The sequence below is a fragment of the Secundilactobacillus muriivasis genome (genome assembly GCF_054785195.1).
Genome location: NZ_BAABMI010000008.1, coordinates 1 through 57,671, shown reverse-complemented (window position 1 = coordinate 57,671; position 57,671 = coordinate 1). Strand labels below are relative to the sequence as shown.

Here is a 57,671-nt window from a genome sequence, read left to right as displayed (position 1 = left end):
TTAAGATGGGTTGATCATCGGTGGCGAAGTTGTATTTTTTTGAAATCGACAACCCGTTCGTTGGCGTATCGAAATCGTAGATCAGCTGTGTGCCGGTCTCGCTGAGGGTGGGTGTGACGCCATCGATGGTGAGGTCGGTGTCTGCTGGTAGGGTGAAGTTAGTGGGGAGGTCGATGATGATGTGTTGCTGAGTTGTCGTTTTATCGATTCCCGAAATAGCCAGGTTTAAATCAAACGTTGCGGTTTCACCAGACTGAATCGTGTCGGCGGCTGGCGTGAGCTGAAGGTCGGCTTGAACGACGGATGCGTTGACGGCAGCGCGGGCCGTTTTGTAGCTGACGGTTGGTGTCGTCGCTGATTTAACGGCAGACGAAGATGCCTCAGTCGTGGTACTCGACTGGGGTTGATTGGTGTCAGGCGTAGTTGTTGGTTCAGTTGAAGGCGCAGTGGTATCGGCTGCCGATATCTCATTAGTCGGTGTTGTTACGGCGTCAGTTGAGGTCGCTGTTTCACTGCTTGAAGCGGTCGCGGAACGATCGCTAGTCGTAGTTGCGCTTGGTATCGAATCAGTACTTGAATCGGTCGTAGTTCGCAAAGTTGTTGACTTGGTTGACGGGTTACTAGTTGTAGTCGTTGCGCTGGTGGTTGCAGTGGTGTCATCGGTTACCGTATCGGCACTGGCCTGCTTAGCCCCCACTAAGAACAGACCGCTCAAAACAGCACTCGAAATGAGCAACCGTTTAACAAATCCGGTTGATGTCATATTAAATTCCCCCGTGTAAAAATGCCGCTCCTGAAATTAGATTCCCCAAAGTAATTTCACGTCATGTATCCGATTACAGGATAGCATATTTCCGGTAAAAACGGGAATCATTTATACAAATTTTTCGTGCATAATTGTTGTTTGGTAGGGATGTTTGATGAGACCAAAAAACAACGCCGCTGATTTGATCAACGGCGTTGTATTTGAACATTTAATTAACTTAATCGTTGCGACGTTTGCGACTTAAGCCCAGACCACCAAGAATGGTAGCGAGTAGTAAGCCGATGAGACTGGTTGTTGCGGGTGCTTGCTCGTCAGTTTGTGGTAACGTTGCGCTGGCGTTGTTTGTGGCCTTAGCAGTGGTGGTGTCAGTAGCATTGATAGTAGTGGTAGCTTGTGAGGCATCGTTTGCCGCCATCGTTGCTGTGGCGTTGCTAGTTTGGCTCATCGTGGTTGCCGATGGGGTTTCATTATCGACTGCCTGAGCTGAGTTACTGTCGTTGTCGGTAGTATCGTTAGTGGTTGCGTCATTATCAGTTGGTGTCGTTGGCGTCCCAACAGTATTAGCCGGGGTGCTTGGCGTCGTTGAATCGTCGTCGGGTACTGGCGTTGATGGTGTTGTTACCGGCGTCGTTGGCCCTGTTGGATCCGTTGTTGGGCCAGTTGGGTTATCAGGCGTTTTAGTGTTGTCATAGTAATCGTCAGGAGTAACGAAGACGCCTTCTGGCACTTGCGTTTTAACCCAGATGCCATCGCCTGGAATGCCAGGTTTGGTGTAGTCGTAGTAGTCATCTGGTGTGACGAAGACTGGCTCTGGTGTTTTGGTAATGGTTTTAACTTGAATGCCGGGGCCTAGTTCACCACTTGGCTGAAGCGCTAAGCCGGCCTTTAAGCCTTCGGTCGTTGCTAACCCGTTGGCGGTTACGGCGTAGCTAATGTAAGCAACTTGGCCGGCTTGGACGTCTTTGGCGACAGTCACTGGGATCCGTAACTGTTGCGCAGCATCGCTATTGAGGAAGTTATCACCAGCGTAAGTGATTTGGAAGCCGACCACTTGACTAAAGTCGGTGTCTGCATCAGCAGCAACGTAGGTCGTTGGGTCGTCAGCCAAAGCGTAGGTGACAGTTGCTAAATGCTCCCAGGTCGCTGGCAATTCAATTGGTCCATTTAAGGTCACTTGGCCAGTGGTCCCACGCGGCGTGGTAGTATCCAAAACCGCTGTATCACCAGTTTGTGGCATAGTTCCCGTAATAGTGACGTTTTGTAGGGCGCCATCACTGGCTGGTGTCAGGCTGATTCCGAAGCTAGCGTTATTGCCAGCTTGGGCGTTGACTAAATTACCGGTGTCGCCAGCCACGTTGGTAGCGGTGGCGGTGACGTGAATTTGGTGGGAGTTGGCGGCCATGGCAATTGGTTGCTGTAACACGAAGACCGTGGTGGTATCAGGATTGCCATCGATGTCGTTTGAATCCGCAAGTGCCTGAACGTTAGAATCCAAAGTGGCATCAACGTTATTTGGCGCAACGGTATCCGTTTCGTTAACCGTGGAAGACAGAGTTGGTGTCACGCTATCAAGCCGAAGGGCGGCATCAATATTGACCTTTAAGTTGAGTTTATTTTGGTTGTTTGGTGCCAAAGCGGTGCGATCCCAATTGATCGTGAGTAAGGTACTACCATCGGTCTGAGCCGTTGCGGTGACTTGGCTGTTATCATCGGTATAGGTAATCCCTTTTGGCAAGACCAGGTAACTCTTTAAGCCGGTGTAAGATTGCAGTGAGGCTTGATTGTTTTCGACCATGACTTGCAACACGTTGTCGCCATCATCCGTCAGGCCATCAGTTTGGTTAGCAAAGGTTAGCGCTTCGTTCAGTACCCGTGGTGTATCCTCACCGGGTTTAACGATTTCGGCGGTTTGAGGTGTCATGAACTGGTTGTACATGTTTCGTTTATCCTCAGGAGAACCCTCAGGAGCAACGTTGCCAGATTCATCTAATTGATGCAGATCTTGGCCATCATGATAACTTGGTTGGCCATCATAACTGCTCTGAACAATGGCGCCATCCTTACTGAAGAGGACGTCTAACCAGCCATCTGGAACGAATCCCGCAACTTCGACCGTAAAGTCGTTGGAGACGGTGCCGTAGTAACCGGCTTTGGGTGACATGTAGAATTTGACGTTATCGAGTAAACCAGCTGGAATTTGGGTATAAACGAATTGAATCTGCGCAACACCACGATTGTTATCAACGTATTGGGACATGTCGGTGATATTGAAGGTCGTGACGTCACTTAAAATGGGCGTTTCCTCAAAAGCGGTTTCGTCTTGATAGCGAACATAAACGTCAGCGATCGGGTCTTCTAAAAGTGGCACGTCGTTCCCGCGAATTGAGGAAGCCGCACCGTACATTTGCATCTGGTTCACGTTGAGGTGTGGATCCACGTTGTAGGTGGCAATGTATTTGGTAATCGCCTTGTTACCGTGAGAGCCAAAATCCATGTCCCAGTCCCAGCCAAAATCAGCGGCACTCGTTTGCATTAAGAAGACTAGGTTGGCGCCCGGCGTAACCTGCGGATCGGCCCGGTTAGCACCGGGTTCTAGGTTACCTTCACCATCGGCTGGTCCCCAGTTATATTCATAATAGATTTCGCCATCAGGTGGAATGTTATCGGATGAATAGTTGGCAGCGGTTGTAAGGGTACTATCCGCAATATCGGACATCACCTGCTCGTTATTAATAGAGGTGCCAATAACTTGAGCTTGCGTTGTGAGCTTGGTTAAGTCAGGCAAATCATCGTTAATCTGAGCAACAAGGTGGAAATAGCCGGTAAAGAGGTTGTTCGTTGCGGCCATTTGGTCTTCTAGGCTAGGTGCGGTCACGTAAAATCTAACGACAGTCCGCCCATCCGCAGTTGTTCCTGATTCATATTCCGCTTGCGCCTTGGTGGCATTATCAACGTTCCAAAGCGAAGTACCAACGGGAAGGACGTAGGTCAATTCAATCGTTGATCCGGGTTCGAAATAGGCCTGACCGAGAATCTTCTTTGGTGCAGAAATGCCGGTTTGGTAAACGAGATAGTCGCCAGCGACCCCGGTTAATTTACTGCTATCAATATCAGCGTTGCCAGCATCGTCAAGAATTACGTTGCCATCAGCATCGGTCTTTAAGATCCCAATCATTTCGTTGGTGACCCCGTAAACTGCTTGCGAAGTAATCGTAACAGTTTGCTTACCAGAGGTTGCAAGTTGTTGCTGACCATCGAAATAGCTGGCAGCCATTGAAAGGGTGGTTCCGTTCTTGATTGGCTGGTCGCCGGTATCGAAGACGTATTTTTTCGAGATCGAGAGGCCGTCAGTTGGGGTGTCGAAGTCATACATCAGTTGGGTGCCGGTTTCATTAAGCGTTGGTGTCACGCCATCGATAGTGAGGTCGGCATCGGCGGGTAACTTGAAGTTGTCCGGTAAATCGATGACCACGTGTTGCTGATTCATCGTTTTATCGATTCCTGAAATTGCCAGTTTTAAATCAAATGTAGCGGCTTCGCCTGATTTAATCGTATCGGCTTCAGGTGCTAACTGTAGGTCGGCTTTAACAACGGATGCGCTGACCACCGCGTCCCGAGCAGTTTTATAATTAACGGTTGGCGTGGTGGTTGCTGGCGTTTGTTTCGTTGAAAGGGCAGACGAAGATGCCTCAGTCTTGGTGCTCGACTGGGGTTCAGTAGTGGTGTCAGTGGTTGTCGTAGTTGGTGCTGATGCTGCAGTTGCGTCAATGCTTGAGGGTGAGGCTGCTGTAACAGCAGGATCCGGCGTAGCATCGGTAACTGGAACCGTTGTGTCATCAGTTGACGTGGTGTTATCCGTATCAGTAGTCGGCGTAGTGGTGCTCTCGCTACTAGTGGCCTCGTCTGCAACTGCGTCAGTCGAAGAAGCCGGGGTTGCTGTTTTTAAAGTAGTTGACCCCGTTAACTGATTGCTAGCTGTAGTGGTTGCGGTACTAGTGGCCGTAGTTGCACCTTCGTTAGTGGTATCAGCGCTAGCCTGACTGGTCCCCACCAGAAACAGGCCGCTTAAAACGGCACTCGAGATGAGTAACCGTTTAACAAGTCCGGTTGTTTTCATATTAAATTCCCCCAAAGTAAAATGCCTACCGTGAAATTAAATTCCCCAAAATAATTTCGTGAGTTGTTGCTATTATTATCCGACTGTAGAATAACATATTTCTGGGAATAGTGGGAGAACTTTTTGTAAATTTTGTGATAAAACGAACGTTATTTTTTTGATGGGAACGGGTTTCGGTGGTTAGGGGAGGAAAAAAGGATCGAACGTTGGTTGGACGTTCGATCCTTTGTGGTTTTTAGATTGTGGTTTTTGGTTGATGTTTGGTTGGTGCGCTCATGTTATCTAGCCGAAACGTGTTCCACAAAGCAGAGAGTTGCCTTACGCTCCGCTCTCTAAACGCTTTGTTCCACACTCTGTATTGCTGTCCTCAAGCCGAAACGTGTTCCAAGAGGCAGAGAGCTGCACCTAAGGCACTTCCACCACAATTCCCAAAACCCGGGAATTCTGGTGAAAGTACCTTAGGCTCCGCTCTCTAAGCGCCTCTTTCCACACTCTGTATTGCTGTCCTCAAGCCGAAACGTGTTCCAAGAGGCAGAGAGCTGCACCTAAGGCACTTCCACCGCAATTCCCAAAACCCGGGAATTCTGGTGAAAGTACCTTAGGCTCCGCTCTCTAACCGCCTCTTTCCACACTCTAAGCGCCCTGTTCCACACTCTCCAATACTTCAAACGAAGCATCCACCTTCTCCGCACAACTCCGGCCCTCAAACACGCCCCAGATGACTAAGCTTGGTCCGCGGCGGCAGTCGCCTGCTACGAAGACTTGGCTATCGTTGGTGGTGTAGTTTTTGTTGACCTTGGTGATGCCGAAGTTGTCGAACAGCCACTGTTCGGCGCCGGTGAAGCCCATTGCTAGGAGCACTAGGTCGGCCTTGACGCGGCGTTGGCTGCCGTTAACTGGTTTGAAGTGGTCCGTCGTACTGATTTCGACTTCGTTGACCTGACCGTGATCACCGAAGAAGCCAGTTGCCGTTGCGGTGTATTCGGTGATATCACCGAACAATGCGCGAGCTTCTTGTTGGCCGTAGCCGTTTTTTTGAACCATCGGCCACTCTGGCCACTGGTTGGTTGCGGTACGTTCGTGAGGGAGTTCAGGGGCGATTTCTAACTGTGTCACCCCGGCGGCGCCTTGACGAATGACCGTTCCGATACAATCGTTCCCAGTATCGCCACCGCCCAGAACCAGCACGTGTTTGCCTTTCAAGGCATCGGTGGCACTCGTTCCGTTTTCTAGAACGGACTTGGTGGCCAACGTCAGGTAATCAACGGCTTGATAGATTCCACCAAACTCGCGACCTGGCACGTCCAAATCACGCGCCTGCCGAGAGCCGGTACAGAGCACGATGCGGTCAAATGCTTCGCGAAGTTCAGCGACACTAATATCTTTGCCGACCTCGGTATTATTGACTAACTTGATCCCAACTTCACGGAGGGCTTGGAATCGCCGTTCGACGATCTTTTTGTCCAACTTCATGTTCGGAATACCGTACATGAGTAAGCCGCCGAACCGGTCGTCCCGTTCGAAAATGGTAACGGAATGCCCCAGTTGGTTTAACCGCCAAGCTGCGGCGATTCCGGCAGGGCCGCTACCGACTACGGCAATTTTTTTGCCAGTTCGGTGTTGGGGTTTACCAGAGTCAACGACCCAGCCGTTTTTGAAGGCTTGTTCGATGATGAATTTTTCGTTGTTGCGAATCGTGATGCCGGGGCCGTTAAGTGCTTGCACACAGGCGGCTTCACAAGGTGCGGGGCAGACCCGGCCAGTCATATCTGGTAGGTAGTTCGTTCGGGTCAATCGCTCGAATGCTTGGCGATCCCGGTTACGATAAACTAAGTCGTTCCATTCAGGAATCAGGTTGTCATTTGGGCAACCACTGACCGCCCGACCACCACCGTAGAAAATACCGTGGTGGCAAAACGGAATCCCACAGTTCATACAGCGGGCGGCCTGTTCTCGCCGGTCAGCGTCATCAAGATCGAGTTCCATCACGTCAAAATCCTTGATCCGTTGCATGACGGGGCGAACGGGGTTGTTCTTGCGTGAATATTTAATAAAGCCTCTTGGATCTCCCATTACGCGTTCCTCCTAATCTTGATTGGTTGCGGCGGAGAACGCCTTTTCAATGACTTGTTCTTCGGTGCCGCCATCGGTTGCGAACTTGGCAATCAAGTCGCGCATCCGGTGGAAGTCTCGTGGATAAACCTTAATAAACTTCTGTTGTTCAGTTTCCCAGTTATCTAGGATTTCTTTTGCGAGTGAGGAACTGGTGAAGTAGTAGTGCTTTTCAATCAGTTGTTTCAGTTGGCTATCGTCGCCAGCTTCGTTGAGATGGTATAAATCAACCAGTTCAGGGTTACAGTGCTGTTTGAAGTCGTTCGCCCAGTCGTAAACGTAGGCGACCCCACCGGACATTCCGGCAGCGAAGTTTCGGCCAGTTTGACCGAGGATAACGGCGGTCCCACCAGTCATGTATTCACAACCGTTGTTGCCGATCCCTTCAACCACGACGTTTGCCCCGGAGTTCCGAACGGCAAACCGTTCGCCGGCGCGGCCGTTGAAGTAGGCTTCACCACTAGTGGCACCGAAGCAGGCCACGTTACCGATAATTGGTGCATGGGCGTACAAATCTTCCGCACCTTCAGGGGAGGCGACGATCAACCGACCACCGGATAAGCCCTTCCCAACGTAATCGTTGGCTTCACCGTTGAGTTTGATTTCTAGTCCTTGGGTGATAAAGGCGCCGAAACTTTGACCCGCGGTCCCGGTGTAGTTGAACTTCAACGCACCAGGTTCGAGACCGTCATTACCGAAGCGTTTGGCGATCCAACCTGCTAAGCGGGTACCGGCTGACCGGTTCGTGTTGTTGATCGGTAAGTCAACGGTCGTTGTACTGCCGTTACGAAGACTGGTTTCGCTAACGAGGTTGAGGTCTGGCCAGTTGGATTTGGCCTTAAATGGATCTTTGACCTTGCGATCGATGGTGATGGTTTTGTTGATGATCCGATCGTAGTTGAGTGATTTGGCTTTACCAGATGGCACGTAACGTGGGTGCAAATGCCCACCGTGGCCGACCATTTCGTCAACGGTTCGGTACCCCAGTGCGGCCATCTGTTCACGCAGATCCTGTGCCAGGAAGGTCATCATGTTGATGACGTGTTCGGGGCGCCCAGCGTAAAGTTTCCGCAGGTCAGGGTTTTGGGTGGTGATGCCGATTGGGCAGGTGTTCAGGTTACATTTGCGCATCATGACACAGCCAATCGCAACCATGGTGAGGGTGGCGAAGCTAAATTCTTCGGCGCCCAGCATGATGGCAACGGCAATATCGCGGCCCGTTAACAACTTCCCATCGACTTCTAGGGTGGTCCGTTGCCGAAGGTGGTTCAAGGCCAACGTTTGGTGCGCGTCAGCTAAGCCCATTTCCCAAGGCAAGCCACAGTCACGAGTTGAGTTTCGTGGTGCGGCACCGGTCCCGCCATCGTAGCCTGCGATGACCACGGTGTTGGCGCCAGCTTTGACCACCCCAGCGGCAATTGTCCCAACACCGGTTGAAGAAACCAACTTGACGTTGATGGTGGCATCGGGGTTGACTTGTTTGAGGTCGTAGATCAGTTGTGCCAGGTCTTCGATGGAGTAGATATCATGGTGAGGTGGCGGTGAAATCAATTGCACGCCGGCGATGGAGCCCCGGATACTAGCGACCCATGGGTAGGCCTTTCCGGCAGGTAGTTGACCACCTTCACCGGGTTTAGCCCCTTGCGCCATCTTGATTTGCAGTTCGTCAGCACTCATTAAATACTCGGTGTTGACCCCGAAACGAGCGGTAGAAACCTGCTTGATCCGGCTGTTACGGTTGAGGCCATCAGCGCCAACCTTGAACCGGCGGCGGTCTTCGCCACCTTCACCGGAGTTGCTGCGGGCACCAAGCTTGTTCATGGCGATCGCAATCGTTTCGTGGGCTTCTTGTGAGAGGGCCCCGAAACTCATGGCGCCAGACTTGAAGCGTTTGACGATCGAACTAACGGGTTCAACCTCACTGATTGGCACGGGTTGGTTCCCGTTGCGGTCAATGTCCCACATCGACCGCAACGTAACGGGTTCGCTCAAGGCTTCCTCGTTCATTTGCGCCGCGTACTTTTGGTACTCTTGATAATCGCCCGAACGAACGGCCTTTTGGAACTGGTAGATCGATAGCGGGTTGTACAAGTGGTGTTCGCCGTCTTCCTTAAACTGGAAGCTCCCACCTGATGGGAGGTCGTCGATGGTGTGTGGATCGTAGGCGGCACGGTATTTAAGTTCATATTCATCTTCAATTTGGTTCAGCGTTAAGCCGCCGATCCGGGTTGGGGTGCCGGTAAAGTACTGATCGACTACGGCGTCCGAGAGGCCAATGGCTTCGAACAGCTGAGCGCCTTGGTAACCAGCGATGGTGGAGATTCCCATCCGGCTCATGATCTTAATGATCCCCTTGGTGGCGGCGTGACAGTAATCGTCCAAGTGGTCGGCGTAACCGCGTTGTGTCAAAGTTGCGAAGGCGCCGTATGGGTGAATGGCAGTAGCGCCATAACCAACTAGGCAGGCAAAGTGGTGCAGTTCACAGGCTTCGGCAGTATCGACCACGAGGGAAGCTGCGGTGCCCTTACCTTGGCGAACCAGGTAGTTGTGTAAACCGGAAACCGCGAGTAACACGGGAATCGTCATTTGATGCGTGGCAACAGGGCGGTCGGATAAGACGATGATCGTGGCGCCGTTGTCGATGGCATTTTCAGCCTGTTTGAACAGACTTTCTAAGGCGTGCGCCAACCGGTTAGGGGTTGCCGTCATGTCGTAGGCTAACGATAACTTAGCGACTTTCAGCGCTGGTAGATCCAGACTGAGAATCTTAGCGTAGGCTTGGTCGTTTAAAATCGGCGCGTCGATCTTGAGCTTTTGGCAGTTGGCCGCCGTATCTTCGGTGACGTCGTTGTCACGACCCAAGAAGAGGGTGGTGCTGATGACGATCTTTTCACGCAGTGGGTCGATCGGTGGATTGGTCACTTGCGCGAAGGCCTGTTTAAAGTAGGTAAATAGTGATTCAGACTTTTTGCTGAGTACGGCTAATGGTGAGTCAAACCCCATGGCAACGGTAGGTTCACCACCATTTTGGGCCATCGGAATCAATGCGGTTTCGATGACTTCGTGGGTGTAGCCGTTGCGACGCCAGAGGCGCTTAAGGTCAGTATCGCTGATTTCAGGTTCTGGCTTAACGTCGGGTAAATCGTTAAGTGACAACCGGTTGGCCGTTAACCATTGCTGGTAAGGGTGTTCGGCTGCGAACTGTTGCTTCAATTCACTTGAGTTGTAGATGCGGCCAACACTGGTGTCAACGAGGAGCATTTCAGCAGGCGCCAAGATACCCTTCTTTTGAATCTCAGTTGGCGCCACGTCAACGACGCCGGATTCGGAAGCCACGATCAGCTCGTTATCTTTGGTTAAGGTGTAGTGCGATGGCCGTAAGCCGTTTCGGTCAAGGAACGCGCCAACTTGAATGCCATCCGTGAAACAGAGCGCTGCTGGGCCATCCCAAGGGGCCATGAAGGTCGCGTTATATTCGTCAAATGCCCGTTCATCTTCCGGCATTTCAACGCCTTCGCCCCAGGCTTCTGGGACCATCATCATGAGTGCTTTAGGAATCGAACGACCGTGGCGGTAGAGGTACTCCATACAGTTTTCCAACTTAGCAGAGTCGGAATCGTCTTCATCGTAAATGTCGATGCCATGGCTGGTCATCCAGTTTTCAGCACCCTTCAAGGTGTTGATTTCACCGTTGTGGGCGAGGAACCGGAATGGTTGCGCGCGATCCCAGCTTGGGAAGGTGTTCGTGGAGAATCGGGAGTGGATCAGACAGATGGCACTCTTCATCTCAGGATCGTGAAGGTCGGGGAAGAACAGGCCAACTTGGTAGGCGTGCAGCATCCCCTTATAAACGATCGTTTGACTAGAAAGGGAGCAGACAGCCAGTGATGGGCGGTCAAAGACCTTTTCTAATTTACGACGAAGCGCGTAGAGCCGGTCTTCAAAGTCGCGGCCTGCGGTAACGTCAGCGGGGCGTTGAATAATTACTTGCGCAAAGCCGGGCATCGCTTTTTGCGCGGCCGGCCCACAGTTTTCGTAAACGAACGGTACGAACCGGGTCCAGAGTACTGGAAAACCAGCGGCATCGATTTGGTCGGTTACGGCACGTAACATGGCGTCACGCTTGTCTTCATCGTGAGGCAAGAAGAGTTGTGCCACGGCATAGTCGCCAGCAGCAGGCAACGTTAATAAAACGTTGGCCATTTGTTGCCGGAAAAAAGCATCTGGCATTGCCATGAGAATACCAGCACCGTCACCAGTATCGGGTTCCGCACCGGTACCGCCACGGTGATTCATGCGCTGTAACATCGTGAGCGCTTTTTCAACGAGTTGGTGGCTTGGTCGACCATCAACTTGGGTGATGAATCCCATCCCACAAGCGGCGTGTTCAAACTTGGGGGAGTACATTAAGTTTTGATCCTGTGTAAGGTTACGCATCAATTCACCTGCTTTATGTGCTTAACGAGTTGAGAAAAATTAACTTTATTTGAGTACCTCTAATAGTATTCTAATCTCGAACTGAAAACAATGAATTTTTAAATAAATATGTATTTTATGCAAATACAAGCATTTTGAAACCGTCTTTATCGGTTACTAAGCAACGTTTACTAGTCATCGTATAAGCCGGTATAAAGGCGTTTGTAGCACGTGTAATCGAAAAATACATCTTAAAATATGAAAAAATCACCAATTTAAATTTATGCAAAAAGAATATAATCAGCGGTTATTAGTTACTTTACGGGGGATGGCTTTTGAGTAAATAACCACTTACTTTTTGTTAAGATTATGGCCAAATTCGGGATTAACCATTGCCAAAATGGGGTTATCACCGTTATAATTTAACTTAATTTTAATTTAGCAAATTGACCAAGGCCTGACTCGTGGCAGTCACGTCTTTTGTGACGATGAGGCAGTACATATTACTGGGGATAATTGCACCAACTACATAGTGTCTTGGTCACCACACTTGAAAGGAGTGGCGATCGCTTATGGCAACGTTACAAGTTACTGATCTGCACGTTAGCGTGACGGATGATGAAACACAGGAAGCCCGCGAAATTTTAAAGGGCGTTAATTTAACAATGAATACTGGTGAAACGCATGCCATCATGGGACCGAATGGTACGGGAAAGTCGACGCTATCGGAAACGATTATGGGCAATCCGGCCTACCAAGTGACCCAGGGGGACGTTACCTTAGATGGGGAGAGTTTATTGACCAAACCGGTGGATGAACGGGCACGCGCGGGTGTTTTTTTAGCGATGCAGTATCCGGCTGAGATTAAGGGCGTTACCAACGTGGAATTTATGCGCGCCGCCGTTAATGCTGGGCGGCCAGCCGATGATCCGATTTCGATTCGAACCTTTTTAAAGGAACTGGATCACAACCTTGATATCTTGAACATGTCGGATGATATGACCGAACGTTATCTCAATGAGGGTTTTTCCGGCGGTGAGAAGAAGCGAAATGAAATTCTGCAACTCATGATGATCAAACCGAAATTTGCGATTTTGGATGAAATCGACTCCGGCTTGGATATCGATGCGCTACAAGTGGTCGCTAAGGGCGTTAATGCCATGGCTGGTCCAGACTTTGGCACGCTGATGATCACTCACTACCAACGGTTGCTGAACTACATTCATCCGGATCAGGTTCACGTGATGATGGATGGCCGAATTGTGAAAACCGGTGATTTCACACTCGCAGAAAAACTAGAAGCCGAGGGTTACGCAGGGTTGCGTGATGAACTTGGCCTCAACGTAAAATTAGTCGATGACGAGAACCCAGCTGAGAATGGGGGTAACTAAAATGGCAGTAACGACTATCCCAACGCTTGACCCGCAGTGGTTAACGGCCGCTCGATTTGCGGACGAACCACAGTGGTTAACCGAACAACGGCAAGCGGCCTGGACGCAGTTAGCTGATTTACCGTTACCGCGATTTACCAAAGTCGCTTACGGTGACTGGCCGTTAACGGCGTTTACCAGCAAACTGGCAAAACCGGCCGCGCCAATTGATGCCGCAATGGCCGACTATCAACTTGTCAGTGTTGGCCAAACTACGCAGACCCTGACGTTACCCGATGCGCTCCAACAACAGGGCGTAATTCTGTGCGACTGGCCAACGGCACTGCGCGAACACGAAGCGCTTGTTCGGCGGTATTTGTTTCAAAAGGCCGTTCGACCGAATGAAGATCGGTTGACGGCATTGAACGCGGCGTTAATGAATGCCGGTGCGTTTTTATACATTCCTGAAAATGCCGTCCTACAGACGCCAATCAACCTTTGGCAACTCCAAGATAGTCGCCAGACCACCAACTTTGTCAGTCACACGGTGATCGTTGCTGCGCCACACAGTGACTTTCAGGTGTTGCAACATCTCTCCACGGTTGGAGAAATTGCTAATCCCGCTCACGTCACGGTGGAAGTGATTGCTGAAGCTGGTAGTCACGTTCGCTTCTCATCACTGGATGCATTTGGCAAAACAACCCACGCTTACGTCAACCGCCGCGGACACCTTGAACGCGATGCCGAAATCGATTGGACGATGGGCGTCTTCAATGAAGGCAACGTAATTGCGGACTTTAACTCTAACTTACGCGAACCCGGGTCCCACACCGAAGTTCAAACGGTGGCGGTTTCGACTCATGATCAGCAACAGGGCATCAACACGAAAGTCACCAACTATGGCCGCCATTCCGAAGGGAACATTCTTCAACGGGGGGTTGTCCTTCAGGATTCAACGTTAGTCTTTAACGGCATCGGTAAAATCATCCATGGTGCACACGGTGCGAAGGCCCAACAGGAAAATCGGCTGTTGATGCTTTCGCCAACCGCCAGTGGTGATGCGAACCCAATCCTATTGATCAATGAAAACGACGTGATTGCCGGCCACGCTGCCAGTGTTGGCCGGATCAATGAAAAGCAACTGTACTACTTGATGAGCCGGGGACTTCCTGAAGCAGTCGCGAAACGTTTAGTGATTCGCGGGTTCTTGGGCGTGATCCTCTCAGCAATTCCAGTAGTCAGCGTTCGGCAACGGATGATCGACTTGATCGATCAGAAACTTAATCTAGCAGAGGCGGGTGATCAGCGTGACTGATGTCAAAGAGGTGTTAAGTGAACACGATTACGAATTTGGATTTCATGATGATCACAAACCAGTCTTTTCCACTGGTGAAGGGTTAACGGAGGAAATCGTTCGAGAAATCTCGGCGGCGAAGGACGAACCACAGTGGATGCTGGATTTTCGGCTGAATGCCTACCATATCTACCAACAAAGTCCAGAACCGCCGTTTGGACCGGACTTATCCGGACTGGATTTGAAAAACATGCACTACTACCAAAAGGCGACGGATGATAAGTACGATGACTGGTCAGATGTGCCAGAGGATATTAAAAACACCTTTGACCGGTTGGGCGTTCCTGAAGCCGAACGCCAATGGTTATCCGGTTCAGCAGCGCAGTACGAATCCGAAGTGGTTTACCACAACATCGTGTCTGAACTAGAAGCTCAGGGCGTGATCTTTACGGATACCGATTCAGCGTTGAAGAAGTACCCCGAGTTATTCAGAAAGTGGTTCGGCAAGTTAGTCGGTCCCGAAACCAATAAGTTTGCGGCGTTAAATGCAGCGGTTTGGTCTGGCGGTTCGTTCATCTACGTACCTAAAGGCGTCACGGTGGACATGCCACTTCAGTCCTACTACCGGATCAATACGGCAAACTCCGGTCAGTTCGAACGCACACTGATCATCGTTGATGAGGGTGCTCACGTAGAATACGTTGAGGGATGTACCGCGCCAGCATACCAAAAGGACAGCCTCCATACGGCGGTGGTGGAATGTAACGTGCTCCCACACGCCTACTGCCGCTACACCACGATTCAAAACTGGTCCAACAACGTCTACAGTATCGAAAACAAGCGTGCACAAGCGCTAGAAGGGGCCGTCATGGAATGGATCGACGGCAACCTCGGGTCAAAAGTCACAATGAAATACCCATCGGTTTACCTTAACGGTGAGGGTGCTCGCGGTTCGATGCTCTCGATTGCCGTTGCCGGCCGCAACATTGATTCCGATACCGGTGCGCGGATGATTCACAACGCGCCAAACACCTCATCGTCCGTGATTTCAAAATCGATTTCAAAGGATGGCGGCGCAGTTGATTACCGGGGCCAAGTCCGCTTTGGTCGTCACTCGGACGGCTCCTTTGCCCACGTTGAATGTGATACGATCATCATGGATGACCAATCAACAAGTGATACGGTGCCTTACAACGAAATCTTGAATAACAACGTCACGATGGAGCACGAAGCCAAGGTTTCCAAGATTTCTGAAGAACAGTTATACTACTTGATGAGCCGGGGCATTCCAGAAGCCAAAGCGACCGAAATGATCATCATGAGCTTCATGGAACCTTTCACCAAGGAATTACCAATGGAATACGCGGTGGAATTGAACCGCTTGATCACGTTTGAAATGGAAGGGTCCATTGGTTAAAGTCATTCAGGCATAAGAGGAGGAACATGCATGACAGCACCATTTAAAGAACGCGGCCTTGCTGCATTGGAAAATGTCATTGATCCAGAATTAGGCGTTGATATCGTCAACCTAGGTTTGATTTACAACGTTGAACTCGATGACCAGGGCGTTTGCCTTGTCACTATGACGCTCACCATTGCCGGTTGTCCGCTAACAGATTATCTTGATCAAGCCATTAAGGATGAACTTAGTGGTTTCGATGAAGTTACCCGCGTCGACATTAACCTGGTCTGGGAACCTGCCTGGTCCATGGACAAGATGTCACGTGAAGCACGACTTGAACTTGGCATTCACTAATTGATGCATTGTCTCAGCTGATTATTGGCTGGGGCTTTTTTTGTTGTCGTTTGTGTCCAGCGACAGTGTGCGGAGCGAGACGGGTTGAGAGCAGTGTGTAAGGTGAGTCCGGTGAAGGCGCCCGGGCCTGGCGGGTTTACCGGACTCGCCTTACATGCAGCTCTCAGTCTCGCGCAGCACCATTCGGCGTGGTGGCCAGAAAGCGCGTGGTTGACAAGTTCTTACAACTTCAGAAACCCTGGAAATAACAGTTTAAGTGGCGCCGAATTTTGTAGCCTGAGAGCGCCGGTTTTCATGCGGCTTTGGCGAGCGAAGCGACGACAAACAGCCAATACCCCAATCGCACCCAACACTTACGCTGGACACAAGCGACAGTGCGCAATCGACTACTGAATAGTAAAATCCCCAGTAAAATAACCAATTATCATTAACGAATAATTAGAACTGGCGTAAGCGCCTAGACGCACATAACGAGGATTGGGCCAGGTAATTAAGTTATAGTAGATTTTGATGATTATTAGTCACGAGATTTGGAATATAAACGTTGATATATTCACGTTTATAGCACTAATTAATAACGACATTTCGTTCTTCAAACGAGCTGAAACGACACAAAAAATTTTTTTCAGGTAATTGAAAGTTGCGCTAAAGCTACGGCTGGTAACGGTTGACCAGTCATTGAATTTGTATTGAAAATGAGAAATAAATGAAAAAGTTGTTGTGCTTTTTAATCTCGTATGCTAAGGTTGCACCATACTAAAAAACGAACGGAGGTTACAAGCATGTCAATTCAAAACACGAACACTCAATTGAACAACGTTTCACTTGCAACCTCCTTATTAGCCTTATTATTATGATGCAGGACTTAGACAGTTAAAACTTGTCAAGTCCTATTTGCGTTATGAGAATGGGGCTTGACCAAACACCCCATTCCAATCGAATGAGGTGTTTTTTAGTTTTAAGCGCTGGGTTTTAAATCGAGAATTTCAAATAAGGAAGGTTGATTAATATGACAAAACAAATTCAATTTTTTGATACCACATTGCGTGACGGCGAACAAACCATTGGAGTTAACTTCAGTATTGATGAAAAAGTAGCGATTGCTAAACAACTTGAAAACTGGGGCGTTGACGTGATCGAAGCAGGTTTCCCCGTCGCATCTGAGGGCGACTTTGAGGCCGTCCAAGCCGTGTCACGCGCCGTGAAGAAGGTCCGCGTTACTGGATTGGCGCGGGCCCGTAAAGGTGATATCGATGCTTGTGTTAAGGCAACCGCAGACGCTGCCCATAAACAAATCCATGTTTTCATTGCCACTAGTCCGATTCACCGCGACTCAAAACTACATATGACGAAACAACAAGTAATTGATACGATCACTGATTGTGTCAGCTACGCACATAAATTCTTTGACATCGTTGAATTTTCACCAGAAGACGCTACCCGGACGGAACCAGATTTCTTGGTTGAATCCATTCAAGCAGCCATCGATGCTGGCGCAACGGTGATTAACATTCCTGATACGGTGGGGTACACGAATCCGGTTGAATTTGCTGCCCTGTTCAAGAACCTTCGCGAAAACGTTCGCAACTTCGATGATTACACCTTCTCCGTTCACTGCCACGATGACCTTGGGATGGCCGTTGCGAACAGCCTGGCTTCCATTGAAAATGGCGCTACTCGAATTGAAGGCACGATCAACGGCATCGGCGAACGGGCCGGCAACGCCGCTTTGGAAGAAGTTGCTGCCGCAATGTATGTTCGTAAGGACTACTACGATGCAACCAACAACATCAACATGAAGGAAACCAAGAAGACCAGTGACATGATCAGCAAGTTTGCTAAGATGCCAGTGCCACATAACAAGGCGGTTGTTGGTGCCAACGCATTTGCCCATGAATCTGGGATTCACCAAGATGGCATGTTGAAGAATCCTCAAACTTACGAAATTCTGACCCCCGAATCTGTCGGGGCCAACAAGACCACTTTGCCACTGGGCAAACTTTCTGGGTCACACGCTGTGATGACCAAGTTGCAAGAAATGGGTTACGACGTTGATCGTGACGCCATGAAGATCATCTTCCCATACTTTAAGAATAAGGCCGATCACACAGACATCGTTTCTGAAGCTGATTTGAAGGACATTATGGGCCAATTTAGCGAGGTGAAGGCCTAATGACAACTGCCCAAATTACCGTTCTTGCAGGGGACTATATTGGTCCCGAAATCATGGCTGCCGGACTTAAAGTCCTCGCGGCTGTGGCTGAAAACCAAAACTTTGACTACGAGTTGCACGAAATGCCATTTGGGGGCGCCGGCATCGATCAAAAAGGCGATCCCTTACCAGCCGAAACGCTGAAATCGGCACAGGAAAGCGACGCGGTATTGTTAGCCGCTATCGGCGGGCCAAAGTGGGATGGTGCCCCGAAGACACCGGAAAAAGGGCTGTTGGCGATTCGTAAGGCACTCAATCTGTTTGCAAACATTCGGCCAACCTACATTAGCCCGGCAATGCAACAATATTCACCCATTAAAAACGAAAAACCAGTCGACTTCGTGATCGTTCGCGAACTGACCAGTGGCGTTTACTTTGGGACGCCGCGGGAAACCACGGCGGATTACGCTTTGGATACGATGCGCTACACAAATGAAGAAATCGAACGCATTACCCGAGTGGGCTTTGAAATGGCCATGAAACGCCGCAAACACGTGACGTTGGTGGATAAGGCCAACGTGCTGGATACCAGTAAACTTTGGCGGAAAATCGTTGCCCAAATTGCAACGGAATACCCCGAAGTGACCTATGATCAAAGTTATGTCGATGCGGCTTCAATGAAGATCATTGCCGATCCCGGTCAATTCGACGTGATTTTAACTGAGAACCTGTTCGGCGATATTTTAAGCGATGAAGCCGCTCAAATCACCGGTTCACTGGGGACGATTCCATCCATGAGTCGTGGGACAAATGGCCCATCACTCTATGAACCCATTCACGGCTCCGCCCCAGACATTGCGGGCAAGGGCATCGCGGATCCATTGTCGATGGTCAAATCCGTGGCGATGATGTTAGCCAATTCCTTTGACCGTCAAGACCTCTCTGACCAGATCATGGCCAGCGTGAACAAGACGATTGAAGATCAAATCGTGACTCCCGATTTGGGTGGTCACGCCAACACAGCGGAAGTTACCGCAGCAATTATTAAAAATATTCAGGAGAGTAGATGAGATCATGACACAAACCATGTTTGATAAAATTTGGGCGAAACACGTGATTACGGGGGAACCCGGGGAGCCACAATTAATCTACGTTGACCTCCAACTCTTACATGAAGTGACCTCACCACAAGCGTTTGAAGGCCTTCGTGAAAACAACCGGAAAGTTCGCCGACCAGACCGCAACTTTGCGACGATGGATCATAACGTGCCAACCGAAAACATCTTTGATATTCAAGATGCGATTTCAAGAAAACAAATCGAAACCTTGGGCGAAAATACCAAGGAGTTCGGCGTTCGGTTAGCCGGCATGGGTGACCGAGATCAAGGTATCGTGCACGTGATCGGCCCACAGCTTGGGTTAACCCAACCCGGGATGGTCATTGTCTGTGGCGATTCTCACACGGCCACTCACGGGGCGTTTGGCTCAATCGCATTCGGGATTGGGACTAGTGAAGTTGAACACGTCTTGGCCACGCAAACCATTTGGCAAACTAAGCCTAAGAACATGGGCATTCACGTTCATGGCGAGCTGCCTCAAGGCGTTTACGCGAAGGACATCATTATGGGCATTATTGCCCGCGAAGGCGTCGCATTTGGGACTGGCTACGCAGCTGAATTTTACGGCGATACCATCGAACGGATGAGCATGGAAGAACGCATGACGATTTGTAACATGGCCATTGAAGGCGGCGCTAAGGTCGGAAACGTCCGGCCAGATCAGACCACGTTTGATTACGTGGCGGGTCGAAAATACGCACCGAAACACATGGACAAGGCGATTGAATACTGGAAACAGTTCTACACGGATGACGAATCGGCCTATGACCGAATCATCGACGTGGACGCCACGCAACTCGCACCGTTCGTGTCTTGGGGAACGAACCCCGGCATGGCGGTCCCTGTAGATCAAACCTTCCCAGAAATTAAGAATGGCGACGATCAAAAAGCGTACGATTACATTGGCTTGCAACCCGGGCAAACGGCTCGCGACATTCCAATCGAATTTGCGTTCATGGGCTCATGCACTAACGGTCGGTTGTCTGACCTGAAGATTGAAGCCGAAACACTGAAGGGCCACCATATCGCCCCAGGCGTTACCGCACTAGTTGTTCCCGGTTCCCGAGAGGTTAAAATTCGGGCGGAGGAACTCGGTCTAGACAAAATCTTTAAGGATGCCGGCTGTGAATGGCGCGAACCTGGTTGCTCCGCTTGTCTCGGGATGAACCCGGACCAAGTGCCAGCTGGTGTTCACTGTGCTTCGACCTCTAACCGGAATTTTGAGGGCCGGCAAGGGGCTGGCGCACGGACGCATTTGGCCAGCCCAGCAATGGTTGCTGCGGCAGCGATTAACGGTCACTTTGTAGATATTCGAAAGGCAGGTGTTCTTTAATGGAACCCATTACGACAATTAAAGGGACGTCGATCCCAATCATGAAAGAAAACATTGATACCGACCAACTGATTCCAAAGCAATTTTTGAAGAACATCTTAAAGGTGGGGTATGGCCGCAACCTGTTTTACGATTGGCGCTATACATCACCAAACAAGCCGAACCCCGACTTTATCCTCAACAAACCCGAACGCCAAGGCGCCGAAATTCTGGTGACTGGTGACAACTTCGGTTGTGGTTCTTCACGGGAACACGCCGTTTGGGCACTTAAAGACTGGGGCTTCAAAGTGGTTATCGCTGGTGGTTACAGTGATATCTTTTACATGAACAGCACTAAGAACGGCTTGCTGGCCATCATTTTGCCAGAAAACGAACGTGAAATTTTGGCAGCTGCACCGGCTAATGCCGACATCACGGTTGACCTGCCTAACCAGGAAGTCCGTTACGATGGTCAAACCTTCAAGTTCGATATTGACCCACTTTGGAAGCACAAGTTCGTCAACGGTCTTGACGACATTGCGATTACCATGCAGTATGAAGATCAGATTGAAGCCTTCGAAGCTCAGATTCCTAACTTTAACTAACTATGGAAAGCCAGCCGGTGTTTGCGTATCGGCTGGCTTTTGTTGTCGCTTGTGTCCAGCGATAGTGTGCGGAGCGAGACGGGTTGAGAGCAGTGTGCAAGGCGACATCGGTGAAGGCGCCCGGGCCTGGCGGATTTACCGATGTCGCCTTGCATGCAGCTCTCAGTCTCGCGCAGCACCATTCGGCGTGGTGGCCAGAAAGCGCGTGGTTGACAAGTTCCTGCAATGTCAGAAACCCTGGAAATAACAGTTTAAGTGGCGCCGAATTTTGTAGCCTGAAAGCGCTGGTTTTTATGCGGCTTTGGCGAGCGAAGCGATGACAAACAGCCGTCACCCAAATCGCACCCAACACTTACGCTGGACACAAACGACAGTGCAATAGCGAAAAACTTATGTAAACAAAAGTTAAAAAGAAATGAGAAACTGATTAAAGAAATGCGTGACATTGGCCGGAAAATTCCTTATAATAATGGCATGCACTTAAACATCCGAGTTTGAGTTGAATCCTTGCTTAGTAGGATTTGTAAGGATACTATGATAAGGCGATCCACGTGATCTGCCGTACAGCTCTAGCCCTCATCTTCTCAATCGGAGGTGGGGGCTATCTGTTTAATCATAGGTAAACGACGTTATAGAAGGTAGGTGTGTCAATGAGCTACTTAATTGGATTAGATATTAACCTCGCGTCCGTCGGCTTTGCGGTCTTGCAGACGGATGAGCAGGGGCAACCAAATAAGATTCTAAAATTGGATAGTGTGCTGTTTCCGAAGGCCGAAAATCCGAAAGATGGAGCCTCGCTAGCGATGACGACGCGACAGCACCGGTGCACTCGGCGTCGTTATCGACGTGCCCGGTTCCGCAAACACCGAGTTGCGCAGTTGTTCGTTCGGTCAGGACTAATGACTGCCGAACAACTCAATGCGTACTTTACGCAACAGCAACCCCACCACGATATCTGGCAACTTCGGGTGAAGGCGTTGGACGAACCGCTGAATGAACTTGAGTTGTTTGAAGTCCTTTACTACCTCGTTAATCATCGGGGCTTTAAGTCCAACTCTCGGTCAGAAGTGGCGAACCGTATGGATTCAGATTCTGGCGAAGATCTCGGCCGGCTACTACAGGCCATTCAAGATACCAAGCAGGTCTTTCAAACGGGCCATTATCGGACCTTTGGTGAAATGATGCTACAAGATCCGCGGTTCCAAGAACGGAAACACAATAAGAACTATGCGTCAACTTACTTAATGCACCCGCTTCGCGAATGGATCGAAGCGGAGGCCCGGTTGATTTTGAGCAGTCAGCGTCAGTATCACACTGCAATCACACCGGCATTTCAACAAGCCTACATAACGATTTTAACGAGTCAACGAAATTTTGATAGTGGTCCGAGTGCCCCGAGTCGCTTTGGGGGCAACCTCATTGAGAAGATGGTGGGGAATGACAGCTTGGAACCGCAAGAAAAGCGGGCAGCCAAAGCCACCCGAACTTGTTGTGAATTTGACCTGTTGCGAACCGTCAACGCCATTAAATTGGTGAGTCCACGAGAACGTAATGGCCGCATCTTGACTGTCACGCAACGGCACACCTTGATTGCACTGGCCCATAAGCAACAAAGCTTGGACTTTGCGCAAGCTCGGCATGCGTTGGCGTTGCCAGACGACGTTCGGTTTAGTCAGGTGAACTATCAGAATCAGACGATGAAGAAGGCTGAAAAGCGGTCGAAAATCGTCAACTTTAAGCCAGTTCATGATATCAAAGTCGCTTTGAAATCGAGTTTGTATGCGGATGATACTGATTTGATCGACCAAATTGGCACCATTTTGACAAATTTCTCCAGTGATCAAGCGAAACGGAACGCTTTGACGGCACTGGCAGTCCTTTCGGATACGGAAATTGAACATTTGTTGACGTTGAACTATACGTCGTACTCCCAATATTCCTTGAAGACGATGCGGCAACTCTGGCCCTATCTTTGGCGCGGGCACAGTTTTGAAGAATCACTGGAATTGGCGGGTTATCTCCTGAAAGATCAGGTGATCGACCGCGACTATTTGTACGCGAATTTGACGAATCCGGTGGCAAAACGCGCCGTTTCAATCGCGTTAAAGGTTGTTCGTGCCATTACCAACCAGTACGGTCGGCCGGATGCGATTCGAATGAAGTTGGCGACGGAGCTGACCATCGATTTCCAAGACCGGGTCGACTACGATAAACGCCGGCAACGCGAACGGGCTGGCACGGCTAAAATTGCGGCCACGTTGCACCAATTGGGCGTTCCTGTGACGGGAAACAACATTCTCAAGCAGCGGCTATTTACGGATCAGCAGGGAATCGACCTGTACAGTGGTCAGCCAATCAGCCCTGAGCGGCTATTTAACGATGACGACTACCAAATCGACCACGTGGCACCGTATTCGGTTAGTTTTGATGATAGCTACTTAAACAAGGTCGTCACGAGTACGCTGAATAACCAGTTGAAAGGCAATCGCCTCCCGATGCAGTTCCTAGCACCCGAACAACAGGCTGGTTACACCGAATTAGTTCAAAAAACGGTCAAATCCTTCCGAAAACGGCAACGTTTATTGAAGCCGGATTTCTCGGCGAAGGATTGCAGTCGCTGGCAAGCGCGTAACTTGGGCGATCACCGGTACGTGAACCAGATTCTCAGTCAGTATTTCCGGCAAAACATCACTTTCCGGCCGGTTTACCATGATCCGGTGACATCGGTTAATGCGCGGGCGGTGTCGAAACTGCTGCAACGGTTTAGTATCCGGTCGATTCAACAACCGACTGATCTGCGTTACGCAGCCAACGCGGTTGTGGTGGGCTGCACCGTGCCAACCTACTTGGAAACGTTGATGCAGTACAGTGCTGCACGAGAAGTCACTCACAACGAAACGCTGTGGACGGACTTCGAACGCACCGCTGCGACGGATGCGGCGTTGCAACCGGCGAACCTTAAAGTCCGTAACCAGATGCCGCTCCCATGGCCAGAATTTCGGGATGAACTGAATGCCCGGTTGTCCGATGATCCCGTTGGTCTAATGATCACGCAACGCTGGTCTCAGTACCGACCAAGTGAAATCAAAGCACTGAAGCCCGTGTTCGTCATCCGAACAGCGCAACACCATGGGCGGGGTGAAGTGCATAAGGAGACCGTTTTTTCGGCTAAGCAGTATGCGGAAACCGGGATGGTCGTCCAACGGGTTGCGATTAAATCGCTGAAGCTTGGTAAGGACCAGACGATCACTGGCGCTAAAGGCACGTATCAACTTGCGGCTGATGGCAGTAACCGCGTGGTGTACGATGCAATTCACGCAGCGTTGCTGGCAGCTAACGGTGATGGTAAGCAGGCCTTTCCGGATGGCCAACTCGCCATTCAGGTTGGTGAGCAGACCAAAATCGTCACGAAGGTCAAAGTGACTAAAAAGGCGACATTGGTAACCGCAGTGGGGCACCATCACGGCGTTGCCAGTAACTCGCGGATGGTTCGAGTAGATCTGTACCAAACGGATCACGGTTACGCTGGTGTGCCAATTTATCCAGCGGATCTGGTTCGAGATGAACTGCCGAACAAAGCCATCACCGCGCGCAAACCATACGCACAGTGGGACCAGATTACGGCGACGGACACGTTCGTGGGGTCGCTCTATCCCAACGATCCAGTACATATTACGCGGGAACGCGCGATTCGGTTGAAGTCCACGAACGGCAGTGTTCGGAAGGTCACCGAACTCGACTGTTACTTTGCGAAGATCAATATTTCGAACAACAGTGTCACCTTTAAAGCTCACGATGGCAGTTACGAGATTCAAGAACTGGCATTATCCAGTCTGGCCAGTTTGCAAAAATACCGGGTCAGCTATCTCGGCGATCAGCACCTGGTCAAACACGAAGGTCACCGAACAGCCAGTCCCCATCGCGTGAACGTTTAACAGCAACAAAAAAACCAGCAACGTGCCTCGCACGTTGCTGGTTGGGTTTAGTAGGATTTGTCAGGATACTATGACTAAAATAGCCAAAAGTTTGGTTGGGTCTATCTTAAAGGGTCGGTCAAGGCTTGTCAAGCTGAAATCAACCGAAATCATTTGAATTGAATTTTGAGAACAAGACGTTTCGAAACGACGAGGAGGGATAGGATGAAAACGACAAACAGTAGTCTTTCAGCACAGCACTTGTCGGCGGGTTACGGTCACAAAGTGGTGATCAATGACCAAACGATTACGATTCCGGCGGGCCAGATCACCGGCCTGATTGGTCCTAATGGGAGTGGTAAGAGCACGTTGTTCAACGTGCTGAATGGGTTTGAAAAACCGATGGCGGGGGATGTTTACCTCGGTGACCACACCGTAGCGTCCTTTAACGCCAAGCAGCGCGCACAACACATTGCCTGTCTGGTGCAGCATCCAGAAGCGCCTAGTGGCATCACCGTATCGGAACTTGTGACTTATGGGCGGTACGCTCACCGTCGTGGCTTGCACCGATTCGGCAAGGCCGACCGGCAAGCGGTGACGGATGCGATTACGGCGGTGCACTTAACGGCATTTGCCGACCAGCCCGTTAGTGACTTATCTGGTGGGCAACGGCAGCGGGCGTTTATCGCCATGACGTTGGCGCAGGATAGTCCGGTGATGATGCTGGATGAGCCAACGACTTATTTGGACCTCACGAATCAATTGGAAATCCTCACGTTGCTACAAGAACTGAACGCTAAGTTTCATAAAACAATCGTGATAATTCTTCATGATTTGAATCAAGCCGCGGCCTACTGCCAGCACTTGATCTGTCTGGTTCACGGTCAGGTTCAGGCGGCGGGGTGTCCGCGAACGGTGTTGACGGAAAAATTGTTAGCTGACGTCTTTCAAGTCAGGGCCGACATTGCTTACGACCAGCAGTTAGATTGCCCGCAAATGCTAAACTGCCGGCCACTGGCGGCCATCTCATGAGACGGTGGTTAGGCGGTGGCCTGGTCGGACTCCTAGTCATCAGCGCCGTACTCAACGTGCTGGGTGGGCCGCACTGGTACAGCGTGACGGCGTTGTGGCAACCACCCACGCAACTGGTTGGCAATATCATTTGGGGCATGCGGGTGCCACGGATGCTGGCCAGCGTGATGGTTGGGGCGTTGTTAGCTGTGAGTGGGTTACTGCTGCAGACCATCGCGCATAACCCGATTGCTGATCCGTCGATTCTGGGAATTAACGCCGGAGCTAACCTCGCGCTGATCATTGGTGGCGTGGTTGGTATCGGCATGTCGATCGGTAACACGATTTGGTTGTCGTTGATCGGCGCCGGGGTCGCATTTGCGGTGGTGTTGGGCTTATCGTTGTCCCACCACGGGATTGAACCACTACGGTTGATTCTGGGTGGCACGGTATTTTCCGGCTTCATCAGTTGTTTGTCCTACGCGGTGAGTGTGGTGACCAATACCAGTGAACAGTACCGGAACCTGTTGGTGGGCGGCTTTAGTAGCGCCACTTACGGTCAGGTTTGGCTGTTGGCGGGGGCGTTGGCCATTGTGCTCGTTGGCGTTGTCACTTGCAGTACCGGTTTTCCGCTACTGGCATTGGACGAACAAACGACTCAGGGCCTTGGTGTTGCTACTGGGCGACTGTGGTTGATTGCAGCGGGGTTGATCATTCTCGCAACCGGCGTCAGTGTGTCAGTTGGTGGCAATATCGGCTTTGTGGGCCTCGGCATTCCGCAGCTGATCAACGTGTTACGGCCGGGCTCGTTTAAGCAAAATGTGGGCAGTACGATGGTGGCCGGAGCCGTCTTTATGACCTTGGCGGACCTGATTGCGAAAACGGTGATTCCGTCAGTTGAATTGCCATTAGCGGCGTTGAGCGCCATGTGTGGCGGTTGTCTGCTATTCATCATGGTACTTTTAGGACGGCAGGTGGTGCGCGAATGACACGACAAACAAAGGCGTGGTTAGCGTTGAGTTTTAGCGGTGTGCTCTGTTTGGCCTCAATGGTGCTCTTGCTGTCACTGGGCGACATTCGGTTGAGCGTTTGGCAGGTTTTAGGCACGTTGATCGGTCACGGCGACTTCACCGCCAACTTCGTGGTCTGGCAGTTACGGATGCCAACGGTTATTGCGGCGGTGATCACGGGTGGTGCTTTGGCGGTGAGTGGGTTGATCCTCCAAGTGGTTACGGGCAACCCCTTAGCGGACAGCAGTATCCTCGGCATCAACGCTGGCGCAAGTTTAGGGGCCGTGCTCCTCACTGCCATTGGTGGTGGCACGGCACTGTTGCCAGGCGCAACCCTGATTGGCGCCGTAGTCAGCTGTGGTTTAGTGATGCTGGTCAATCGGCAAGGTGATTCGATTCGGGTCCTCCTCGGTGGCGTAGCGTTGACCGCGATGTTAAACGGCGTGATTTTGATGTTGGAAATGCAGTTGAACCAGTTCGACTTCGATAAAGCACTGGTTTGGCTGAGTGGCAGTTTTTGGAATCTGGGTGCCGGTTTCTTAACCATTAACGGGGTGGTGCTCGTGATTTTAATGGGCTTGACGCTAGTGATGATCCCAACGCTAAGTAGTTTAACGCTGGGCGCCAAAATGGCCGTCAGCATTGGTGTTAACGTTCGTCTTGGCCAACGGTGCCTATTACTATTAGCCGTTGGTTTAGCAACAGTGGCCGTTTCCGTTGGCGGGGCCATTAGTTTTGTGGGATTGATGATTCCCAACATCACCAAGCGAATCGTTGGGGAACGGGTTGCGATTTGGCTACCCATGAGTTGGTTATTAGGGAGTAGTTTGATGCTGTTATCAGCGGTTGTGGCCAATAACGCCTTTGGGAAGGTGACGTTGCCGGTCGGATTGATCGTGGCAGTGGTCACGATGCCGTACTTTATTTATCAATTATTTGGTCAGAAAAATTCCCAGTAAAATAGACATTCTGGCCTTAGGAGGAACCGATATATGAAAAAATGGAAAAGTCTTTTAAGTTTAGCAGCCGTTGTGGCAGTCGGTGGTGTTTTGCTGAGTGGTTGTGGGTCAACTAGCAAATCCAGTAGTTCGAGTGCTGAAGCTACCCGGACCATCAAGACAAGCACCGGTAAGCTCAAAGTTCCAAGTCACCCGAAACGAATCGTTACGAATGTTTACACGGGTGATGTTTTGTCACTGGGCGGTCACGTGGTCGGTGCCACATCGACGGACCTTGCGAGTCCCTACATATCAAAAGCGACCCGGTCAAGTATCAAGAACCTGGGGCTGACGCTGAAGGCGGAAGCAGTGTTGAAGCTCAAGCCGGATTTGATCGTCACGAGTAACGAAGCTGACGTGAAGGCGTTGAAGAAAATCGCGCCAGTCGTTTAAGTGCCGTATGGGAGCACGGGTAATATTGAACAGACGGCGACTAAGTTTGGTCAAATTCTAAACCGACAAAAGCAGGCGACGGCTTGGAACAACAAGTTTAAACAACAAGCGACGGCCAACCAAGCTAAGTTGAAGAAGGCTGGTATCGACACGGCAAAAACGACGGTCGGCATGTATGACATGCAAAACGGAAAGCTGTTTGTTGATGGCGCGGCTTGGGGTCGTGGCGGTCAGGCGTTGATCATCGGATTGAAGTTCCAGTTGCCAACGGCTATTCAAAAGATCGACAAGGGTGCCGGGTATCAACAAATCTCACTGGAATCGCTCAACAAGTACGCGGCGGACTGGTTGTTCTTTACCAACACCACGGCGACTCAAAAGGGTGAGGCTGCGGTGAAGGATTTGAAGGCCAACGCGGTTTGGAAGAGCTTGCCGGCAGTGAAGGCGGGGCACGTGATCGAATTGCCGTTTAATAAGATGTACTACTTTGATCCGGATGCGGTTTATGCGCAAATGAATTTGATTACGAAGGCGATGATTGCGGCGAAGTAGTTGGCATGGGGTTAATGTTAGATAGAAGTGAATACTAAACGAAAAGAGCGTACCTTGCTCGGTTGAATTTGACCGAGGGAGGTAAGCTCTTTTTTGTTTAATGGTTGAGGGATGTGTGGTCCTGTCAGGCAGCCACGCCGAAACGTGCGCCACAAAACTGAGAGCTATGTGTAAGTCAACTTAGGTAAAACCCCAAGCCCGGGGCTTTCACCTAAGTCGACTTACCCGCCGCTCTCAAAGCGTTTTGTTCTGCACTCTAGTAAATTCCCGCCACCTGCGCTTGCGCCACTTCATGGGCCATAAAGTCATCGTAAGTCGTGTCCGGCTTGTCCACGATGCCCTTTGGTCCCACTTCGATAATGTGGTTGGCAATGGTTTGGATGAATTGGTGGTCATGGCTGGTGAAGACCATTGAGCCTGAGAAGTCCACGAGGGCGTCGTTCAGGCTGGTGATGCTTTCAAGGTCCAAGTGGTTGGTTGGATCATCCAGTAACAGCACGTTGGCCTTGCTGAGCATTAGTTTGGAGAGGTAACTCCGCACTTTTTCGCCCCCTGAAAGGACTGGGACTTCTTTGAGTACTTCATCACCCTTAAATAGCATTTGGCCCAAGAAACCCCGCAAGAAGGTGTTGTCGCTTTCTTCCTTGCTAGCAAATTGACGCAACCATTCGAGGATGTTGAGGTCGTCGCTAAATTCTGGGTTGAGGTCCTTAGGCATGTAAGCCCGGTTGGTCGTCACACCCCAAGTAATGGTACCTGAGTCGGGTGCCATGGTCCCAGCAATCAGCTGCATCAGGATGCTGGTCGTCACGTCAGAACGGGAAATAAAGGCGGTCTTATCGCCAGGACGTAAAATGAAGCTGACGTTGTCCAGCACCTTTTGGCCGTCAATCGTCTTCGTGACGTTTTCAACGCGGAGTAAATCGTTACCGATTTCGCGTTCCGGCGTGAATTTGATAAACGGATACTTCCGCGAACTTGGCTTGATGTCGTCCAAGGTGATCTTATCCAGTTGCTTCTTCCGAGAAGTGGCCTGCTTTGACTTCGACGCGTTGGCCGAGAAACGGGCGATAAATTCTTGGAGTTGCTTGATTTGTTCTTCTTTTTTCGAGTTAGCTTGGTTGCGTAACTTCAAGGCCAGTTCAGAACTTTGAAGCCAGAAGTCGTAGTTCCCGACGAAGAGTTGAATCTTACCGAAGTCCACGTCACACATGTGGGTACAAACGGCGTTCAGGAAGTGACGGTCATGGCTGACGACTAGAACGGTGTTAGCGTAGTCGGCCAAGAAGTTTTCCAACCAGCTGATGGTTTGAGGATCCAAACCGTTGGTCGGTTCGTCTAAAAGTAAGACGTCGGGTTGGCCAAACAGGGCTTGCGCCAACAAGACCTTGATTTTGTCACTTTCAGTGAAGTCCTTCATTAATGTTTGGTGACGATCTTCAGTGATGCCCATGGATTGTAGGAGTTGACTAGCATCACTTTCAGCGTTCCAGCCGTCCATTTCAGCAAATTCACCTTCGAGCTCGGCTGCCCGGATGCCATCAGCATCGGAGAAGTCGGCCTTTGCGTAAAGGGCATCCTTTTCAGTCATCACTTCATAGAGGTGCTCGTGACCCTGTAAGACCGTGTTCAAAACGGTTTGGTCGTCAAAGGCAAAGTGATCTTGCTTCAGGCTACTCATTCGTTCGTTAGGCCCCATCGAGACGTTACCGGTGGTTGGTGCTAAACGACCCTCTAAAATTTTCAAAAATGTCGATTTACCGGCACCGTTAGCCCCGATAATGCCGTAGCAGTTGCCCGGCGTAAACTTCAAGTTCACATCATCATACAGTTTACGGTCAGAGAACCGCATTGACACGTTGGTTACAGTTAACACGCGCTTACCTCGCTTTAATTTGATTGATAGTTAGTTGTGACAATTATTCACGTCTTTATATAGTAGCAGATTCGCAACGAATAAGCCAATCAATCGGACCAAATTCGATGGGAAAGTTCGGAAATTCAACTTGTAGTCGAATTGCAGTGTACGATGAGTGGGGCGAACAATGGTTAACATCGAGTACTGGAATTAAATGGACGATGGTTGCGTGTGGTAACAACAATCATAAAATAAATGATATATTTTTTACGGCCTATACCAATTGGCTGAATTTTACTAAATAATTTAATCATTAGTAAATGGTTTTAGTGCAAACCGGGGGTAAGTGCAGTTAGGACCGGTTATGCTCAATTTCAAACAAGATTGGTGTAGCTGATGGGTCAAAACATGCGCTACTGTGCCAAAATGAAACACTTTCATTTTTTGTGAAATTTTGAAATGTAACCGCTTGCCTTTTATCTGAAAACGTTTACAATTGGAAACTGTTGAAAAAGCAATTATTAAGTTAGATAAGTTAGGAGCGATTCACGTGCGTAAACACCATTTAAGTATTTTCTTCATATTCGTTTTCGGCGCACTGGGGGGCTTGCTCTTTGGATTCGATACCGGGATTATTTCCGGGGCCTCGTCACTGATTGAAAACGACTTTAGTTTAAACGTTGAACAGACCGGGTTCATTACTTCGTCTGTGCTGATTGGTTCGTCCGTTGGGGCGTTATCGATTGGGTCATTGTCTGACAAGTATGGTCGGAAAAAGTTGCTGTTGCTGGCCTCGATCCTTTTCCTCGTTGGTTCTGGATTATCAATGGTTGCTACCGGGTTCATTTCAATGATTATTGCCCGGATCATTTTAGGGTTCGCCGTTGGGTCAGCGTCCGCTTTAACGCCAGCGTACTTGGCTGAATTAGCGGATGCCCCACACCGTGGTTCACTTGGGACGATGTTCCAATTGATGATCACGTTAGGGATTTTGTTAGCTTACATGTCAAACTTAGGTTTCTTGCACCACAACCTGTTAGGCATTCGGGACTGGCGCTGGATGTTAGGTTCCGCTTTGATTCCTGCCGCTATTCTGTTTATCGGGTCACTGATCTTACCAGAATCACCACGGTTCTTGGTTGAAAAGGGCCGCATCGACGAAGCTAAGTCCGTCCTACACGGTCTTCGGGAAAATACAACTGAAGATCCTGACAAGGAATTGGCTGAAATTCAAAGTGTTGCTAATCAACCAAAGGGTGGCCTGAAGGAACTCTTTACCTTCGCCCGTCCAGCCGTTATCGTGGCCGTTGGGTTGATGTTCTTGCAACAATTAGTTGGGATCAACTCCGTCATTTACTTCTTACCACAAGTGTTCATCAAAGGGTTTGGTTTTGCTGAAGGTAACGCTATCTGGATCTCAGTTGGGATCGGGGTCGTCAACTTTGTCTGCACGATCTTGGCCTACAAGATCATGGATAAGTTCAACCGTCGGACCATCTTACTCTTTGGTTCAGTTGTGATGGCCGTTTCTATCGGGATCCTCTCCGTCTTGAACTTCACGTTGAGTGTTCAAGCCGCTGCCGTACCAACGATGATCTTAATCGCCATCTACATCTTCGGCTTCGCCGTTTCATGGGGCCCAATTTGCTGGTTGATGATTGGTGAAATCTTCCCATTGAACGTCCGTGGGGTTGGTAACTCCATTGGTTCAGCTGCCAACTGGATTGGTAACTTCATCGTGTCACAATTCTTCTTGGTTCTGTTGAGTGCCTTCCACAACAACGTTGGTGGTCCATTCGCAGTGTTCACCTTCTTCGCCATCGTTTCAATCTTCTTCGTCATCTACTTCGTCCCAGAAACTCGGGGCAAGTCACTCGAAGAAATCGAAATGGAAATGCGGAAGCAAAGTGCGGATAAAGCCGCTGCTAAATAAACTGATATTAAATTAAAACGACAATCTCGATACGTTCGAGGTTGTCGTTTTTTGATTACGTTTGTGTCCAGCGTAAGTGTTGGGTGCGCTTTGGGTGTTGGCTGTTTGTCGTCGCTTCGCTCGCCAAAGCCGCATGAAAACCGGCGCTCTCAGTCAACAAAATTCGGCGTCACTTAAACTGTTATTTCCAGGGTTCCTGAAGTTGTAAGAACTTGTCAACCACGCGCTTTCTGGCCACCACGCCGAATGGTGCTGCGCGAGACTGAGAGCTGCATGCAAGGCGACATCGGTAAACCCGCCAGGCCCGGGCGCCTTCACCGATGTCGCCTTGCACACTGCTCTCAACCCGTCTCGCTCCGCACACTTACGCCGGACTAGCAATTCAATCATCAACTCGCTATGATAAAGGCAACAACAGCGAAAACGGAGGCGATGAAATGACCTATTCAATCAAACAGGTAGCCGAGAAGACCGGACTATCGATTTATACGCTACGCTTCTACGACAAGCAGGGACTATTACCCTTTGTGGCACGAAATCGGTCGGGGTACCGGGCATTTACAGATGGTGATTTGAACTTATTGAAGACGATTTGTTGCCTGAAGGAAACCGGCATGAAAATTAGCGACATTCGGTTGTACGTTAACGATGTGATGGCGGGGCCAACAAGTATTCCGCACCGGAAACAATTATTACAGCAGCACCGGCAGCAAGTCGTTGAACATCAGCGACAACTGGCGGCTAATTTGGCCGAATTGGATGAGAAATTGGCGACCTATGAAGATCCGGCGGCAGTGCAGATCATCAGCCAAAAGCAGGCGTTTGCGATTGCTGAGAAGCGACAGGCGCATTTGCCCAACGTTTATGAAGGTTGAGTTTCTAGCTTAACTAGGCTATCGACGGTTGCTAGTACGGCTTCATCAATGGTGGCAAGGGGTGTCCAGCCCAGCTGACGGGCCTTTTGATTGCTGACTTGGTGACTGATGCTCAGCATAAGGGCACCTTCCTTAGCCGTTTTGTTGAATGGACTTACTGCTCGAATCAGCCAAGCCGGGAGCGTGTGCTTGGGGAGTTGGGGTGCAAGCTGTGGCCGTTCACGCCGAATTAACGTCACCAATTCTGGAAGGGAACGACTGCCATCTTCAACGGCTAAGAAACGTTGACCAGCCGCTTCGGGTTGGAAGAGCGCCCGTAGATGAACATCGACGACATCACGAACGTCAGAGATATTAAACCGCACGTTGGGGGCTAACCGGGTTTTGCTGTCAATCAACTGACGCACGAGACTAAAGCTACCAGAAACGTGGTTACCAAATGCCGGGCCAAGCATCGCCCCCGCCGCAACGGTCGCCAAGGTGAGGTGACTGGTTTTAGCGAAGTCCCACGCTGCCTTTTCGGCGAGAAGTTTTGAGAGCTCATAGGGTGACAGGCCGGGTTCGTTTGGATCCGTCCAGTCATCTTCAGTCGTGGTTCGGGTGAGATCGTGATTACTAAAACCGACGGCGCCAAAATTAGCGGTCATGACGACGCGTTGCACGCCGGCGTCTTCTGCAGCCTGAAGAATGCGCCGAGTGCCTACGGTAGCAGTCTGAATGAGTTCAGGTGTTGCGATTTCACCGTTCACAAATACCGGGGCAGCCACGCTTAACACGTGAGTAACACCGGCCATGGCGTCCGCCCAACCAGCATCAGTTAATAGGTCAGCTTGCACAAAACTTAGTTGATCGAGGTGGGGCGTTTGTTGAAGCTGGAGGTTGTCCAGCACGGTTTCAGCGGCATCGAGGTGGCGTAGTATAGCGCGGACTTGGTAGCCTTGAGTGAGTAATTGATGAATCAGGTGGCCGCCTAAAAAGCCGTTGCCACCAGTAACGAGAACGAGGGTTGTCATAATTGAAGTCTCCTTTTTCGAATTAATTGTGACTTAGCTTAAACCCTAGACAACACTCTAGGGCAAGCTGAAATTGAAACTTTTTTGACAACCCGAAGATGAACAATGTTTCACATGAAACATTTAGAAACAAAGAAGGCAGTTAATTGATGGAAATAATTGAACAGTTTCGACGTGGCAAAATCAGTGATGAGAAGTGTGAAGATACGCTGGTGACGACTACCGACTTTTTAGGAATCGTTGATGGTGTTACTGCTAAATCGCCATTTCGGTATCAAGGGAAGACAACGGGAAAATGGGCGTCAACCTTAATTGCTCAAACGATTGCTGAGGCTGATCCAGCAACGACCTTACCGGACTTATTGCGGCAAATTAACGGCGTTATCCAGCGCTTTTATGAGCAGGTGCCATTTCCTTACGATCGAGTTAGCCAAGGCCTACAAGCAGTTGCGGTAGTTTATTCACGGCAACTGCGACAACTCTGGTTAGTTGGCGATTGCCAATTACTAGTAGATGGGCAATCGGTGACGAACCCTAAGAAGAGTGACGTGGTCCTGGGCAACTTTCGAAGTTTAGTGCTTGCGACCACCCCAGCAACGACGAACGATGATCCGGGTCGTGATGCCATCTTACCTTGGATCTTGAAAGCAACCCAGTTTGCCAACGATGCTTGTACGGATTGGGGTTACGCCATCATTAACGGTCAGCCGATTCCAAGCGAACTGTGTCGAGTGATTCAGTTAGATCAGCAGCCTCACCAGATTGTAATGGCGAGTGATGGATACCCGGTATTGAAGGGGAGTCTAGCCGAAACTGAAGCAGCACTGCAACGGGTACTGGCAACTGATCCCAAGTGTACGCATGGTTATGTATCAACGAAGGGGTTGAAAGTGGGCAACCGGTCGTTTGATGATCGTAGTTACTTGCGGTTTAATACTAAATAAAAAGGAATCGAACGTGGTTGTTCGATTCCTTTTTGGTATGCGATTAAGGTTATTCAGTTGCCTTCAACGCAGTCGTGTAAGTCGCAATCAAGTTTAATAACCGGCTAATATCGTCGGCGGAAACTTCACCGATGTTACCGATGCGGAAGCTGTCCATTTGAGACACCTTACCAGGGTAGATGATGAAGCCCCGGTCCTTCAAGTATTCGTAGAAATCACGGAAGTTGAAGTCCGCCGTTGGGTATTTGAACGATGTGATGATTGGTGATTGAACTGCGTGATCGATCACGGGTTCGTAGCCGAGGTCAATCATGCCTTCGTGAAGGAGTTGCTCGTTGGTGCTGTAACGGTGGTAACGCGCAGTGACGCCACCTTCAACGGACAGTTCGCGAAGGGCTTGGGCAAATGCGTAGACAACGTGGGTCGGTGACGTAAAGCGCCATTTGCCGTGTTGGTTTTCGAAGCAGGCGTTTTGCGCGTAGAGGTCTAAGGCCAATGAACGTGCGTTGCCCGCAGTGGTTGCCAAGGTCGCTTTTTTCGCGAGGACGATGCTGAAGCCCGGAACGCCTTGGACGCACTTGTTAGAGCTGGTCACTAAGTAGTCAACGTTTAAACGTTCAAGGTCGATTGGCATGCCACCAAAGCTCGACATGGCATCCACGATGGTAACGATGCCTTTGTCAGCAAGCGCTGGAATAATCGTTTCGATCGGGTTCAGAATTCCAGTTGTCGTTTCGCAGTGGACCATAGCGAAGTGGGTCACTTCAGGATGGGCGGCCAACTTTTCTGAAACCAAGTCCATGGTAATCGGTTGGTCTTCAGGGGCGTGAACCGTGATAAACGGAATTTGAAGGTAAGTGGCCATTTCAGCCATTCGTTCACCGTAAGCGCCGTTGGCTGCGATCATCAACGTGGCATTTTCACGCGGAATCGCCGTACCAAGGGTGGCTTCAACGCCGAAACTTCCGCTACCTTGCATGAGAACGGCGGTGTAAACGTCGTCTGAGGCGTTCCCAAGGGTGACGAGTTGATGACGCACCCATTGCGTCAGTGCTTTGTAGTCATCGTCCCAAGTACCGTGGTCGACCTGCATAGTTGCCTTAACGGTTGGGCTGGTTGTGAGTGGACCAGGGGTCAGTAACAGTGGCATTTCGCGTTGGTGGTCGTCGATTGATTCGATTAATGGAATCAAGTCAGCGATGTTCATGACGATTTCATCGGCGCCGGCTTCGGTGAGGATAGCAGCGGCCTTCATTTGATAACGGTCACGGTCTTCGATTTGAAGTTGTTCAAATTCCGATTGGGAAAGGCCAATCAAGTTACCACCTTCAACGACCCCAACCGAAATGACACCGGCGTTTTTGCCTTCCAGTACGTCATTGATCGTATCGCCGACCTTAATCACGTGAGCAGGGTCAGTGACGTTGAGTTTTTGCATCGCCAATTCAACCATGGCAGGTTGTGGTCGACCGACGTGGTTTGTTTGTTCTGACGTGATGTTCACCAGTGGTTGGTAGCCCTGTTCTGCAGCCAATGGTAATAGTTGATCCAACATGGCTTGTGTGTAACCCGTGGTCGTTGCCAGTTGAATGTGGTGGTCGTTGGCAAACTGGATCAGTTCCGTCATCCCGCTCTTGAGTTGGGCCGTTTCACTCAACACTTGAGTAATTTCGTGTTGGAACTGACGGTAAACTTCGTCAGTGGCGGTTGCTAGCGGAATTGTTGGGTGAGTAGCTTCCCAATTGTTCGCAATTTCGGGTTGTTGCAGAATTTTACGAACGTGACTCTTTTTGTCGATGCCGATGTCTTGGCGAATGCTGGCTTCACTGAGCTCGACACCGTAGTGAGCAAAGGCATTTTTAAAGGCAATGATGGGTGCTCGGCTACCGTAGTCAACGGTAGTCCCGGCCCAGTCTAAGATAATCGCTTCAATCATGAAAAAGTTCCTCCTATGGGGTAGTGGGTCGTTAAGCATCTGTGCGGTGAGTTGCGGCGCGAAGGCGGTACGAAATGATTTCGAGGATGACGGCAAAGACCAAAATCAAGTCAACCATCACACCGACTTCGCGGAAGTCAAAGTAGAAACTGCTGGACATGAAGAGTTGGTAACCAATTCCGCCAGCACCGGCAGCAGCGCCGATGGCAACCGCGTCCGCAAAGTTGATTTCAAAACGGATGAAGGTCCAACTGAGCAGGCTTGGCATCAGGTAGGGGAGAATCGCTTGGCGAATGATCGTGCCTCGAGGAAGTCCCATGGCCTGCATACTGGTGACGATGTCGCTATCGAGTTCGTCCATGCTGTCGGCGTAAACCTTGGTCAGGTAGGCGACACTGTGGAAGGTAATGCCGATGACCGCGGCGTTAGCGCCTAAGCCAAAAACGACACTGTAGATCAAAACCCACAGAACAGTGGGAACGGCGCGAATCAAGGCCATGCCACTTTGAATCACGAGGGTCAACCAAGTCGGCACCAGTTGGCGGGTGCTGGCGAGGGCGAAGCCAAAGGCGATGACGGCGCCCAGCAACGTGGTGAGAAAGGCTAATAGGATGCTATCTAGCAGGGCCGTTAAAAGCGCCGTAAATGTAGTGTTGCTTAGATGCGGGTCTAAGAACATCAGTTGGAGGTTGGCACCGAAGCTTTGAACAGCAGCGCCAAGGTTAAAGTGGCTTGGAATCATTGACGGGAGGGTCAATAACGTGAGGCCGCCTAAAAACATGAGTGTCAAATAAACGGTGATCCGGCGTCGATCGCGAAATCGGAGCGGAATGGAAAACTGCGGCCCGTTGGGGGTCTGCGTCAACATGGTAAGTGATTTTTCGGGTTTGATCATGCGAGAAGCCTCCCAATGAGTTTGGATACCAGTTCAACTGAGACAACCAGAATGATAACGGCTAATACAACCAACCCAGCAGCGCCGTAACGAAGCCCCTTGAAGTAAAGGTTGAAGATGAAGCCGATTCCGGTTCCAGTGAGTAGTCCCACTAGTGTGGCATCGCGGACGTTATTTTCAATCATATACAACACCCAGCCCATTAACGCGGTGGCAATTTCGGGAATTAATCCCTGAAAAATCACCTGTAAATAGGTAGCGCCGGTTGCCTGTAGTGCCTCAAGCTTGCCAGTTCCAAAGTCTTCGATGGTTTCCATGAAGGCTCGGGTGAGAAAACCCACCGTCATGAAGAAGAGGGCGAGAAAACCGGTTAGATCGTTTTGTTTGAAAGAGAATAGGAGAATCATCGCCCAGGCGACAATGGGAATGTTACGCATGAAGGACGCGAAACTCCGGATGACCCAGTTCAGCACGACGCTGGGACTTAACGTTTTGGCGCCAAGCACCGCTAAGAAGAGGGAAACGACCGCGGCACAGGTAGTTGAGGCAATGGCAACCAAGAACGTTCGCCAGAGTTGCGTGACGATGTCGTGCCAGTAGGATGCCGACTCAGCGTTGGGAACAAAGTTATGCGCGAGCCAGATGATTCCGTTTTGAACACCGAAAAGGGATTGGGTTTGAAAACCAAGGCCAACTGAGGCGAGCGCGTAGGCTAATCCAAGACCGACAACGATGAGGGTGAGGTGCAGTCGCTTTTTGGCGAAAAAGCGGTTAATGGTTTGCGAATTATCAGCCATTCACGCCCACCTCCTCAGCGACCGGTTGTTTGCGGTAAATATCAGCGACGGCGGTATCGGTCAAAGCAGCGGGGGAGTCATCGAAGACCACCGTCCCTTGATTAATCCCAATCACGTGGTCGGCAAATTCACGGGCAATGTCCACTTGGTGGAGGTTGATCAGTACGGAAATGCCGTCATTCACAGCGAGTTCGCGTAACAGTGTCATGACCGTTCGCGTGGACTTGGGGTCCAGCGAGGCGATCGGTTCATCACAGAGAATCAATTTGGGGTGTTGCATCAGCGCCCGCGCGATGCCCACCCGTTGCTTTTGACCACCGCTCAAACTACGGCACTGCTGGTAGGCAAAGTCGCCAAGACCGACCTTTTGTAGCAGTTGGAGGGCTTCTAACTTCTCGGAATTACGGTAAAGGGAAAACATACCGGCCAAGTTCGACTTTGTCCCTAGGCAACCATGCAGGACGTTTTCGAGGGCGGTTAAGGGTTCAATCAAGTTGTAGTTTTGAAAAATCATGCCGATTTGGCAACGTGCCCGCCGTAGTTCGGCTCGGTTGAGTTGTCGTAGATCAACATCGTCCAGCAGAATCTCGCCGTCATCATCCTTGATCAATTGGTTCAGACTCCGAAGAATGGTCGTTTTACCAGCGCCAGAGGGACCAATGATAACGGCAACTTCGCCAGGAGCGACTTGGAACGAGACGTCAGTTAGGTTTTTTTTCTCGCCGTCGTAGCTTTTAGCGAGGTGGTTGACTGTTAACATGTAGGCTCCTCCTATGAATTGGGCTTATTCGCCCAGAACTTTGTGGGTCGGTGCGTACCACTTGTCAGAAATACCGATGAATTGTGTCTTGCCATCCTTCGTGAAGAGGCCACGGACTTTAGCATCAGCAGGTGCGAAGAACTTAGGATCGTTCGCAACACGCTTAGACGTGAAGGCTTTGACAATCTTGTTAACGTCAGATTGGCTAACGCCCTTGCTATTAACAACTAATGGTTCGTTTTGAACTGGGTAAGCGGCCAAGGCGATACTTTCCTTGCCACGAACTGAGTTAAATGGTGCTGGGGCATCGGCGTTCACTTTAAAGTCGGCACCGGCCTTGGTCGAGTCGTTCGTAAACTTCCCGTATTGAACTAAGTCCATGTCGTCAAATGCGGCAACGTCGGCGTCACCCTTCAATAAGTTAACGGCTGATCCTTGGTGAGAACCGCCGAAGAGGACTTTAGAGAAGAACTTGTTGTTTTGTTGGAGGTCGTCCTTGTTCTTCAACTTGAAGGCCGTTTGGATGGCCCCGGCTGGAATGGCGAAACCAGAAGTTGACGTGTTTGAGACGAAGGACATGCGTTGGCCCTTGATCTTGTTCAAGCTGTATTTGCCATTCACCTTATACTGAGCTGCTTTGGCCTTAGGGACCATCACGTAACTGTGGTACTGGGCGTCCTTTAAGGTCCCTGACTTACCAGAGTAGGTTAAGATCGGCTTAACGGCACTGTTTTGCTTGTGCGCTTGAATGTAGCCGTCAGGGCCCATCAAGGCGACCTGGGCCTTACCAGAAGTGATGGCTTGGATCGCGACGTTGTAGTCGGTGGTGGTCTTCACGTTGACCTTCTTACCAGTGGCCTTGTGGATCTCGCTCGCTAAAGCGGTCCGGGCGGCAGTGGCTTCCTTGGCTGAATCACCAGGGAGAAAGACAACGGTCAGTTCCTTGCTCTTGCCAGCTTGGTCGGCGTTAGACTTGGTGCTGCAACCAGCTGCGGCCAAGGAAAGGCCAACCATACCGGTCAGTAAAAGGGTGCGCTTAAGTGGGGTCATATCAAATACTCCTCGTTATTTTTTTTACAGTCCAATCATAACCAACGCGTGTAAAGGTAAGATAAAGGTTGTGTAAATATTGGGAGCGTTGGTGTAAAGGTTTGGTAAAGACCAATTTACGATTGCTAGATAACTAGTTACGTAGTCCGCGGTAATATAATAGGAAATGATCAATCGTGATTGATGGTGGAATTGTGGCGGATGGGCCGGGGTAACATTTTTTGAGAGTGAATGTAACGTGAGTATATTGGTAAGTATCGAATGGCGTTCTTAACTGGTGGATCAAGGTGTCGGAACCGGGACTTCGAGACTGGTACATAGCCTAAACGCGGAGAAAAACTCAGGCCCCGGCCATATAAGCCACTCACATTGCAGATTCCAGGACCGGGAATCTACAATGTGAGTGGCTTATATTCTGGGACCTAACCGAGTTTTTCTCCGCTCTCTCCAAGCAACTTACCTGACGTCCTCAAATGAAACGATTAGAATAAACTTAAGGTATTGAAAAAAGGAGGACACGGTATGACGACAACATATGACACAATTATTATTGGTGCAGGACCTGGTGGCTTGGCAACGGCTTATGGGTTAGTGGCAACGCAGCACATTTTAGTGATTGAAGGAAACCTTTGGGGTGGGACTTGCCCCAACTTTGGTTGCGACCCTAAAAAGATGTTGTACGGCGTAGTTGAAGCTAAGCGCCAAACGCAGCGTTATGACCAGAGTGGTTTGACTGGAACACCGCAAGTCGATTGGGCGGCATTGATGAAGTTTAAGGAAAGCTACACGGCTAAGGTACCTAAGGGCACTGAGGGTGGCTTAACCAGTGCTGGTATCGATCACGTTCATGGTCAGGCCCGGTTAGTTGACGGCCACACGGTTCAAGTTGATGCGCAACAATTCACAGCCGACCATATCGTGATTGCAACCGGCGCGCGCCCAACCATTCCTGATATTCCTGGCAAGGAACACTTTTTAACGAGTACCGACTTTTTAGCGTTGCCGCAGTTACCACGACGAATCGGGTTTGTTGGTGCGGGTTATGTCGCAATCGAACTGGCGAACATTGCGGTTGAAGCGGGTGCGAAGGTTCACGTTTTCCAACACAACGATCGGTTGCTTCGAGGATTCCCACAATCGTATACGGAAAAATTACGAGATTTGTTGGCAGAAAAAGGCATTCATTTCCATATGAATACGCAAGTTCAGCGCTTGCAGGCAACGGCGGATGGCACAATCACGGTCGAGACCGATACGGCAGCGCCATTAACGCTTGATGCCGTGTTTACAGCGGCCGGCCGACGTGCTAACCTAGATGATCTGGGGCTAGATCAATTGGGCATTGACGTTACTGCCGGCGGGGTCGTTGTGGACGATCATTTACGGACCACGGTTCCCAGTGTGCTTGCAATCGGTGATGCAATTGCTAAAGCCCACCCCAAGTTAACACCCGTTTCTGGTTTGGAAGGCCGGTATGTTGCCGAACTGTTAAAGGGTACGACAACGGCGCCAATTAGCTATCCAGTAATACCCCATACGGTATTTGCGGGTCCCGAATTAGCTCAAGTTGGGGTCACATTACAGCAAGCGCAAGAAACCCCAGAGGGGTATCTTGTGCGGCAACAAAAAGTGGGTCAATGGTACACGTATCACCGGTTAAAGGATGATGCTGCTCAAGTAACGACGATTCAGGATCGCGTGACGGGACAATTGGTTGGTGCAGTGGTATTGGCTGTGAACGCTGAGGAACTGGTGAACGATTTAACTGAAGTCATCACGAACCACAAACGGCCTGAGGAAGCCTTTAACTGGATTCCGATTTATCCAAGCGTTGCGAGTGATTTGGGTTATTTTTATCACTAAAGCGAGTTAGAAATGAGCGTTAATTTTGGAGGAAAGCTGTATGACCGTTGCCGAGACGTTATTTGAAGCGATTCAACAAGATCCACAGAATCAGATGTATACAGAACAAGGGATTCAACCTTTGTACCACGTTGAACCGAATGCGCGGTTGCTGATCGTTAGTCAGGCGCCCAGTCGCAAGGCGCAGGCGTCGATGACGTTTTGGGACGATCCCAGTGGTGATCGGTTACGCAGTTGGCTAGGATTGAGTCGAGACGAGTTTTACCATTCCGGTAAAATCGGTGTGATGCCATTGGACTACTATTATCCAGGTAAGGGTAAACATGGTGATCTGCCACCGCGACCGGGATTTGCGGAAAAGTGGCATGAACAGACCCGCGTATTAATGCCCAACGTTGCGTTAACTTTATTGATTGGACAGTATGCGCAAAAATACTACCTACAAAAGACGCGTCAAAAAACACTGACCGCAACGGTTGAACACTACCAAGACTATCTACCAGATTACTTCCCATTGGTGCACCCATCGCCGCTCAATTACGGTTGGCTGAAACAGCACCCGTGGTTTGAAACGGCCATTGTGCCAGCGTTGCAAGCACGAGTTCACAAATTAATGGTAGATTAAGTCACATCGAAAACTGTGCATCGACCAAAAATTGAATTCACTGAATATAATTAATCCGTATCAATATTAGTGTATAATATTGATACGGATTAATTTTGATTAGGAGTGATTTTAATGACTGAAAAAGCAGCCTTACAACGGATGATCGATGGTGAGTTATACTATCAAACCCCAGAATTACTGGAATTGCGGTTCAAAGCGCGGGACCTACTTCAGGAATATAACCGATTAGACTACCGAAATCTAACGGAACGGACTCGAATTTTGAAGGCGCTACTCGGCAAAACGGGTGACGGCGCGTTTATTGAGTTGCCATTCCACACCGATTATGGGTTCAACGTTCAGTTAGGTGACCATTTTTTTGCCAACAATAATTTAACGTTACTTGATGCGGCGCCAATTATTATCGGTGATGATGTGTTGATTGCCCCCAACGTGGGGATTTATACAGCCGGTCACGCGTTAGATCCTGACTTACGATTAAAGACTGGCGCAGAGTACGCTGCACCGGTTAAAATAGGAAATAACGTTTGGATCGGCGCTGGGGTAACGATTACGCCCGGCGTCACGATTGGGGATAATACCGTGATTGGCGCTGGCTCGGTAGTTACCAAGTCGATTCCAGCGAACGTTTTAGCGTTTGGGAATCCTTGCCACGTGCAACGGCCGTTTGATGAACGCGATAAGCAGGTGTATTTTAAAGAACGACAAGTTACTCAGGACTACTTGGATCGCTTAGCATCTGGGGCGACCTTTCACCGGTAGTCGACTATTAGGGAGATGACGGATTGAAACGATACGCAGCACTCTTTGTTGGGCTCGGTGCCGTTAGTTACGGCATCCCAGCATCGATTTTTAAGCTGGCACACCGGGAAGCTGTTGGCAACGGCCCGCTATTAGTATGGACGTTTTTATTGGCTTGCGTGGCCCTGCACGTTTTGGAAGCGGGGCGCCGGCGACTCCAACCGGGGACGGTGCCCACGACGACTGCTAAGGAAAAGTGGCAGGTCATCGCCGCCGGAACGGCTTCGGGGTTTACAAATACCTTCTACATTCTGGCCTTAAACCGGGTCCCTGTAGCAGTGGCGGCGGTGATGATTATGCAGTCGGTTTGGCTGTCAATCGTCATCGGTGCGCTGGTAAAACGGCAGTGGCCATCGCGACTTCAACTCATTAGCGTAGTGGTTGTCTTGGCTGGAACGGTGTTGGCGGCGGGCTTGCTGCCGATTACGGCACCGCTATCGTTGCTGGGCATTGGCCTCGGGTTCATGTCGGGGTTGTCGTATGCGTTAACGATTCAATTCACGGGTAATATTGGCCGACAGTTTAACCCGCTGGATAAAGCGCGGCTGATGAGTATCGGCGCGCTGCTGCTGATTGTTTTGGTCTGGGGCGTGACGCTATTTAACGGGCACGTTGACCAACTGGCTGCAATCAAGTGGGGCAGTTTAGTGGCCTTCTTCTCGATGATTTTCCCGTTGATCGCCTATTCGATTTACATGCCTAAGTTGGCGCTAGGTGTCGGCCCGATTTTGTCATCGCTGGAGTTGCCGGCCTCGATTTTATTTGCGTTTATTTTGTTGGGAGAAACCGTTGACTGGCTCCAACTGGTCGGCGTTGTGTTGATCCTCGGTGCTGTGACACTGTCGAACTTATTGCCGACGATGAAGCGGCGTTGGCAGGATGGACATTAATAGTAAGTGCTACCTAAAAAGACCGAAGCTGTGAATTAGCTTCGGTCTTTTTGACGCTGTCGTTTGTGTCCAGCGTAAGCATGCTGAGTTTGTGAAGTTCAGAGATTCTGGGTTTTATAGTGGGAAGATGCCGCGGGAGGCTCCGGCGCTATGCGAGGCTGGAACGCAGTGGCGGGCCTACGAGCTAGGAATGGCTGAGGACCGCCATGCCGGATCTCTCCGGACCCGCGTATGACTAAAGCACTCGCAGCCCGAACCCCACGGACTACGACTGCTTAAGTCATACCGACACTGCTGAGCCTCGCGCGCCTCCGCCTCCCGCTGCATAGTACGCTGTCGAAAGCTTAACTGCTAACTGTAACAAACTGAAGTTGACGAAACTGCATAACCGCAACGTTCGATGATAACTCAACAACTGCAAGAAACGATAGTAGTCAATGTCCGGTAACCGCAATGAATCAACGATTGCGCATTACTAGATTGGCCAGTCGTACGTCACGTTTGCGTGGACTTAACGCCGTTGCGTTGACATTCAGAAGTAGCCATCTCGATTAAGGAACGATGGCTGCTGATTAATTTAGACCTTTGTCGAATCAACGTTAGGTTATTATGATACCGCCGCAAGTTGTCCAGTTAAGCACTTTAGATGGTCTACAATAGTGTCTGCTTGCACATTATGAGATGCAGGTAAGCGGCTAGGTGGATGCTGTGTCGCGATAATTGGCGGTTGTTGATGAACTTCCAACAACCGCCAATTATCGGGGACGAATCTAAGACTCGCACGGGTTTTGGCGAGGCTTAGATTCGAGGTTTGAGACCGCCCTTTGGCTCAAACCGGCCCCACAGCAGGAACCTAGTCGCTTACCGGAATCGTCAGCTCACGCAAATCACCGCACTTCACAAGCTAAACAGAAGAATGCTTACGCTGAACACGAACGACAATAAAAAACTACTCCAATGAACAGGAGTAGTTAATTATCAATTACTTCAACAACTCAGCAACCGCATCCGGAATCTCCAGCGGTGCGGTCACGATTGCCGTAGCTTCAGCTGCCCGAAGTTCGGCAGCGTCGCCGAAACCGTACGTGACGCCCAGCGTCTTGACGTGGTTGTCAGTTCCGCCGTCCATGTCAGTGTAACGGTCGCCAATCATGATGGTGTGGTCGGCCATGGCGCCGCTTTGTTGCATGCCGTAAGCGAGGATGGCGCTCTTGCTGCTGCGGTCGCGCTCGTCAACGGTTGCGCCGTAGAGGCCTTCGAAGTAGTGCTCGAGTTTAAAATGTTCAACAACGTCGGTCAAAACGGTTTCGGTTTTAGTTGAGGCAACGTTCAACCGGTAACCGGCATCTTTTAATTGCGTTAAAATGCGTTCGATGTTGGGGTAGAGCGTCATTTCAAACATCCCAGTATCACCGTAAGATTCCTGGTAGGCCTTTACGCCGGTAACGACTTGGTCTTCGGTAAGTTCTGGAAAGTACCGGTTGAGGCTCGATGTTAACGTTGGGCCGATAAACGTCCGGTATTCAGCGTCGGTTAAATGCGGTAGATTGAGTTGATCCACCATGTATTTGATCGCGTTAACGATCCCCTGTTCCGAGTTGGCAATAGTGCCATCAAAGTCAAAAAATAGTTGGTTAGTCATGTGGTTTCTCCTTAATATCCGATATCCATAGCATTTAGGGTATCGTAGATGGAGAGGTGTGTCAAAGTGAAACACTCATTAATGTTTGTTAGACCATTCCTGTTGAAGGAAGGTGGTTAAATCGGTGGCCGGATGCCCCGTGATGGTTTCGTAGTCGGTAGTGACTTCATCAAGTAAGCCCATTGCGCCACCAGCGTACATGGAGGCTAACATGTGGCCCTCGTGATTGGCATCGTAAAGAGCCTCGAATTCGGCTAGTGTAACTGGTTCGTAGTTGATGGGGTGGCCGGAAACCGTTGAAAGCACTTTGGCTAGCGCTGGCATGGTATACGCCCGTGACTGTGTCAGAGTGTAAGTCCGACCGTCTTCGAGTAACGCCGGGGTTGTCGCAACCGTTGCGAAGGCCTCAGCACTATCTGCCAAACTAATGAAGGAAAGGGCCTGCTCACCGACTGGATAAATCACGTGACCGCGGTCGATCAACTCGGGTAGGTAAGGCACCAACGGATCGGCGTAGAGCGCATTTCGTAAAATGGTGTAATGTAGGCCAGAACTGGCTAATCGGCGTGGTAGATAACCGTAGAAGGCACTTAGATCAAACGGGTTATTGGCTTGATCAGCCATGAACCCCATCGCAAGTAGATGTGGGACGTGACTGGCTTTAGCGGCAGTAATGACGTGTTCGAGTTCGGTGACCCGGCTAAAACTATCGTGGCTCTTACTTGGGACGTAGATTAAAAGGTCGATGTCTTGAAACGCCTGCTGTAAAGTCGTTTCATTGTGAAAATCGATTTGGCGTAGCTGAAAGCCGGCCTGTTGGTATTTTGTCGCATGCGCGAGGTTGTGGACGCCAAGCGTGAGGTTACTGATGGGCTGGCGTTGTTGAAGGGCGGCGACGATGGCACCACCGAGGTGGCCGGTTGCGCCGGTAATTAAAATGGTCATAGGTTTGATTGCTCCTTTTTTTGCTGTTCCGTTAAAATTTGGTCGATTACCATTTGCAAAGTCGTTGTCGCAAGTTCGTGTTGAGCGGCGGCGGTGGCCTTCGCATACACATCGGTCAAAACGGTTTGAATGTTACCACCAACGATGCAGAGGGGGTTGGTTTTCGGATCTACCGCAAATACGGGTTGGTCTGGTTCAACGGCGTGTAACACGTCAAGAAGGGTAATCTTATCGGGTGTTCGCGCTAGTTTTGGATCAGCAATGCCGCGTTGGGTTTGAATCAAGTGGGCTGCCCGTAGCTTGCCCATTAACCGTCGCACAACGATTGGCGAGGTTTCAACGCTATTAGCGATCGTATCACTGGATAGGTCCGTTCCGGCGTAGATCACCAGATAGGCCAAGATGTGAATGGCGTCACTGTAACGAGTTGAGATGTTCAAAGCGGAACCTCCTTTAAGTTGACTTGACTTCTGAATAGGGAAAGCATACCATGGTTGAGAAGTAACTTCAACAGTTACAACTAAAATTAGCAAAACCCACAACTTTAAATAACGAAAAGCTAAGGGCAAATTCTTGCAGTCCCCCTAGGATTTCCGTATATTTAGAAGCTAGATAAGGCGAGGTGAAGTCAATGATCGAGCTGACAACTATCAGCAAGCAATACGAGGACCAGTACGCCCTCAAGGACCTGTCGTTAACCATTAACGATGGCGAATTATTCGTACTCGTGGGTCCATCTGGGAGTGGCAAGACGACCCTGTTGAAGACCATTAACCGGTTAGTCGTGCCAACAACGGGCACCGTTAAAATTGACGGTGAAGATGTTGCTCAAGTTGATCTACAGCAGCTGCGCCGGCGAATTGGGTACGTGCTCCAAACGGGGGCGTTATTTCCCAACATGACCGTTGCGCAAAATGCGAGTGTGCAATTAGATAATCTGGGCTGGCCGACCGAGAAGAAGCAACAACGCATCAGTGAGCTACTGGAACAGGTGGGGTTAGCACCAGACCTGTTTTTAAACCGAATGCCAAGTGAATTATCCGGTGGAGAAGCGCAACGGGTGGGCATCGTGCGGGCGCTAGCTGCTCGTCCCAAACTGGTGCTCATGGATGAACCGTTTAGTGCCCTGGATCCCGTGTCGCGGCGGCAGCTTCAGCAAATCGTCATTGACTTGCACCACAACATTGATACGACGATCGTTTTTGTGACTCACGACATGCACGAAGCGGTCCGGTTGGCGGATCGGGTTGCCGTGGTGTATCACGGTGAACTGCAACAGGTGGGAACACCGGCTCAGCTGTTGAGTAGTCCGGCAACGCCGTTTGTGAAGACCTTCTTTGCGGATGAACAAGCTGGTAATCGACTGCTTGGACAAGTGGTGGCGAAGGGCTTTGGTTGTGCACCGAGCGCAACTGATCAACCCGTGACGCTACAACCTGATCAGACGATTTACGCTTGGGCGGCATTACTGCAAGAACGGCCAACGCAGACCATTTTAGTGAACGGGCAGTTGCTTACAAATCAGGATTTATTGCGTTATATGGCGTCGTTAGGGACCGGGGGTGATCGTGATTAACGCGTTAATGACCTACGTTGCCAAAAACGGGTCTGATTTGGTTCAGGCGTTGGGGCAACACATTTTTATTTCGGCGATTGCGATGCTGATCACGATCGTCATTACGATTCCGTTGGCGATTGCGTTGATCAATCACCGGCGCATCGGTGGTTTCTTTCTGCAGGTCACGGGTGTGATTCAGACGATTCCTAGTTTAGCGATTTTAGGGATCCTAATCCCGTTTGTTGGTATCGGCACCGTTCCAGCTATTATTGCTTTGGTGTTATACGCGATGATGCCGGTCTTTCAAAATACCTATGCGGGACTTACCAACATTGACCCCGTGTTACTCGAAGCAGCGGATGCGCTAGGCGTGACGCGGCGCTTTAAACTCTTCCGGGTCCAATTGCCGCTGGCGATGCCGATGATCCTCTCGGGGATTCGAATCGCAACCGTGCTGGTCATTGGGACTGCCACGTTAGCCGCTTTGATCGGTGGCGGTGGTTTAGGGACCTACATCCTATTAGGAATTCAAACGAATAATAATAATGCGCTGCTGGTTGGGGCGATTTTATCGGCCATCCTGGCGTTATTAGCGAACCTATTAATTAAACTCCTATCGAAGGTACCACTCAAACAACTAGGTATCGGTGTGGCAGCGGTTGTAATTTTAGGTATCGGCGGTGGCATTGGTCACCAACTATTGGCGCGGCCAACTGAAACCATTACGATTGCCGGTAAGATGGGTGGCGAGCCCGAAATTTTGATCAACATGTATAAGGATTTGATCCAACAGGATGATTCGAAGGCTAAAGTGACCTTGAAACCAAACTTTGGGGGAACCAGTTTCCTCTTTAAGGCGGTTGAGAGTGGCAAAGTCGACATTTACCCGGAGTTTACCGGGACTGTGATTCAATCGTTATCTAAAACGAAGTTAGCGGTGAACCATGAGCCAGCCAAGGCTTATCGGGATGCGAAGCATATTTTGAGTTCGCAGTATCAAATGACATACTTAAAACCAATGCAGTATCAAAATGGTTACGCAATGACAGTTCGGGCGTCAACGGCCAAGCGGTATCATCTGAAAACCGTTGCTGACCTTGCGCGAGTCGCTGGACAACTGCGTGGGGCCTTTGACCCTGACTTCTATCAACAATCGGATGGTTATCCGGGATTGCAAAAGGCGTATGGCATTCACTTGAAATCAGCGCGGACGATGGAACCGGCATTACGTTATGAAGCACTGGCGAACGGTCGAGTTGACGTGACGGATGGCTATACAACCGATCCGCAAATTAAGGAATATCACTTGGTTGTGTTACAGGATTCGAAGTCATTCTTCCCGCCATATCAAGGTGGTCCAGTGATGACGACTAAGTTCGCCAAGGCCCATCCGGAGGCGGTTAAGAGCCTTCAAAAACTGAGTGGTCGAATCTCCACGAGTGATATGCAGGCGATGAACTATCAAGTGACGGTGAAGCATCGGAAAGCGTCGGTTGTGGCGCGGGAGTATTTGAAACAGCATGGATTATTGAAATAGGTTGACGGTCAGCTTTCGATTTTGGGGGCTGGCTTTTTTTACGCTTGTGTCCAGCGATAGTGTTGGGTGCGATTTGAGTGTCGGCTGTTTGTCGTCGCTTCGCTCGCCAAAGCCGCATGAAAACCGGCGCTCTCAGGCTACAAAATTCGGTGCCACTTGGACTGTTATTTCTAGGGTTCCTGAAGTTGTAAGAACTTGTCAACCACGCGCTTTCTGGCCACCGCGCCGAATGGTGCTGCGCGAGACTGAGAGCTGCATGTAAGGGGCTTCGATAAAACCGCCAGGCCCGGGCGCTTTCACCGAAGCCCCTTACATTACGCTCTCAACCCGTCTCGCTCCGCACACTTACGACAGCAAAATAGCCCGCTGCAAAATTGCACAGCGGACTATTTTGGAGGTTAATTTTTAGTTCACATGGGCACTTAATTTCACCGTTTGTGAATGCCTAACGATAGTGACACCTAAGCAGATGGCGAATAAAACGATCCAGATAACGGACATCCCCTGATTGCCGAGAAACCCGTTGTGGAAGTTATAACCGAAGTAGTCAGCAAAGCTGGCACCGACTGGCCGAGTTAAGATGTAAGCTAACCAAAAAGTCGTGATTTCAGCAACGGAATTTTGTTGGGGCTTCATGACTACTCTGTAAGCAATTAGGGCAACGAAGACGGCACCTAAAATTAAACCAGTGTTAAGAAAGCCTAAGCCCAAGCCAGTTGGGTCGACGTTATAACCACCGACGCGAGCAGTCGCAAACCAGTCACCAGCGGCGGTTCCTAACATGAAAGAAAAGGCAACGGTTAACCAGTAGAACCCTTCTTTTTTAGCGGTGGTGATGTGGTGAATTGAAAGGTCGTGGGTGGTCAGGTACCAGGCCGCAAAACTGATTACCATCAGCACACCGAAAATCAAAGTCGTTTCCATGTAGTGAAGTCCAGTGATGGTTTTAAAGGTATCGGCAGAAAAAGTTCCGAAAACCGCGAGTAGCGCAACCGAAGCCCAGTAATAGACTGGTCGGTAGCGGTCAGACCGAAATTGTAAGGTGAGGAAAATAGCAAATAAACCGAGTGACCAAGCAACGGTAAACAGTTCACCTAGGTTGCCGTTTTGTTGACCAAAAATTTGACTTGAGAAATCTGAAACGGATTCACCGAGGCCGGTACTGATTAACTTGGTGAGCCAGAATAATAGGGTGATTCCGGGCACCTTGTTGAGCACGGGATGAGTTGATGTAAGTTCTTCTGTCATAATAATCTCCCTCCAGTTGAGACAAATAAGGACGTAACTGATTGATTACATTAATCATAAGCAGTTACGCCCTTAGTCGCTATCTAGAGTCAGTGAAGGTTTGATGAAGGTTCTTCATTTTTGAATTGGGGATCGAGTTGATTGAAGGTGATGCTAAATACCGCTCCGGTTGGAACGTTATCCGTTACTGAGATTTGGGCGTGGTGTTGGTCGACTAATTGCTTCACAATGGCGAGACCAAGCCCGGAGCCTGGAATATCACTGGAACGTGATTCATCAACCCGGTAAAACCGGTCGAAGAGATGGGGCTTAGCGTCATCGGGAATGCTGGGTCCCGTGTTAGCAACGGTCATCACGATGTGTTGATCGATTTGCTGGGCTTTAACGGTGACGGTGGCGTTGGCAGCGTATTTACGGGCGTTATCGAGTAAGGCTAAGGTAACTTGTTTGAGACTATCCGAGTTAGCGTTGATCCAGAGGTCGGGCGTTAGTTGAGTCGTAATCGGTTGTGGGCTTTGTGACTGATAACTGGTCACAACGGTTGTTAGAAGCTTGCTCAAATTGACTGGTTTTAGGGACAAAATGGCCTGTTCGTTGCGGGTGATCGTCAGTAGAGAGGCGACAAGTTCTTGCAAACGTAGGGATTCACTATCCAGAAAAGAGAGGGCCTCATCGAACACTTCTGGGTGTTGTTTGCCACGGCGCTGAAGTAAGCTGATATACCCGCGAATGACTGCAAGTGGGGTTCGAAGTTCATGAGAAGCGTCCGCCACAAAGCGTTTTTCTCGCGTCATTTGGTCGTTAAGGGCGCGGAGGAGTTGGTTAAAACTACCAGCAAGTTGGTGAGCTTCAAGGGGTTCAGCAGGAACTGGGAGCGGGGCAGCACTGATGTCCGTAGCTTGTACCCGTTGGTTGGCGGTTTTGGTTAATGACGCTAACGGCTGCGTGATTCTTTTGGCTGCCAAATCAATTAAAAAGGTCCCAATGCTGGCACTTAAAACGACGACTAACAGGACTGCGATGATAACGGTGTAGAGCTGTTGCAACGCATAATCTGCTTTGATCCAGACTTGATAAGTGGCCCGGGTAGTGCGGTGGCGTTTATAAAAATACCAACCGCTACCGTTGACAGAGGTGATGCCAGCCGTGAGTCGGTGTGATGATTGGGTGGTAAAGGCGGCTGCCTTTTTGGAATAAAAGGTGTGTTGCCGATTAGTGTTTCCGTTTCGATACCGAATTTTGACGTAAGTGGTCGATGGCCCTTGTTGACTCGTTGCTTGCCAGGCATCGGTGTTAGGCGTTGGGTGAACGAAGGTATCTTGTAACGACTCGATCATCTTGGTGGCGGTGTTAGTACCACTTTGAATCAAGAGAACAGCAATGACACTTAGCGTGATGAACAGGCTTAAAACGGCCGTAATCAAAATCGTTCGAATGTATGTCCGCCGAATAAGTGAGCGGTTAGTGAGTGCGGGGTGATCGTTAGCCATGGGTAACCTCCGTTAGGGAGTAACCGACACCGCGGACCGTTTCAATTTGAAAGTCAGCAAATTGAAGGGCCTGAAACTTGTGCCGGAGCTGACGGACGTAGACGTCAACGATATTCGCTTGGCCAACGAAATCGGTGCCCCAAACGATGTCGAGAATTTCATCGCGGTCGAGGGTTTCATTTGGATGTTGGATCAAGCACAGCATCAGGGCATACTCGCGCTGAGTAAGCGCGATTTGTTGATCTTGGTAGGTCACGAGGTGCGCCTTCGTATTAAGCACTAAATGGCCTAATTGATATGTTGGATCAATCGTTGTCTGTTGGGCTTCATGGCGAAAAATAACCCGAATTCGAGCGAGTAATTCTTCCATATCAAAGGGTTTAGTAATGTAATCATCAGCGCCACTATCGAGACCAGCCACTTTATCGCCACTAAAGTCACGAGCGGTGAGAAAGATGATCGGTAACTTGGCATTTACGCGACGAATCCTGCGAAGGACCCCTAAACCGTCAATTTTGGGGATCATCCAGTCTAATAAGATGAGGTTAAGGGTTGTTTGATTGGCGTTGAAGGTTGTTAAAGCCGCTTCGCCATCGCCGGCGACGAGAACGTCGTAGCCTTCGAAGGAAAGTTCGGTGGTCAGTAGTCGTTGAAGGCCCTTTTCATCTTCAACAACGAGAATTTGAGGTTTGATTGGAATCAGCTTCTTTCGTGAGTGATAGCATCAATCAGTTACGTTACTATGAGCAGTATAGTCTATTTTTTTACAACGTAAAACGACCAATCTGATTTTGCATGCCAAGTCTACAAAAGAATGGGAATCACATGAGAGTTTAGGCTATCCGAATAATCAAATCAACATAATCCAACTTATAGCGCTTACACCACCATAAAAAGCTTGTATTTTTAAAAGGGGGTGGTATAGTATGTTGTGGCGAGTTGAGCGGGTGCTCAACTTACCGGTTGAAAACTAAATTAAATTGCTTTGAATGTTTGGATCAATGAAAGAAAAATTGATATGACGTTAAACGGTTAGTTGCTTAACCTTATATCAATTTTGAGCTTTCGTGGACCAACCGAATTTCTAAGCCAATAGAAAAGAGGTTCTTATTGATGAAAGAAGCTGATGTTGAAAAGCACGCTAAGTTTGTCCAAGGTGTTGGCGGTGACGGTAAGAGTTTGGATGAAGTTAACGGGAGTGTGCGGGTCCCTAAGAACGCCGGATTTTGGAAGACGTTAATGGCCTACACTGGTCCGGGTGTCCTGATCGCGGTTGGGTATATGGATCCAGGTAACTGGATTACGTCTATCGCTGGTGGTGCCCAGTTTAAGTACAAGTTACTGGCAGTGGTTTTGATCTCAAGTTTGATTGCGATGCTACTGCAAGCCATGTCCGCTAAGTTAGGGATCGTGACGGGGAAGGATCTGGCTCAGTTAACACGGGAGCGGACGACGAAAGGCATGGGGATCTTCCTGTGGGTCGTCTCCGAATTGGCAATCATGGCCACCGACGTTGCTGAAATTATTGGATCCGCTATTGCGTTAAAGCTATTATTTGGAATGCCACTGATTGTCGGTATTCTCATTACGTCCGCTGATGTGTTGATTTTGTTGCTGTTGATGAAGTTAGGGTTCCGAAAAATTGAAGCCATCGTGGCAACCTTGGTTATTGTAATCGTGCTGGTCTTCGCTTATGAAGTTGCACTTTCTCACCCAAGTATTGCTGGGATCATTAATGGTTACGTCCCAACGAGCGCCATTATGACAAACCACTCGATGCTTTACCTGACCTTAGGGATCGTTGGGGCAACTGTGATGCCTCATGATTTATACTTAGGGTCATCAATTTCACAAACGCGGCAACTGGATCGTTCAGACCGAGCAGAGATTAAGAAAGCCATCAAGTTCTCAACGATCGACTCGAACATCCAATTGTTCTTGGCGTTCATCGTGAACAGTTTGTTACTGATTTTAGGGGCAGCCTTGTTCTTTGGTACTGATAGCTCATTGGGCCGTTTCGTTGATTTATTTAACGCCTTGAGCGATAGCCAAGTCGTTGGTGCAATTGCTAGTCCAATGTTGAGTATGCTGTTTGCCGTTGCACTGTTAGCTTCAGGTCAAAGTTCCACGATTACCGGGACGTTGGCTGGTCAAATTGTCATGGAAGGGTTCATTCGCTTACGGATTCCATTGTGGGCCCAACGGTTAGTCACTCGGATTCTTTCAGTGGCACCTGTGTTGGCCTTCGCGGTTTACTACCACGGCAATGAAGCTAAGATTGAAAACTTACTGACGTTCTCACAAGTCTTCCTGAGTGTGGCATTACCATTTGCCATCATTCCTCTAGTACTCTTCACGAGTAACAAGAAGATCATGGGTGAATTTGCGAACCGGGCTTGGGTCAAATACTGTGCGTGGATCGCTGCAATCGTTCTGGTTGGGTTGAACGTTTACCTGATCGTTCAGACAGTAAGTCAAGCGTTCTGACGTTAGGTTAAATGAAAAGGGTGGACACCGGAAAGCAATTTTCGGTTACCGGCCCTTTTTTAATAGCTTGAACAAAAGTTTGACTATTTAGACTTTATTATTAACGTAATTTGAATTAAACTTAGGTTAACCGAAAACGTGAGGTTGTGAGGTCAATGACGAAGAACGAAACTAGGGGCGATCATCAAAAAGAAAAGATGATCAAGGTTGCGCGAGAACTATTTGCAACGCAAGGCTTTGAAGCAACAACGACCCGAAAAATCAACAAAGAAGCGGGTACGGCTGAAGGGTTGCTGTACTATTACTTCCCCCATGGCAAACATGAGATTTTAGATACGATCGTTTATCGCGGCATTATGAGTCGGATGAATCAGGTTCAGATTTCATTTGAAGGGTGTCAAACGATTAGCGACTTAGAAGATCGACTAATGACCGTTTTTGAGCGAGTATGGCAGGTCTTTCAAGATGAAGCTAGTTACCAGTCGTTTATGATTACGATCCGGGAGCGGATGTTGCTGTCTGATAAGCAGGCGGATTGGTTGATGCAGGTTCTAGAGAGCCTCGTATCGATGATCAGCGCGCAGTTTAAGACGATTTCGACCATTCTACCGGTTGACGCAACCCAGTACCGGCCATTAGCGCGGGTGATCACCTCGATTTACCAAAAGGTGATTTATGATGAGTTATTGATTCGTAACAACCGGGAAATGACCCCGGCAATTAAAGCGGCGCTGCGGCCTCAATTACAGTTGGTGTTGGGCCTATTACAGACAGCTTGATTGACTAAAAAAGTGCTATTCTGACGAGGATCTGATCCGGTCAGAATAGCACTTTTTTGAAATTAAAGGGTTAAATTTTGAATGGCTGCCATTAAAAACTGTTGGAAATCTTCCCGTTGAACTGGGGAGAGGTCTTGCGTTAATTCACGCTCCAATTGGCGTTGGGCAGCGGTCAGTGGTTCTTTGAGTTTTAGGGCTTTATCAGTTGGTTGTAGCACCTTGCGACGCTTATCATCAGTGTCTTCGATTTGTTTGATCAGACCCTTTTTGACCATGAGTTTAACGTTGGTAGTTGCCGTGGAACTACGGATATTGAAGGTGCGTTCTAGGTCGGTTTGGTAGATGGGCTGTGTGGCATTTTCAAAAAAGAAGTTGAGGAAAACGACTTCCATACTGCTGATTCCAAGCTGATCGCCAACTTTGACAAAGTAGCGAAAAATGTGCCGGTTAAGTACTTGAATGAGGTGTCCCAGATCTTGAGTTGACAAATATAATGCCTCCATAGTTGCGAAATAGGGTTCATGAAAATGGTACGGGTAAATGGGCGGGAGGTCAAGCACTATTAGAGTGCGAAACGAAACGGTTTGAGAGCGTAGTGTAAGGTGAATCCGGTAAAAGCGCCCGGGTTTGGCGGTTTTACCGGATTCACCTTACATGTAGCTCTCAGTTTCGTGTAGCACATTTCGGTGCAGCTGCTAGAAGGCACATAGTAGCCACCTCTTGAATAAATCAGTATCCTAAAAAATACAGTCCAAGCGGCGCCGAAACAAAGTAGCCGGAATGCACGTCGCCAACCGCACACGAAATTAGCAAATCGGAAATCCCCGGGCCTGGGATTTTGCCTTT

General features: G+C 49.7%; 43 protein-coding genes and 1 pseudogene (1 of these 44 running past the window's edge). 25 read left to right on the top strand and 19 right to left on the bottom strand.

The features are described from left to right. From ACYVR3_RS01910 to gltB, 4 genes are all read right to left on the bottom strand, one after another. Window positions 1-763 carry the 5' end (the start) of a hypothetical protein gene (locus ACYVR3_RS01910; RefSeq protein WP_461242911.1) on the bottom strand. It extends 2,930 nt beyond the left edge of the window, so only the first 763 of its 3,693 coding nucleotides appear in the window; its start codon is at window positions 761-763; its stop codon lies beyond the left edge, outside the window. A gap of 220 nt (window positions 764-983) precedes the next feature. Then, a complete protein-coding gene (locus tag ACYVR3_RS01905) occupies window positions 984-4,883 on the bottom strand; it encodes an LPXTG cell wall anchor domain-containing protein (protein WP_461242910.1) in 3,900 nt (1,299 codons plus the stop codon). A gap of 633 nt (window positions 4,884-5,516) precedes the next feature. Beyond that, window positions 5,517-6,956 (bottom strand): glutamate synthase subunit beta, encoded by a 1,440-nt coding sequence (locus ACYVR3_RS01900; protein WP_461242909.1) that lies wholly within the window; start codon window positions 6,954-6,956, stop codon window positions 5,517-5,519. 12 nt (window positions 6,957-6,968) lie between these two features. Then, entirely contained in the window at window positions 6,969-11,432 is a 4,464-nt protein-coding gene (gene gltB / locus ACYVR3_RS01895; protein WP_461242908.1) for a glutamate synthase large subunit, read from the bottom strand. A gap of 551 nt (window positions 11,433-11,983) precedes the next feature. Between gltB and sufC the strand changes: the two genes are divergently transcribed. The 14 genes from sufC (at window position 11,984) to ACYVR3_RS01825 (ending at window position 28,896) form a co-directional block, all read left to right on the top strand. Then, window positions 11,984-12,802: a Fe-S cluster assembly ATPase SufC gene (gene sufC, locus ACYVR3_RS01890; protein WP_461242907.1), complete on the top strand. Its 819-nt coding sequence runs from the start codon at window positions 11,984-11,986 to the stop codon at window positions 12,800-12,802. A 1-nt stretch (window position 12,803) separates the two neighbouring features. Beyond that, a complete protein-coding gene (gene sufD, locus ACYVR3_RS01885; RefSeq protein WP_461242906.1) occupies window positions 12,804-14,096 on the top strand; it encodes a Fe-S cluster assembly protein SufD in 1,293 nt (430 codons plus the stop codon). Continuing rightward, window positions 14,089-15,492 (top strand): Fe-S cluster assembly protein SufB, encoded by a 1,404-nt coding sequence (gene sufB, locus ACYVR3_RS01880; RefSeq protein WP_461242905.1) that lies wholly within the window; start codon window positions 14,089-14,091, stop codon window positions 15,490-15,492. The genes sufD and sufB overlap by 8 nt, the downstream gene beginning before the upstream one ends. Before the next feature lie 30 nt (window positions 15,493-15,522). Then, entirely contained in the window at window positions 15,523-15,831 is a 309-nt protein-coding gene (locus ACYVR3_RS01875) for a metal-sulfur cluster assembly factor (protein WP_054733459.1), read from the top strand. Window positions 15,832-16,840: 1,009 nt separating this feature from the next. Continuing rightward, a complete protein-coding gene (locus tag ACYVR3_RS01870) occupies window positions 16,841-18,004 on the top strand; it encodes a 2-isopropylmalate synthase (RefSeq protein WP_057151624.1) in 1,164 nt (387 codons plus the stop codon). Continuing rightward, window positions 18,004-19,053 carry a 3-isopropylmalate dehydrogenase gene (gene leuB, locus ACYVR3_RS01865; protein ID WP_461242904.1) on the top strand — a complete coding sequence of 350 codons (1,050 nt, stop codon included), beginning with the start codon at window positions 18,004-18,006 and terminating at the stop codon, window positions 19,051-19,053. The genes ACYVR3_RS01870 and leuB overlap by 1 nt, the downstream gene beginning before the upstream one ends. A 4-nt stretch (window positions 19,054-19,057) precedes the next feature. Next, window positions 19,058-20,434 carry a 3-isopropylmalate dehydratase large subunit gene (leuC, locus tag ACYVR3_RS01860; protein WP_461242903.1) on the top strand — a complete coding sequence of 459 codons (1,377 nt, stop codon included), beginning with the start codon at window positions 19,058-19,060 and terminating at the stop codon, window positions 20,432-20,434. Continuing rightward, window positions 20,434-21,018: a 3-isopropylmalate dehydratase small subunit gene (gene leuD / locus ACYVR3_RS01855; RefSeq protein ID WP_461242902.1), complete on the top strand. Its 585-nt coding sequence runs from the start codon at window positions 20,434-20,436 to the stop codon at window positions 21,016-21,018. The genes leuC and leuD overlap by 1 nt, the downstream gene beginning before the upstream one ends. A gap of 650 nt (window positions 21,019-21,668) precedes the next feature. Next, window positions 21,669-24,953, top strand: coding sequence for a type II CRISPR RNA-guided endonuclease Cas9 (gene cas9, locus ACYVR3_RS01850; protein WP_461242901.1), 3,285 nt, complete (start codon window positions 21,669-21,671; stop codon window positions 24,951-24,953). A 204-nt stretch (window positions 24,954-25,157) separates the two neighbouring features. Beyond that, a complete protein-coding gene (locus ACYVR3_RS01845) occupies window positions 25,158-25,964 on the top strand; it encodes an ABC transporter ATP-binding protein (protein ID WP_461242900.1) in 807 nt (268 codons plus the stop codon). Beyond that, window positions 25,961-26,932: a FecCD family ABC transporter permease gene (locus tag ACYVR3_RS01840; protein WP_461242899.1), complete on the top strand. Its 972-nt coding sequence runs from the start codon at window positions 25,961-25,963 to the stop codon at window positions 26,930-26,932. The genes ACYVR3_RS01845 and ACYVR3_RS01840 overlap by 4 nt, the downstream gene beginning before the upstream one ends. Beyond that, window positions 26,929-27,912, top strand: a complete 984-nt coding sequence (locus ACYVR3_RS01835; RefSeq protein WP_461242898.1) for a FecCD family ABC transporter permease — start codon at window positions 26,929-26,931, stop codon at window positions 27,910-27,912. Before ACYVR3_RS01840 ends, ACYVR3_RS01835 begins: the two co-directional genes overlap by 4 nt. A 33-nt stretch (window positions 27,913-27,945) precedes the next feature. Further along, window positions 27,946-28,344: a TroA family protein gene (locus ACYVR3_RS01830; RefSeq protein WP_461242897.1), complete on the top strand. Its 399-nt coding sequence runs from the start codon at window positions 27,946-27,948 to the stop codon at window positions 28,342-28,344. Next, window positions 28,345-28,896, top strand: a complete 552-nt coding sequence (locus ACYVR3_RS01825) for an ABC transporter substrate-binding protein (RefSeq protein WP_461242896.1) — start codon at window positions 28,345-28,347, stop codon at window positions 28,894-28,896. A 256-nt stretch (window positions 28,897-29,152) separates the two neighbouring features. Here the strand turns inward: ACYVR3_RS01825 and ACYVR3_RS01820 are convergent, their stop codons facing one another. Continuing rightward, on the bottom strand, window positions 29,153-30,772 hold the full coding sequence (locus ACYVR3_RS01820; protein ID WP_461242895.1) for an ABC-F family ATP-binding cassette domain-containing protein: 1,620 nt from the start codon (window positions 30,770-30,772) through the stop codon (window positions 29,153-29,155). Window positions 30,773-31,304: 532 nt separating this feature from the next. Here ACYVR3_RS01820 and ACYVR3_RS01815 point away from each other — a divergent pair. After that, window positions 31,305-32,687: a sugar porter family MFS transporter gene (locus ACYVR3_RS01815; RefSeq protein ID WP_461242894.1), complete on the top strand. Its 1,383-nt coding sequence runs from the start codon at window positions 31,305-31,307 to the stop codon at window positions 32,685-32,687. Between the two features lie 437 nt (window positions 32,688-33,124). Next, the gene (locus ACYVR3_RS01810) at window positions 33,125-33,562 is read left to right on the top strand and encodes a MerR family transcriptional regulator (protein WP_461242893.1); all 438 of its coding nucleotides are present in this window, start codon (window positions 33,125-33,127) and stop codon (window positions 33,560-33,562) included. On the opposite strand, the gene ACYVR3_RS01805 is transcribed toward ACYVR3_RS01810, so the two are convergent. Beyond that, window positions 33,550-34,575: an NAD-dependent epimerase/dehydratase family protein gene (locus ACYVR3_RS01805; protein ID WP_461242892.1), complete on the bottom strand. Its 1,026-nt coding sequence runs from the start codon at window positions 34,573-34,575 to the stop codon at window positions 33,550-33,552. The genes ACYVR3_RS01810 and ACYVR3_RS01805 overlap by 13 nt on opposite strands. 146 nt (window positions 34,576-34,721) lie before the next feature. On the opposite strand from ACYVR3_RS01805, the gene ACYVR3_RS01800 reads away from it, so the two are divergent. Continuing rightward, window positions 34,722-35,519 carry a hypothetical protein gene (locus tag ACYVR3_RS01800; protein ID WP_461242891.1) on the top strand — a complete coding sequence of 266 codons (798 nt, stop codon included), beginning with the start codon at window positions 34,722-34,724 and terminating at the stop codon, window positions 35,517-35,519. A 49-nt stretch (window positions 35,520-35,568) separates the two neighbouring features. Here ACYVR3_RS01800 and phnW read toward each other — a convergent pair whose 3' ends face one another. The 6 genes and pseudogenes from phnW to ACYVR3_RS01770 form a co-directional block, all read right to left on the bottom strand. Continuing rightward, the gene (phnW, locus tag ACYVR3_RS01795) at window positions 35,569-36,669 is read right to left on the bottom strand and encodes a 2-aminoethylphosphonate--pyruvate transaminase (RefSeq protein WP_461242936.1); all 1,101 of its coding nucleotides are present in this window, start codon (window positions 36,667-36,669) and stop codon (window positions 35,569-35,571) included. A gap of 39 nt (window positions 36,670-36,708) precedes the next feature. Then, a pseudogene (phnX, locus tag ACYVR3_RS01790) lies at window positions 36,709-37,455 on the bottom strand (phosphonoacetaldehyde hydrolase); the annotation flags it as partial. 31 nt (window positions 37,456-37,486) lie between these two features. Continuing rightward, window positions 37,487-38,350: a PhnE/PtxC family ABC transporter permease gene (locus tag ACYVR3_RS01785; protein ID WP_461242890.1), complete on the bottom strand. Its 864-nt coding sequence runs from the start codon at window positions 38,348-38,350 to the stop codon at window positions 37,487-37,489. After that, window positions 38,347-39,147, bottom strand: coding sequence for a phosphate/phosphonate ABC transporter permease (locus ACYVR3_RS01780; protein ID WP_461242889.1), 801 nt, complete (start codon window positions 39,145-39,147; stop codon window positions 38,347-38,349). The genes ACYVR3_RS01785 and ACYVR3_RS01780 overlap by 4 nt, the downstream gene beginning before the upstream one ends. Then, window positions 39,140-39,907, bottom strand: coding sequence for a phosphonate ABC transporter ATP-binding protein (gene phnC, locus ACYVR3_RS01775; RefSeq protein WP_461242888.1), 768 nt, complete (start codon window positions 39,905-39,907; stop codon window positions 39,140-39,142). Before phnC ends, ACYVR3_RS01780 begins: the two co-directional genes overlap by 8 nt. A gap of 24 nt (window positions 39,908-39,931) precedes the next feature. Further along, window positions 39,932-40,957: a phosphate/phosphite/phosphonate ABC transporter substrate-binding protein gene (locus tag ACYVR3_RS01770; protein WP_461242887.1), complete on the bottom strand. Its 1,026-nt coding sequence runs from the start codon at window positions 40,955-40,957 to the stop codon at window positions 39,932-39,934. A gap of 522 nt (window positions 40,958-41,479) precedes the next feature. On the opposite strand from ACYVR3_RS01770, the gene ACYVR3_RS01765 reads away from it, so the two are divergent. The 4 genes from ACYVR3_RS01765 (at window position 41,480) to ACYVR3_RS01750 (ending at window position 45,139) form a co-directional block, all read left to right on the top strand. Then, a complete protein-coding gene (locus ACYVR3_RS01765) occupies window positions 41,480-42,820 on the top strand; it encodes a dihydrolipoyl dehydrogenase family protein (protein WP_461242886.1) in 1,341 nt (446 codons plus the stop codon). A 40-nt stretch (window positions 42,821-42,860) separates the two neighbouring features. After that, complete coding sequence (locus ACYVR3_RS01760; protein ID WP_461242885.1) at window positions 42,861-43,445, top strand: uracil-DNA glycosylase family protein; 585 nt, start codon at window positions 42,861-42,863, stop codon at window positions 43,443-43,445. A 114-nt stretch (window positions 43,446-43,559) separates the two neighbouring features. Continuing rightward, complete coding sequence (locus ACYVR3_RS01755; RefSeq protein WP_461242884.1) at window positions 43,560-44,210, top strand: sugar O-acetyltransferase; 651 nt, start codon at window positions 43,560-43,562, stop codon at window positions 44,208-44,210. A 23-nt stretch (window positions 44,211-44,233) separates the two neighbouring features. Continuing rightward, entirely contained in the window at window positions 44,234-45,139 is a 906-nt protein-coding gene (locus ACYVR3_RS01750; RefSeq protein WP_461242883.1) for an EamA family transporter, read from the top strand. Window positions 45,140-46,121: 982 nt separating this feature from the next. Here ACYVR3_RS01750 and ACYVR3_RS01745 read toward each other — a convergent pair. From ACYVR3_RS01745 to ACYVR3_RS01735, 3 genes are all read right to left on the bottom strand, one after another. Continuing rightward, window positions 46,122-46,781 carry an HAD hydrolase-like protein gene (locus ACYVR3_RS01745; protein WP_461242882.1) on the bottom strand — a complete coding sequence of 220 codons (660 nt, stop codon included), beginning with the start codon at window positions 46,779-46,781 and terminating at the stop codon, window positions 46,122-46,124. A gap of 78 nt (window positions 46,782-46,859) precedes the next feature. Further along, window positions 46,860-47,726, bottom strand: coding sequence for an SDR family oxidoreductase (locus ACYVR3_RS01740; protein WP_461242881.1), 867 nt, complete (start codon window positions 47,724-47,726; stop codon window positions 46,860-46,862). Next, on the bottom strand, window positions 47,723-48,166 hold the full coding sequence (locus tag ACYVR3_RS01735) for an Rrf2 family transcriptional regulator (RefSeq protein WP_461242880.1): 444 nt from the start codon (window positions 48,164-48,166) through the stop codon (window positions 47,723-47,725). The genes ACYVR3_RS01740 and ACYVR3_RS01735 overlap by 4 nt, the downstream gene beginning before the upstream one ends. Before the next feature lie 191 nt (window positions 48,167-48,357). Between ACYVR3_RS01735 and ACYVR3_RS01730 the strand changes: the two genes are divergently transcribed. Together ACYVR3_RS01730 and ACYVR3_RS01725 are read left to right on the top strand one after the other, a co-directional pair. Beyond that, window positions 48,358-49,302 (top strand): ABC transporter ATP-binding protein, encoded by a 945-nt coding sequence (locus tag ACYVR3_RS01730; protein ID WP_461242879.1) that lies wholly within the window; start codon window positions 48,358-48,360, stop codon window positions 49,300-49,302. Then, window positions 49,295-50,821 carry an ABC transporter permease/substrate-binding protein gene (locus ACYVR3_RS01725; RefSeq protein WP_461242878.1) on the top strand — a complete coding sequence of 509 codons (1,527 nt, stop codon included), beginning with the start codon at window positions 49,295-49,297 and terminating at the stop codon, window positions 50,819-50,821. The genes ACYVR3_RS01730 and ACYVR3_RS01725 overlap by 8 nt, the downstream gene beginning before the upstream one ends. A 405-nt stretch (window positions 50,822-51,226) precedes the next feature. Here ACYVR3_RS01725 and ACYVR3_RS01720 read toward each other — a convergent pair whose 3' ends face one another. From ACYVR3_RS01720 to ACYVR3_RS01710, 3 genes are all read right to left on the bottom strand, one after another. Continuing rightward, window positions 51,227-52,069, bottom strand: coding sequence for a COG4705 family protein (locus ACYVR3_RS01720; protein WP_461242877.1), 843 nt, complete (start codon window positions 52,067-52,069; stop codon window positions 51,227-51,229). A gap of 89 nt (window positions 52,070-52,158) precedes the next feature. Next, on the bottom strand, window positions 52,159-53,559 hold the full coding sequence (locus ACYVR3_RS01715) for a sensor histidine kinase (RefSeq protein WP_461242876.1): 1,401 nt from the start codon (window positions 53,557-53,559) through the stop codon (window positions 52,159-52,161). Then, on the bottom strand, window positions 53,552-54,253 hold the full coding sequence (locus ACYVR3_RS01710) for a response regulator transcription factor (RefSeq protein ID WP_461242935.1): 702 nt from the start codon (window positions 54,251-54,253) through the stop codon (window positions 53,552-53,554). The genes ACYVR3_RS01715 and ACYVR3_RS01710 overlap by 8 nt, the downstream gene beginning before the upstream one ends. 419 nt (window positions 54,254-54,672) lie before the next feature. Here ACYVR3_RS01710 and ACYVR3_RS01705 point away from each other — a divergent pair, with 419 nt between their 5' ends. Then, window positions 54,673-56,046, top strand: a complete 1,374-nt coding sequence (locus ACYVR3_RS01705; protein WP_461242875.1) for an Nramp family divalent metal transporter — start codon at window positions 54,673-54,675, stop codon at window positions 56,044-56,046. Between the two features lie 155 nt (window positions 56,047-56,201). Beyond that, the gene (locus ACYVR3_RS01700; protein ID WP_054737507.1) at window positions 56,202-56,825 is read left to right on the top strand and encodes a TetR/AcrR family transcriptional regulator; all 624 of its coding nucleotides are present in this window, start codon (window positions 56,202-56,204) and stop codon (window positions 56,823-56,825) included. A 62-nt stretch (window positions 56,826-56,887) separates the two neighbouring features. On the opposite strand, the gene ACYVR3_RS01695 is transcribed toward ACYVR3_RS01700, so the two are convergent. Continuing rightward, window positions 56,888-57,313 carry a MarR family winged helix-turn-helix transcriptional regulator gene (locus ACYVR3_RS01695; RefSeq protein WP_461242874.1) on the bottom strand — a complete coding sequence of 142 codons (426 nt, stop codon included), beginning with the start codon at window positions 57,311-57,313 and terminating at the stop codon, window positions 56,888-56,890. Window positions 57,314-57,671 lie beyond the last annotated feature (358 nt).

Bases quoted from the DNA above. Each gene is read 5' to 3' on its own strand.
- ACYVR3_RS01905 (WP_461242910.1), bottom strand. From the start codon at position 4,883: ATGAAAACAACCGGACTTGTTAAACGGTTACTCATCTCGAGTGCCGTT.
- ACYVR3_RS01900 (WP_461242909.1), bottom strand. From the start codon at position 6,956: ATGGGAGATCCAAGAGGCTTTATTAAATATTCACGCAAGAACAACCCC.
- gltB (WP_461242908.1), bottom strand. From the start codon at position 11,432: ATGCGTAACCTTACACAGGATCAAAACTTAATGTACTCCCCCAAGTTT.
- sufC (WP_461242907.1), top strand. From the start codon at position 11,984: ATGGCAACGTTACAAGTTACTGATCTGCACGTTAGCGTGACGGATGAT.
- sufD (WP_461242906.1), top strand. From the start codon at position 12,804: ATGGCAGTAACGACTATCCCAACGCTTGACCCGCAGTGGTTAACGGCC.
- ACYVR3_RS01875 (WP_054733459.1), top strand. From the start codon at position 15,523: ATGACAGCACCATTTAAAGAACGCGGCCTTGCTGCATTGGAAAATGTC.
- ACYVR3_RS01870 (WP_057151624.1), top strand. From the start codon at position 16,841: ATGACAAAACAAATTCAATTTTTTGATACCACATTGCGTGACGGCGAA.
- leuB (WP_461242904.1), top strand. From the start codon at position 18,004: ATGACAACTGCCCAAATTACCGTTCTTGCAGGGGACTATATTGGTCCC.
- leuC (WP_461242903.1), top strand. From the start codon at position 19,058: ATGACACAAACCATGTTTGATAAAATTTGGGCGAAACACGTGATTACG.
- leuD (WP_461242902.1), top strand. From the start codon at position 20,434: ATGGAACCCATTACGACAATTAAAGGGACGTCGATCCCAATCATGAAA.
- cas9 (WP_461242901.1), top strand. From the start codon at position 21,669: ATGAGCTACTTAATTGGATTAGATATTAACCTCGCGTCCGTCGGCTTT.
- ACYVR3_RS01845 (WP_461242900.1), top strand. From the start codon at position 25,158: ATGAAAACGACAAACAGTAGTCTTTCAGCACAGCACTTGTCGGCGGGT.
- ACYVR3_RS01840 (WP_461242899.1), top strand. From the start codon at position 25,961: ATGAGACGGTGGTTAGGCGGTGGCCTGGTCGGACTCCTAGTCATCAGC.
- ACYVR3_RS01835 (WP_461242898.1), top strand. From the start codon at position 26,929: ATGACACGACAAACAAAGGCGTGGTTAGCGTTGAGTTTTAGCGGTGTG.
- ACYVR3_RS01830 (WP_461242897.1), top strand. From the start codon at position 27,946: ATGAAAAAATGGAAAAGTCTTTTAAGTTTAGCAGCCGTTGTGGCAGTC.
- ACYVR3_RS01810 (WP_461242893.1), top strand. From the start codon at position 33,125: ATGACCTATTCAATCAAACAGGTAGCCGAGAAGACCGGACTATCGATT.
- ACYVR3_RS01805 (WP_461242892.1), bottom strand. From the start codon at position 34,575: ATGACAACCCTCGTTCTCGTTACTGGTGGCAACGGCTTTTTAGGCGGC.
- phnW (WP_461242936.1), bottom strand. From the start codon at position 36,669: ATGCCACTGTTACTGACCCCTGGTCCACTCACAACCAGCCCAACCGTT.
- ACYVR3_RS01785 (WP_461242890.1), bottom strand. From the start codon at position 38,350: ATGATCAAACCCGAAAAATCACTTACCATGTTGACGCAGACCCCCAAC.
- ACYVR3_RS01780 (WP_461242889.1), bottom strand. From the start codon at position 39,147: ATGGCTGATAATTCGCAAACCATTAACCGCTTTTTCGCCAAAAAGCGA.
- phnC (WP_461242888.1), bottom strand. From the start codon at position 39,907: ATGTTAACAGTCAACCACCTCGCTAAAAGCTACGACGGCGAGAAAAAA.
- ACYVR3_RS01770 (WP_461242887.1), bottom strand. From the start codon at position 40,957: ATGACCCCACTTAAGCGCACCCTTTTACTGACCGGTATGGTTGGCCTT.
- ACYVR3_RS01765 (WP_461242886.1), top strand. From the start codon at position 41,480: ATGACGACAACATATGACACAATTATTATTGGTGCAGGACCTGGTGGC.
- ACYVR3_RS01760 (WP_461242885.1), top strand. From the start codon at position 42,861: ATGACCGTTGCCGAGACGTTATTTGAAGCGATTCAACAAGATCCACAG.
- ACYVR3_RS01755 (WP_461242884.1), top strand. From the start codon at position 43,560: ATGACTGAAAAAGCAGCCTTACAACGGATGATCGATGGTGAGTTATAC.
- ACYVR3_RS01745 (WP_461242882.1), bottom strand. From the start codon at position 46,781: ATGACTAACCAACTATTTTTTGACTTTGATGGCACTATTGCCAACTCG.
- ACYVR3_RS01740 (WP_461242881.1), bottom strand. From the start codon at position 47,726: ATGACCATTTTAATTACCGGCGCAACCGGCCACCTCGGTGGTGCCATC.
- ACYVR3_RS01730 (WP_461242879.1), top strand. From the start codon at position 48,358: ATGATCGAGCTGACAACTATCAGCAAGCAATACGAGGACCAGTACGCC.
- ACYVR3_RS01720 (WP_461242877.1), bottom strand. From the start codon at position 52,069: ATGACAGAAGAACTTACATCAACTCATCCCGTGCTCAACAAGGTGCCC.
- ACYVR3_RS01715 (WP_461242876.1), bottom strand. From the start codon at position 53,559: ATGGCTAACGATCACCCCGCACTCACTAACCGCTCACTTATTCGGCGG.
- ACYVR3_RS01705 (WP_461242875.1), top strand. From the start codon at position 54,673: ATGAAAGAAGCTGATGTTGAAAAGCACGCTAAGTTTGTCCAAGGTGTT.
- ACYVR3_RS01700 (WP_054737507.1), top strand. From the start codon at position 56,202: ATGACGAAGAACGAAACTAGGGGCGATCATCAAAAAGAAAAGATGATC.